The 57,671-nt window shown below is 70.3% G+C and carries 42 protein-coding genes, 1 tRNA gene and 5 pseudogenes (1 of these 48 cut by a window edge); 25 read left to right on the forward strand and 23 right to left on the reverse strand.

Features of this window, described 5'->3' with window-relative positions; all coding sequences use genetic code 11:
* Nucleotides 1-73 precede the first annotated feature (73 nt).
* Complete coding sequence (locus ACQEVS_RS21550) at nt 74-379, forward strand: WhiB family transcriptional regulator (protein WP_004941922.1); 306 nt, start codon at nt 74-76, stop codon at nt 377-379.
* Between the two features lie 311 nt (nt 380-690).
* Here ACQEVS_RS21550 and glpX read toward each other — a convergent pair whose 3' ends face one another.
* Nucleotides 691-1,722 (reverse strand): class II fructose-bisphosphatase, encoded by a 1,032-nt coding sequence (glpX, locus tag ACQEVS_RS21555; RefSeq protein ID WP_433022747.1) that lies wholly within the window; start codon nt 1,720-1,722, stop codon nt 691-693.
* Between the two features lie 209 nt (nt 1,723-1,931).
* Between glpX and ACQEVS_RS21560 the strand changes: the two genes are divergently transcribed.
* Entirely contained in the window at nt 1,932-2,510 is a 579-nt protein-coding gene (locus tag ACQEVS_RS21560; protein ID WP_433022749.1) for a DUF4245 domain-containing protein, read from the forward strand.
* A gap of 107 nt (nt 2,511-2,617) precedes the next feature.
* Here ACQEVS_RS21560 and ACQEVS_RS21565 read toward each other — a convergent pair whose 3' ends face one another.
* The 4 genes and pseudogenes from ACQEVS_RS21565 to ACQEVS_RS21580 form a co-directional block, all read right to left on the reverse strand.
* Nucleotides 2,618-3,208 carry a malonic semialdehyde reductase gene (locus ACQEVS_RS21565; protein WP_433022751.1) on the reverse strand — a complete coding sequence of 197 codons (591 nt, stop codon included), beginning with the start codon at nt 3,206-3,208 and terminating at the stop codon, nt 2,618-2,620.
* Between the two features lie 152 nt (nt 3,209-3,360).
* Nucleotides 3,361-3,639, reverse strand: a complete 279-nt coding sequence (locus tag ACQEVS_RS21570) for an exodeoxyribonuclease VII small subunit (RefSeq protein WP_433022753.1) — start codon at nt 3,637-3,639, stop codon at nt 3,361-3,363.
* Between the two features lie 40 nt (nt 3,640-3,679).
* Nucleotides 3,680-4,896 (reverse strand): annotated as a pseudogene (gene xseA / locus ACQEVS_RS21575) (exodeoxyribonuclease VII large subunit).
* A gap of 206 nt (nt 4,897-5,102) precedes the next feature.
* Complete coding sequence (locus ACQEVS_RS21580; RefSeq protein WP_433022755.1) at nt 5,103-6,494, reverse strand: APC family permease; 1,392 nt, start codon at nt 6,492-6,494, stop codon at nt 5,103-5,105.
* 113 nt (nt 6,495-6,607) lie between these two features.
* Between ACQEVS_RS21580 and ACQEVS_RS21585 the strand changes: the two genes are divergently transcribed.
* The gene (locus ACQEVS_RS21585) at nt 6,608-7,630 is read left to right on the forward strand and encodes a 4-hydroxy-3-methylbut-2-enyl diphosphate reductase (protein WP_433022757.1); all 1,023 of its coding nucleotides are present in this window, start codon (nt 6,608-6,610) and stop codon (nt 7,628-7,630) included.
* 29 nt (nt 7,631-7,659) lie between these two features.
* A pseudogene (gene ppgK / locus ACQEVS_RS21590) lies at nt 7,660-8,438 on the forward strand (polyphosphate--glucose phosphotransferase).
* Here ppgK and ACQEVS_RS21595 read toward each other — a convergent pair.
* Nucleotides 8,320-8,976 (reverse strand): DUF6542 domain-containing protein, encoded by a 657-nt coding sequence (locus tag ACQEVS_RS21595; RefSeq protein ID WP_433022759.1) that lies wholly within the window; start codon nt 8,974-8,976, stop codon nt 8,320-8,322. The pseudogene ppgK and the gene ACQEVS_RS21595 overlap by 119 nt on opposite strands.
* A 199-nt stretch (nt 8,977-9,175) precedes the next feature.
* Here ACQEVS_RS21595 and ychF point away from each other — a divergent pair, with 199 nt between their 5' ends.
* The 3 genes from ychF to ACQEVS_RS21610 all read left to right on the forward strand — a co-directional run bounded on the left by ychF (nt 9,176) and on the right by ACQEVS_RS21610 (nt 11,253).
* Entirely contained in the window at nt 9,176-10,264 is a 1,089-nt protein-coding gene (ychF, locus tag ACQEVS_RS21600; RefSeq protein WP_433022761.1) for a redox-regulated ATPase YchF, read from the forward strand.
* A gap of 309 nt (nt 10,265-10,573) precedes the next feature.
* Nucleotides 10,574-10,858 (forward strand): hypothetical protein, encoded by a 285-nt coding sequence (locus ACQEVS_RS21605; protein ID WP_433022763.1) that lies wholly within the window; start codon nt 10,574-10,576, stop codon nt 10,856-10,858.
* Nucleotides 10,840-11,253: a DNA-binding protein gene (locus ACQEVS_RS21610; protein WP_433022765.1), complete on the forward strand. Its 414-nt coding sequence runs from the start codon at nt 10,840-10,842 to the stop codon at nt 11,251-11,253. The genes ACQEVS_RS21605 and ACQEVS_RS21610 overlap by 19 nt, the downstream gene beginning before the upstream one ends.
* A 793-nt stretch (nt 11,254-12,046) precedes the next feature.
* On the opposite strand, the gene ACQEVS_RS21615 is transcribed toward ACQEVS_RS21610, so the two are convergent.
* The 3 genes from ACQEVS_RS21615 to ACQEVS_RS21625 form a co-directional block, all read right to left on the reverse strand.
* Nucleotides 12,047-13,795: a DUF6119 family protein gene (locus ACQEVS_RS21615; protein ID WP_433022767.1), complete on the reverse strand. Its 1,749-nt coding sequence runs from the start codon at nt 13,793-13,795 to the stop codon at nt 12,047-12,049.
* Nucleotides 13,796-13,906: 111 nt separating this feature from the next.
* Nucleotides 13,907-14,092 (reverse strand): hypothetical protein, encoded by a 186-nt coding sequence (locus ACQEVS_RS21620; RefSeq protein WP_433022769.1) that lies wholly within the window; start codon nt 14,090-14,092, stop codon nt 13,907-13,909.
* 81 nt (nt 14,093-14,173) lie between these two features.
* Entirely contained in the window at nt 14,174-15,574 is a 1,401-nt protein-coding gene (locus tag ACQEVS_RS21625; RefSeq protein ID WP_433022771.1) for a hypothetical protein, read from the reverse strand.
* 261 nt (nt 15,575-15,835) lie between these two features.
* Between ACQEVS_RS21625 and ACQEVS_RS21630 the strand changes: the two genes are divergently transcribed.
* The 6 genes from ACQEVS_RS21630 to ACQEVS_RS21655 all read left to right on the forward strand — a co-directional run bounded on the left by ACQEVS_RS21630 (nt 15,836) and on the right by ACQEVS_RS21655 (nt 25,982).
* The gene (locus ACQEVS_RS21630; RefSeq protein WP_433022773.1) at nt 15,836-18,001 is read left to right on the forward strand and encodes a hypothetical protein; all 2,166 of its coding nucleotides are present in this window, start codon (nt 15,836-15,838) and stop codon (nt 17,999-18,001) included.
* Nucleotides 18,002-18,018: 17 nt separating this feature from the next.
* Nucleotides 18,019-19,653, forward strand: a complete 1,635-nt coding sequence (locus tag ACQEVS_RS21635) for a type I restriction-modification system subunit M (protein WP_433022775.1) — start codon at nt 18,019-18,021, stop codon at nt 19,651-19,653.
* Complete coding sequence (locus tag ACQEVS_RS21640; protein WP_433022777.1) at nt 19,646-20,857, forward strand: restriction endonuclease subunit S; 1,212 nt, start codon at nt 19,646-19,648, stop codon at nt 20,855-20,857. Before ACQEVS_RS21635 ends, ACQEVS_RS21640 begins: the two co-directional genes overlap by 8 nt.
* Nucleotides 20,854-24,192, forward strand: coding sequence for a type I restriction endonuclease subunit R (locus ACQEVS_RS21645; RefSeq protein WP_433022779.1), 3,339 nt, complete (start codon nt 20,854-20,856; stop codon nt 24,190-24,192). Before ACQEVS_RS21640 ends, ACQEVS_RS21645 begins: the two co-directional genes overlap by 4 nt.
* Nucleotides 24,193-24,399: 207 nt before the next feature.
* A complete protein-coding gene (locus tag ACQEVS_RS21650; RefSeq protein WP_433022781.1) occupies nt 24,400-24,585 on the forward strand; it encodes a hypothetical protein in 186 nt (61 codons plus the stop codon).
* 203 nt (nt 24,586-24,788) lie between these two features.
* On the forward strand, nt 24,789-25,982 hold the full coding sequence (locus tag ACQEVS_RS21655; protein ID WP_433022783.1) for an N-6 DNA methylase: 1,194 nt from the start codon (nt 24,789-24,791) through the stop codon (nt 25,980-25,982).
* Between the two features lie 1,301 nt (nt 25,983-27,283).
* Here ACQEVS_RS21655 and ACQEVS_RS21660 read toward each other — a convergent pair.
* From ACQEVS_RS21660 to ACQEVS_RS21680, 5 genes are all read right to left on the reverse strand, one after another.
* Nucleotides 27,284-27,356: transfer RNA gene (locus ACQEVS_RS21660), tRNA-Arg, on the reverse strand.
* Nucleotides 27,357-27,874: 518 nt separating this feature from the next.
* Nucleotides 27,875-28,084 carry a type II toxin-antitoxin system RelE family toxin gene (locus tag ACQEVS_RS21665; RefSeq protein ID WP_433027787.1) on the reverse strand — a complete coding sequence of 70 codons (210 nt, stop codon included), beginning with the start codon at nt 28,082-28,084 and terminating at the stop codon, nt 27,875-27,877.
* Nucleotides 28,085-28,130: 46 nt separating this feature from the next.
* The gene (locus ACQEVS_RS21670; protein ID WP_433027790.1) at nt 28,131-28,397 is read right to left on the reverse strand and encodes a type II toxin-antitoxin system prevent-host-death family antitoxin; all 267 of its coding nucleotides are present in this window, start codon (nt 28,395-28,397) and stop codon (nt 28,131-28,133) included.
* A gap of 42 nt (nt 28,398-28,439) precedes the next feature.
* Nucleotides 28,440-29,021 carry a Uma2 family endonuclease gene (locus ACQEVS_RS21675; protein ID WP_433022785.1) on the reverse strand — a complete coding sequence of 194 codons (582 nt, stop codon included), beginning with the start codon at nt 29,019-29,021 and terminating at the stop codon, nt 28,440-28,442.
* Between the two features lie 115 nt (nt 29,022-29,136).
* A complete protein-coding gene (locus ACQEVS_RS21680; protein WP_433022787.1) occupies nt 29,137-30,537 on the reverse strand; it encodes a M1 family metallopeptidase in 1,401 nt (466 codons plus the stop codon).
* 319 nt (nt 30,538-30,856) lie between these two features.
* Here ACQEVS_RS21680 and ACQEVS_RS21685 point away from each other — a divergent pair.
* The 5 genes and pseudogenes from ACQEVS_RS21685 (at nt 30,857) to ACQEVS_RS21705 (ending at nt 37,178) form a co-directional block, all read left to right on the forward strand.
* Nucleotides 30,857-31,551, forward strand: a pseudogene (locus ACQEVS_RS21685) (GntR family transcriptional regulator).
* Nucleotides 31,552-31,910: 359 nt separating this feature from the next.
* On the forward strand, nt 31,911-33,563 hold the full coding sequence (locus tag ACQEVS_RS21690) for an APC family permease (protein ID WP_433022789.1): 1,653 nt from the start codon (nt 31,911-31,913) through the stop codon (nt 33,561-33,563).
* Between the two features lie 136 nt (nt 33,564-33,699).
* Entirely contained in the window at nt 33,700-33,921 is a 222-nt protein-coding gene (locus ACQEVS_RS21695) for an SPOR domain-containing protein (RefSeq protein WP_185941785.1), read from the forward strand.
* A gap of 224 nt (nt 33,922-34,145) precedes the next feature.
* Entirely contained in the window at nt 34,146-34,559 is a 414-nt protein-coding gene (locus ACQEVS_RS21700) for an ATP-binding protein (protein WP_004941872.1), read from the forward strand.
* A 192-nt stretch (nt 34,560-34,751) separates the two neighbouring features.
* A complete protein-coding gene (locus ACQEVS_RS21705) occupies nt 34,752-37,178 on the forward strand; it encodes a SpoIIE family protein phosphatase (protein ID WP_433027793.1) in 2,427 nt (808 codons plus the stop codon).
* Nucleotides 37,179-37,508: 330 nt separating this feature from the next.
* On the opposite strand, the gene ACQEVS_RS21710 is transcribed toward ACQEVS_RS21705, so the two are convergent.
* The 6 genes from ACQEVS_RS21710 to ACQEVS_RS21735 form a co-directional block, all read right to left on the reverse strand.
* Entirely contained in the window at nt 37,509-39,482 is a 1,974-nt protein-coding gene (locus ACQEVS_RS21710) for a TPM domain-containing protein (RefSeq protein WP_433022792.1), read from the reverse strand.
* A 54-nt stretch (nt 39,483-39,536) separates the two neighbouring features.
* Complete coding sequence (locus ACQEVS_RS21715; protein WP_433022794.1) at nt 39,537-40,316, reverse strand: succinate dehydrogenase/fumarate reductase iron-sulfur subunit; 780 nt, start codon at nt 40,314-40,316, stop codon at nt 39,537-39,539.
* Nucleotides 40,313-41,953 (reverse strand): fumarate reductase/succinate dehydrogenase flavoprotein subunit, encoded by a 1,641-nt coding sequence (locus ACQEVS_RS21720; protein WP_433027796.1) that lies wholly within the window; start codon nt 41,951-41,953, stop codon nt 40,313-40,315. Before ACQEVS_RS21720 ends, ACQEVS_RS21715 begins: the two co-directional genes overlap by 4 nt.
* A complete protein-coding gene (locus tag ACQEVS_RS21725) occupies nt 41,842-42,261 on the reverse strand; it encodes an FAD-binding protein (RefSeq protein WP_433022796.1) in 420 nt (139 codons plus the stop codon). Before ACQEVS_RS21725 ends, ACQEVS_RS21720 begins: the two co-directional genes overlap by 112 nt.
* 13 nt (nt 42,262-42,274) lie before the next feature.
* Nucleotides 42,275-43,117, reverse strand: coding sequence for a hypothetical protein (locus tag ACQEVS_RS21730; RefSeq protein WP_433022798.1), 843 nt, complete (start codon nt 43,115-43,117; stop codon nt 42,275-42,277).
* Nucleotides 43,118-43,185: 68 nt separating this feature from the next.
* Nucleotides 43,186-43,461: a hypothetical protein gene (locus ACQEVS_RS21735; protein WP_433022800.1), complete on the reverse strand. Its 276-nt coding sequence runs from the start codon at nt 43,459-43,461 to the stop codon at nt 43,186-43,188.
* A 332-nt stretch (nt 43,462-43,793) separates the two neighbouring features.
* On the opposite strand from ACQEVS_RS21735, the gene ACQEVS_RS21740 reads away from it, so the two are divergent.
* The 7 genes and pseudogenes from ACQEVS_RS21740 to ACQEVS_RS21770 all read left to right on the forward strand — a co-directional run bounded on the left by ACQEVS_RS21740 (nt 43,794) and on the right by ACQEVS_RS21770 (nt 54,421).
* Nucleotides 43,794-45,887 carry an ABC transporter substrate-binding protein gene (locus tag ACQEVS_RS21740; protein ID WP_433022802.1) on the forward strand — a complete coding sequence of 698 codons (2,094 nt, stop codon included), beginning with the start codon at nt 43,794-43,796 and terminating at the stop codon, nt 45,885-45,887.
* 265 nt (nt 45,888-46,152) lie between these two features.
* Nucleotides 46,153-48,060, forward strand: a complete 1,908-nt coding sequence (typA, locus tag ACQEVS_RS21745) for a translational GTPase TypA (RefSeq protein WP_433022804.1) — start codon at nt 46,153-46,155, stop codon at nt 48,058-48,060.
* 479 nt (nt 48,061-48,539) lie between these two features.
* Entirely contained in the window at nt 48,540-50,168 is a 1,629-nt protein-coding gene (locus ACQEVS_RS21750; protein ID WP_433022807.1) for a peptide ABC transporter substrate-binding protein, read from the forward strand.
* Nucleotides 50,169-50,263: 95 nt separating this feature from the next.
* Nucleotides 50,264-51,190 (forward strand): ABC transporter permease, encoded by a 927-nt coding sequence (locus ACQEVS_RS21755; protein ID WP_433022810.1) that lies wholly within the window; start codon nt 50,264-50,266, stop codon nt 51,188-51,190.
* Nucleotides 51,183-52,193: an ABC transporter permease gene (locus tag ACQEVS_RS21760; protein WP_433022812.1), complete on the forward strand. Its 1,011-nt coding sequence runs from the start codon at nt 51,183-51,185 to the stop codon at nt 52,191-52,193. The genes ACQEVS_RS21755 and ACQEVS_RS21760 overlap by 8 nt, the downstream gene beginning before the upstream one ends.
* Before the next feature lie 11 nt (nt 52,194-52,204).
* Complete coding sequence (locus tag ACQEVS_RS21765) at nt 52,205-53,257, forward strand: ABC transporter ATP-binding protein (protein ID WP_433022815.1); 1,053 nt, start codon at nt 52,205-52,207, stop codon at nt 53,255-53,257.
* Nucleotides 53,250-54,421: pseudogene (locus ACQEVS_RS21770) on the forward strand (ABC transporter ATP-binding protein). Before ACQEVS_RS21765 ends, ACQEVS_RS21770 begins: the two are co-directional and overlap by 8 nt.
* 254 nt (nt 54,422-54,675) lie before the next feature.
* Here the strand turns inward: ACQEVS_RS21770 and ACQEVS_RS21775 are convergent.
* From ACQEVS_RS21775 to ACQEVS_RS21785, 3 genes and pseudogenes are all read right to left on the reverse strand, one after another.
* Nucleotides 54,676-55,788, reverse strand: a pseudogene (locus ACQEVS_RS21775) (cytochrome P450); the annotation flags it as partial.
* Between the two features lie 250 nt (nt 55,789-56,038).
* Nucleotides 56,039-57,361, reverse strand: coding sequence for a lanthionine synthetase C family protein (locus ACQEVS_RS21780; RefSeq protein ID WP_433022817.1), 1,323 nt, complete (start codon nt 57,359-57,361; stop codon nt 56,039-56,041).
* Nucleotide 57,362: 1 nt separating this feature from the next.
* Nucleotides 57,363-57,671 carry the final stretch of a lantibiotic dehydratase gene (locus tag ACQEVS_RS21785; RefSeq protein WP_433027799.1) on the reverse strand. 1,899 nt of this gene lie beyond the right edge of the window, so 309 of the gene's 2,208 nt are visible here — the last part of the coding sequence; its start codon lies off the right edge, out of view; its stop codon occupies nt 57,363-57,365.

Here is a 57,671-nt window from a genome sequence, read left to right on the forward strand (position 1 = left end):
AAGCCGTCGTCAGGAGTGGACCGTGCTGCTACCGCATCAGCCCCTGCAGGAAGCCGCCGTACCGTCGCCGCGGATGTCCGCGCGGGATCAGGCCGGCCCCTGGCATTCGGAGGCGGTGTGCCGCCGGGATGAAGCCGGTTTGTTCTTCGCACCGTCGAAGGAGCCCACGGCGGCACGTCTGTCCCGCGAGGAGGCCGCCAAACGCGTCTGCGCGCGCTGCCCCGTGATGGTCGAGTGCCGGGAGCACGCGCTGCTCCAGCCCGAGCCGTACGGCGTGTGGGGCGGCCTCACCGCCGCCGAGCGCCGCGTCGTACTCGCCCGCCGGCGGCGCCGGGACGCGGAGCTTCAGCGCTCCACCCGGGTGGCCGCGGCGGGATAGCGGACGCCCCGGGGTTCCCGGACGCCGGACGGGACGGCTGTGACCGGATGCGCACAGCCGCCGCCCGTCCGGCGTCCGGGGACGGGCGGCGAGCCGCTCCCCGGGGCCGCTCGGGACCGGTCGGCCCGTTCGATCAGCCGGCCCGCTCGGTCAGCCGGGCCGTTCCATCAGTCGGCCGTTCGATCAACTGACCTGCTCGATCAACTGACCTGCTCGATCAATCGACCTGCTCGATCGACTGACCTGCTCGATCGGCCGGCCCACTTGATGAACTCGATCAACTGGGCCGCTCGATCAACCGGGCCACCCGATCAACTGGGCCGCTCGAAGTCGATCGCGCTGTACGCCCGGAGCTTCGACAGCCGGTGCACCGAGTCGATCTGCCGGATCGTCCCGGACTTGGACCGCATGACCAGCGACTGCGTGGTCGCCGTCTCCGCGCGGTAGCGCACCCCGCGCAGCAGGTCGCCGTCCGTGATGCCGGTGGCGACGAAGAACACGTTGTCGCCGCTGACCAGGTCGTTGGTGCAGAGCACCCGGTCCAGGTCGTGCCCGGCGTCGAGGGCCCGCTGCCGCTCGGCGTCGTCCTTGGGCCACAGCTTCGTCTGGATGGTGCCGCCGAGGCACTTGATGGCGCAGGCGGCGATGATGCCCTCGGGCGTACCGCCGATGCCCAGCAGCAGGTCGACGCCGGTGCCCTCGCGCGCCGCCATGATCGCGCCGGCCACGTCGCCGTCGGAGATGAACTTGATGCGGGCGCCCGCCTCGCGGATCTCCTTGACGATGCCGTCGTGGCGCGGCCGGTCGAGGACGACGACCGTGACGTCCTCGGGGGAGGAACGCTTCGCCTTCGCGATCCGGCGGATGTTCACGGCCACCGGGGCGTTGATGTCGACGAAGTCCGCGGCCTCGGGGCCGGTGACCAGCTTGTCCATGTAGAACACGGCCGACGGGTCGAACATCGAACCGCGGTCGGCGACGGCGAGCACGGAGACGGCGTTGGCCATGCCCTTGGCGGTCAGGGTGGTGCCGTCCACCGGGTCCACGGCCACGTCGCACTCCGGGCCGGTCCCGTCGCCGACGCGCTCACCGTTGTAGAGCATCGGGGCGTTGTCCTTCTCGCCCTCGCCGATGACGACGACGCCGTTCATCGACACGGTGTGGATGAGCGCGCGCATGGCGCGGACGGCGGCGCCGTCGGCGCCGTTCTTGTCTCCGCGGCCGACCCAGCGGCCCGAGGCCATGGCACCCGCCTCGGTCACCCGGACCAGCTCCAGGGCGAGGTTGCGGTCCGGGGCCTCCGGGCTGACCTCAAGCTGGGACGGGAGATGGTGATCGGTCATCGGGCGCACCTTTCTGTACGGCGGTCGGCCGTGGGTCCCCCTGCCGGGTGAGCCAGGAGGGTGAGGGTGTCCATGACTTTATCCGCTGATTTCGAGAATGAGCAGGGCGCCCCACGCATGAGCGGCGTCAAGGCCCCGCCACCCGCCCCGACGCGGCCGTGACCCCCTCCGGCGTGATGATCGTCGAGGTCATGGGGGACGATGGGGGCGTGGCAGGCAGGAACGGGAAGAACAAGACGGCACGGAACATGCTGCTGTCGCTGGCGGTGACGATTCCGGTGGCGGGCACGGGCTATCTGCTGCTCCCGCACGAGGGCAGCGGTCGCGATCCGGTGAGGACCGTCGCCTACCAGGTGGAGGTCGCCTCCGCCCGGCGCGCGGCACCGTACCCGGTGGTGGCCCCCGAGGGGCTCGGTGCCGACTGGCGCGCGACCTCGGTCTGGTACCGCCAGGAGCGCGGCGGGGGCAAGGTGTGGCACCTGGGCTTCGTCGACCCTGACACCCAGTACGTCCAGATCGAGCAGAGTGACGGCCCGGCGGGCGACTTCATCGAGGACTCCACGCAGCAAGCGGAGCCGACGAAGCGGACACAGCGGGTGGGCGACACCGTCTGGCAGCGCTACGAGGGTGAGAAGTACAACGCCCTGGTGCGGACGGAGCACGGGGCGACGACGGTGATCGCCGGGACCGCGTCCGACCGCCGGCTCACGGAGATGGCCGCGGCGCTCCGGGACGGGAAGACGGACGCGAAGACGGACGGGAAGTTGGACGCGAAGCCGAAGGGCTGACCGCGGGGGCGGCGCCGCCCCCGGACGGGCCCGGACATGCCGAAGGGGCCCACGAGGGGCCCCTGGAAGGCTGCGGCGGCTCGCCGGTCAGGCGACCGATGCGCCGGTCAGACGACCGACACGACCTGGTCGTAGGCCAGGCGCGGGGAGCGCGGACGGTAGGCGTCCTCCGACGGCTTGCCGATGTTGACGACGAGCATCGGGGTGTGGTCGGCGTCCAGGAACTCCTTCTGGATGCCCGCGGCGTCGAAGCCGGTCATCGGGCCGGCGGCCAGGCCGGCGGCGCGGACGCCCAGGATGAAGTAGCCGGCCTGCAGCGCGGCGTTCAGCTCGGCGGACTTCTCACGGACCGGGCGCTCGCTGAAGAAGACGTCCTTGGCCTGCGGGAAGTGCGGGAACAGGGCCGGCAGCTCCTCGTGGAACTCGCTGTCGGCGGCCAGGATCGCGACCAGCGGCGCCGCCTTGGTCTTGGCCTGGTTGCCCTCGGACATGTGGGCGACCAGACGCTCGCGGGCCTCCTCGGAGCGGACCAGGACGATGCGCAGCGGCGACTGGTTGAACGCCGTGGGGGCGTACTTGATCAGGTCGTAGAGCGCCTGCATCTGCTCGTCGGTGACGGGCTCGTCGGTGAACGCGTTGGCCGTGTGAGCCTCGCGGAAGAGCAGGTCCTGCGCGGCGGTGTCCAGGGCGAGAGTCATGGGGGTGACCTTCTTTGCTGTGCTGGGTGTTCGGGTCGGCCGGTTTTACTTTAGGCCAAACTGTGTGAACTTTCAACTGAATCTTAAACTAAAGCTGCGGGGGTCCGCGCTGCCGACCGCACGGACCCGGGGATTCAGCTCTCGCCGGGGATTCAGCCCTCGTCGACCGGGCCCCCGTCGGCCTCCGCTCCCGCCTCCGGTGCGGAGAGCGCCGCGTCCAGCCGCGCCCGCGCCCCCTCCAGCCAGTGCCGGCACACCCGGGCCAGCGCCTCGCCGCGCTCCCACAGCGCCAGCGACTCCTCCAGCGTCTGACCGCCGGTCTCCAGCCTCCGGACGACCTCGATCAGCTCGTCCCGCGCCTGCTCGTAGCCGAGCGCGCTCAGCTCCTCGTCCGCGCCGGTCCCGGTGCCGGACTCATCCGTTTTCGCCATGCCGCCCAGCGTAGGGCCTGCCGGCGGGGACGCCACGGGCTCAGTCGGCCGGCCCCTCCGCGCGTACGGTGAACGCGCCCTCGGCGACCCGCGCCCGCAGTTCCTCGCCCGCCGCCACCTCGTCCGCGGCCCGGACCACCGAACCGTCGGCGTGCTGCAGGACGGTGTACCCGCGGCGCAGCGTCGCGGCGGGGGAGAGCGCCACCACCCGGGCGTGCGTGTGCGTCAGCTCCGAGTCGGCGCGGTCCAGCAGATGCCCGAACGTCCGCCGGACCCGCCCCAACAGCCCCTCCACCTGCTCCTCGCGCTCCTCCACCATCCGCTGCGGACGCTCCATGCACGGCCGCGCCCGTACGGCCGCCAGCCCGCGCTCCTCCCGGTCCAGCAGCGTGGTCACCGCGCGCAACGCCCGGCCGCCCAGCTGCTCGACGCGGGCCAGCTCCTCGCCCACGTCCGGGACGACGCGCTTGGCGGCGTCGGTGGGCGTCGAGGCCCGCAGGTCCGCCACCAGGTCGAGGAGCGGGGAGTCCGGCTCGTGCCCGATCGCCGACACCACCGGCGTCCGGCACGCGGCCACCGCCCGGACCAGCTCCTCGTCCGAGAACGGCAGCAGGTCCTCGACGCTGCCGCCGCCGCGCGCGACGATGATCACGTCCACCTCGTCGAGCGCGTCCAGCTCCCGGACCGCCTCGACGACCTTCGGCACCGCGTGCACACCCTGCACCGGCACATTGCGCACCTCGAAGCGGACGGCCGGCCACCGGTGCCGGGCGTTCTCCAGCACATCCCGCTCGGCGGCCGACGCCCGCCCGCAGACCAGACCGATCAACTGCGGCAGGAACGGCAGCGGCCGCTTCCGCCCGGCGTCGAACAGCCCCTCCCGCGCCAGCGACTTCCTCAGCTGCTCCAGCCGCGCCAGCAGCTCCCCGACCCCCACCGGCCGGATCTCCGCCGCCCGCAGCGACAGCGACCCGCGCGGCGCGTACCACTCCGGCTTCGCGTGCACCACGACCCGCGCACCTTCGGACACGACGTCCGCGACCCGGTCGAACACCGCGCGGTAGCAGGTCACCGAGAGCGAGATGTCATGCGACGGATCCCGCAGCGTCAGAAACACCACCCCCGCCCCCGGCCGCCGCGACAACTGCGTGATCTGCCCCTCGACCCAGACGGCACCGAGACGGTCGATCCAGCCCCCGATGAGGCGGGAGACCTGGCCGACGGGGAGGGGGCGTCGGGGGAGGTGGTGAGGGCCATGCGGTCGAGGGTATCGGGGGTGGGGTGGCCCCGGACCCGCCCTTTCGCCGTTTCCTGGGGCTGCGCCCCAGACCCCCCTTGTCCTCAAACGCCGGACGGGCTGACTAATCAGCCCGTCCGGCGTTTGAGGACAGCGCCCGCAGGGTGCTTCGGGGGTGTGGGGGCTCGCCCCCGCAGAAACGGTGAAAGGGCGGGACCGGGGCACCTCACCGCGCTCCGCGCGCCCCCGCACCCTGAACGGCGAGCACCCCCAACCCCGCCCCCAGCCACACCACTCCCACCACCTGCGCCACTTCGGCAGCCTGCACGAGCACCGCAACCACCACAGCCAACCCGACCAGCGGCACAAGCACGTCCCGAACGACGCCGCATCGCATCCGCCGCCGTACCGCGAACCACCCGACAACCGACAAATGCAACAACCCAAAAGCCACCAACGCCCCCACATCCACCACCGACACCAGCCGATCCAGCCCATCCCCCCGCCGCGCCGCCCACACCGCCGCGACCAACGTGACGACGGCAGCGCACAGCACCGCCCGCCGCGGCACCCCCGTGCCCCGGTCGACGACGGCCAACGCACTCGGCAGCCGCCGATCCCGAGCCATCGCGAACAACAGCCGCCCGGCGGCCGCCTGGCCGGACAGAGCGGCGAAAGCGGCGCCGCCCGCCTTGCTCGCCGCGACGAGATCGTGCAGCCACCGCCCGGTAGACGCGTCCACCGTGTCGTAGAACGCGGCCCCCTGCCGCGCCGGCTCGGCCGCGAGCTCCGCCGCCGACAGCGGCACCAGCAACGCCGCCAGATACGTCTGGACGAGGAACAGGACCCCCGCCGCCGCCAGACAGGTGAGCACCGCGCGGGCCACCCGCCCCGGCCCGCCCGCCGCCTCCTCCGCGAACGCGGCGATCGCGTCGAACCCCAGGTACGACAGCACCGCCACCGACACCGCCGTCAGCACGGCACCCGTGTCGAAGGCCCCCTCGCCGGTCAGCGGCGTGAGCCAGCCGCGCCGGGGCCCGTCCGCGGCCAGCGCCCAGGCCGCCGCGGCGACGAAGACGCACAACACGGCGATCTCCACCGCCAGCACCACGAACCCCGCCAGCGCCGCCACCCGCACCCCTGACAGGTTGAGGCCGGTCGTCACGGCGACCGCGGCCGCCGTCCACACCCACGGGTGCACGGCCGGCACCAGCGCGTTCATCGCGATCCCCGAGAACAGATAGGCCACGGCGGGGATCAGCAGATAGTCGAGCAGCGCCATCCACCCCGCGACGAACCCCGCCCCCTCGCCCAGCCCCACCCGCGCGTAGGCGTAGACGGAACCGGCCCGTGGCACCACCCGCACCATCCGCGCGTAGGAGTACGCGGTGAACCCCATCGCGGCCGTCGCCACCAGGTACACCGCGGCCACCGCGCCGTGCGCCTTGGCCACCAGCGTGCCGAAGACGCCGACGGGGGCCATCGGGGCGATGAACAGCAGCCCGTAGACGACGAGGTCCCGAAAGGTCAGCGTGCGGCGGAGCGCGCCGCCCCCGCCCCCGCCTCCGTCCCCGTCGGCGCCGGACTCCGGGAAAGGGGGTGCTGAAGATGCCGGCATACGGGTGCCTCCCCTGCGGTCGGTCGGACGGAGCGGGGCCGTCCGGCCAGTATTCGGCCCGGCCAGGGGGAGGGCACCGGGACGCGCCGCCGATGTCGGTGGCGGCCCGTACGATGGACGGCATGACTGCAACCAGCGCTCGAAAGGTCCTGCTCGCCGCCCCCCGTGGCTACTGCGCGGGTGTGGACCGTGCCGTGATCGCCGTCGAGAAGGCCCTGGAGCAGTACGGCGCGCCGGTGTACGTGCGCCATGAGATCGTCCACAACAAATACGTGGTCAAGACCCTGGAGAAGAAGGGCGCGATCTTCGTCGACGAGACGTTCGAGGTGCCCGAGGGCAACATCGTGATCTTCTCGGCGCACGGCGTCGCCCCGGTCGTCCACGACGAGGCCAAGCGGGGCAAGCTGGCCACCATCGACGCGACCTGCCCGCTGGTGACGAAGGTCCACAAGGAAGCCGTGCGCTACGCGCGCGAGGACTACGACATCCTCCTGATCGGCCACGAGGGCCACGAGGAGGTCATCGGCACCTCCGGCGAGGCCCCGGACCACATCCAGCTCGTCGACGGCCCCGAGGACGTGGCGAACGTCGAGGTCCGCGACCCGGAGAAGGTCGTCTGGCTCTCCCAGACCACCCTCTCCGTCGACGAGACCATGGAGACCGTCGGCGCCCTGAAGAACAAGTTCCCCAACCTGCTCTCCCCGCCGTCGGACGACATCTGCTACGCCACGCAGAACCGGCAGACCGCGGTGAAGCAGATGGGCGCCGAGGCCGACCTCGTCATCGTCGTCGGCTCCAAGAACTCCTCCAACTCCGTCCGCCTGGTCGAGGTCGCCCTCGGCGCCGGCGCCGGCGCGGCCCACCTGGTCGACTACGCCGAGGAGATCGACGAGGCGTGGCTGGAGGGCGTGTCCACCGTGGGGGTCACCTCCGGCGCCTCCGTCCCCGAGATCCTCGTCGAGGGCGTCCTGGAGTGGCTCGCCGCCCGCGGCTACGAAGACGTCGAGACCGTCAAGGCCGCCGAGGAGTCCATCACCTTCTCCCTCCCCAAGGAACTCCGCCGCGACCTGCGCGCCGAGGCCGCGGCGGCCGTCGCGGGCCCGCGGACCGCCTCGGGGACGTCTACGGAGGGGTGACGGCGGCCTTCCCCCGTAGCGTGGTCGCCATGGACGCATTCGGTGTGGACATCGGCGGATCCGGCATCAAGGGCGCCCCGGTCGATCTGACCCGCGGGGTACTGGCGGTGGAACGGCACAAGGTGCTCACCCCGCACCCGGCCACCCCCGACGCGGTCGCCGACCGCGTCAAGGAGGTGCTGGACCACTTCGGCTGGTCCGGGGCCCGGTCGGGGCCACCTTCCCCGGCGTGGTCACCGGCGGCGTCACCAGGACGGCCGCCAATGTCGACAAGGGCTGGATCGGCCGGGACGCCGCCGCCCTGCTCGGCGCGCGGATCGGCGCCCCCGTGACGCTGCTCAACGACGCGGACGCGGCGGGCGTCGCCGAGATGACCTTCGGCGCGGGCCGGGGCCGTACGGGCACCGTCATCGTGCTCACCTTCGGCACCGGCATCGGCAGCGCCGTCTTCACCGGCGGCCGGCTCGTCCCCAACACCGAACTCGGCCACCTGGAACTCGACGGCCACGACGCCGAGACGCGGGCCTCCAGCCGCGCCAAGGAGGAGGGCGACCTCAGCTGGCACCGGTGGGCGCGCCGGGTGCAGAAGTACCTGCGGCACGTCGAGGCGCTGTTCTCGCCCGAGCTCTTCGTCATCGGAGGGGGCGTCAGCCGCAAGGCGGAGCGGTTCCTGCCGCTGATCGAGGGCGTCAGTGCCGAGATCGTTCCCGCTGAGCTGGAGAACGACGCGGGGATCGTGGGGGCCGCGATGGCCGCCGCCGCGCCTGAGCCCGTCCGTCCGTCCGCCCGTCGGCCCGCCGTCGCCTGACCAGCCGCACCCGGCGGCCGAGGACGATCAGCGCGGCCAGCAGCGTCCCGCCGTACAGCCAGCCGGCCTGCAGCGACAGGAAGCCGACCAGGGCCATCGCCCGTCCGGCGAGCCCGCCGGAACCGGCGGTGGCGACCGTGACGGGCAGCGCCCCCGCGGCGAACGCGATGGGCGCGCTCACCGGCGCGGCCACCAACTCCGCCGGCCGCACCCCCAGCGCGCAGACCGCGCAGCAGAGGGTGAAGAGGACCCCGTAGGCGGCGGGGGAACCGGCGGCCAGCCGGGCGACCAGCACCCCCGCGACGAGCATCGCCACGACGGCCAGGAGTCCGCTGCCCAGACCGGTCAGCCGGACGGGCTGGTCCCGCTGCTCGCGCTGCTCCCGACGGAGCGCGCGCAGCAGCGGCGGCGGGGTGCGGCCCGCCCGCTCCCGCCCGGCCGGCGCCCCTCTGCCCTGCCCCACCGGGGCGGCCGGGCGGGGCACCGGGGCCGTGCGACGGATCCTGTGCTGGGTGATGCGTGCGCCGGGTTGGTCCACCCGTCCAAACTAGGTCGAGGACCGCCGCGAACCCGGCGTTGGACACGCTCTCTGCCCCCGTCGGCCGTTCGTTCGACCCGGCGGAGCCGTCCGCCCCGGCCGGTGCCCGACGCGGACCCGTAGACTGGTGGACCGGCCCGGACCGGGCCCCCTTGCTGCCTTTGTTCGCCCTGGGCCCTCACTATCAGGAAGTCGCCACGTGTCGCTCACGATCGGAATCGTCGGTCTGCCCAACGTCGGCAAGTCGACGCTGTTCAACGCCCTGACCAAGAACGACGTGCTGGCGGCCAACTACCCGTTCGCCACCATCGAGCCCAACGTGGGCGTCGTCGGCGTCCCCGACGCCCGGCTGACCAAGCTGGCGGAGATCTTCGGTTCGCAGAAGGTCCTCCCCGCCACCGTCGACTTCGTCGACATCGCCGGCATCGTGCGCGGCGCCTCCGAGGGTGAGGGCCTGGGCAACAAGTTCCTCGCGAACATCCGCGAGTCCGACGCGATCTGCCAGGTCATCCGCGCCTTCAAGGACGAGAACGTCGTCCACGTCGACGGCAAGGTCTCGCCCAAGGACGACATCGAGACCATCAACACCGAGCTGATCCTCGCGGACCTCCAGACCATCGAGAAGGTGCTGCCGCGCCTGGTCAAGGAGTCCCGCATCCAGAAGGACAAGGCCGCCAAGGTCAAGGCCGTCGAGGAGGCCAAGGCGATCCTGGAGGAGGGGAACACCCTCTTCTCCGCCGGCATCGTCCAGGGCTCGGAGAAGGCGGAGCTCCTGCACGACCTCCACCTCCTCACCACCAAGCCGTTCCTCTACGTCTTCAACGTGGACGAGGACGAGCTGACGGACGACGCCTTCAAGGCCGAGCAGCGCGCCCTGGTCGCCCCCGCCGAGGCCATCTTCCTCAACGCCAAGCTGGAGGCCGACCTCGCCGAGCTGGACGAGGAGGACGCCATGGAGCTCCTCCAGTCCGTCGGCGCCGAGGAGCCCGGCCTCGCCACCCTCGCCCGCGTCGGCTTCGACACCCTCGGCCTCCAGACCTACCTGACGGCCGGCCCCAAGGAATCCCGCGCCTGGACCATCAAGAAGGGCGCCACCGCCCCCGAGGCCGCCGGCGTCATCCACACGGACTTCCAGAAGGGCTTCATCAAGGCCGAGGTCATCTCCTTCGACGACCTCGTCACCTGCGGCTCGGTAGCCGAGGCCCGCTCGGCGGGCAAGGCCCGCATGGAGGGCAAGGAGTACGTGATGGCGGACGGGGACGTGGTGGAGTTCCGCTTCAACGTGTGATGGGTCTCGTAGCACCACATCGCTGATCTAGCAAACGTGCAGGTCAGATGGGTCCGGCTCTTCGGGGTCGGGCCCTTGGTTTTTCCGGTGCTGGGATAGCTGACCCATCGTCACCTGTCGTCATCCCTGGTCATCCATACCGTGCTGGGATGGGCTGAGGGTGCCCGTGCTGGGATTCGGGCGATGATCTGCTCGATACGAGGACGGGCGGGAGGGGCTTCACCCACCACGCGTCTTCTTCACGCCCCTGCGGAGTCGTGCGGATTCCGGCCATAGCACTTTTCCTACTCGTTTGACACAATCGGGGGCATGGCTGAGTCGACGTACAGCATCGGGGAAGGACCGGCGACGCGGGTGAGCCTGTCGCTGCCGGAGGGGACCGCGGAGGCGATCCGGGCGCGGGTGGGTAAGCGGGAGTTCTCCGCGTTCATCGCCGAGGCGGTCGAGCGTGAGCTGCGCGGGCAGGTCTTGGACGAGTACCTGGCGGACTACGAGAGCCGCAAAGGGCCGGTCGCCGAACCGGCTCGTCAACGGGCGCGTCAGGTCTTCGACGAGGTGTTCGCCGAGGAGGCCGAGTGGCCCGCCGCAGGTTGAGTCACGAGGGGACGCTGGTCCTCGACAGCGAGGGATTCTCGAAGCTACTCGCCGACGACGAGCAGGTGGTGGCTCTGATCGCTGAGGCACGCTCACGCGGTATGGAGGTCGTGATCAGTGCGCCCACCATCATCGAAGCCGTTCACGCCCGTACGAATAAGTCCCGGCTGAACTGGGTGCTTTCCGGGCTGCGGGTCGTCTCGGTCGGTGACGAGGAGGCGAGAGCTGCCTCGAAGTTGCTGATGAATGCCGGCTTGCACGGACACAAGTACGCGATCGATGCGGCCGTTGCCGAGGCCGCGCTGCGACAGCACCGCCCCGTGGTCATGCTGACTTCCGATATTGACGACATGGCCAAGCTGTGCGGCGAGCGGGTACGGCTCGTGGCGGTGTGAGTTCCCCTGGTCCGCTTTCGGCCTTTCGACGGTTGATCAGTGAGTGGTGGTGGAGCTACCAGTATTCGGCGGACTACCGGTTTCGGTAACCGGCGATCCGCCGCTCAGCGATCGACGCGCAGCCGCTCAGATCGCCGACCTCTTCCCAGGCAGCGATCACCACGCCCTCGTCGAGTGCCTGCTCTTCGCGCTCTCCGTACTGGCCCCGCGGACTGTCCAAGCTCTGGCCATGGTTCCCCACCCGTAAAGCCCTAGAGCCGCATCCACGTCGGGCGGCTCGCGTTGGGGATGGATCTACGTGCGTGTTGCGGCGTGACGACACGCGCGGAGCAGATCGAGCCAGCAGCCAGGAACAGGGCGGGCGCCGCTTTGGCGCCCGCCCTGTTCCTGGCTGATAGGTAATCAGACTGGTCTGGCCAGGGACGACTCTCTGGCGAGTGGCGGCCAGACGTATGTCGGTGCCGCAACTGGGAACGTATTGGCACGCGCCCTCTCAACGAGGGTTATTTACGCGCAGAATGACCTCGGAGGTGCTGAAAAGGCCCTCTGCGGGCGATCTCACGAAGAGCCAGGGGACAGCCTCTAACCTGCATAAACGTGCACCCCCGGCGGGAGTCGCCAAACGTGGCTGGTGTGCGCATGGTTCTGACCTGCGGGTTTGTGCGACGGTGTGGGTGGAGGGGCGGGTGGTGCCATTGGGAGCGTCGGCCGCTCGCAGGTAGGGGTGCGCTCAAGAGGAAGCGGATTCGGCCAGGCTCCGGGAACGCTGCACGTGGTGAGCGGGCCCGGGTGGCTATGCAGCCGCGTCCAGCATGGTGGTCTGGGCCGACTCGATGCCGATGCCGATGACCTCCACGATCACTCCGCGCGCGGCGAGGGCCTTCGCGGTCTGGGCCAGAGTGACGGCGGAGAACGGGAAGAGCGAGTCCGGGGTGAGGGCGGCGCCGTCCTTCAGGAGGATCGCGAAGACGATGCGGCGCGGGGTGAAGTTGTCGGGGATGCTGCGGCTTGCGTCGCTGTTGACGTATACGGAGCGCGCGAACTCCGCGCGGACGTCGGCGCTCTCGAAGAGGAGCTCGACGGAGACACGCGCCTGGTTGTACAGGTGGCTCAGCGGGCCCGAGGCGTGGGCGGGCTTCACGAAGACGAGCGTGTCGTCGTCGGTGAACAGGTCGCAGACCTCGACCTTGTTGCTCGTCCGAAAGGGGTTGCGCACGTTCTTCTTGTCCATGCAGACCCAGCCCGGACGGGCCTTGGCGGCGAGCTCATTGTAGTCGCCTTCGTCCATGGGACGCATCACGGGGATGCCCTTCTTGTTGAGCTTCTCGATGAGAGGCCAGCGAGGGAGGTCGACGGAGGGCGAGTCGGTGAACAGCGGGGCTACGGTCTCGTTGACGTCGCGCAGGTAGCCGGCCCCCAGCTCGTACCATTCGCCGTCGAGCAGGCAGAACGTACGGGAGTCGAGGGAGAAGGTCGCCTCGATCCACTTCACGGCGGATTCCGTGGACAGGGCTTCCAGGGAGCCGGCACGCGGGGCGAGCGGGGTCCGCGCGGTGAGCTTGTCGCGGAACAGTTCGACGGTGCCCTGTCGGAGGGCCTTGACGCGTTCGCCCGCCTTGATCACGCGGGCCCGCTCCAGGACGTAGTCGAGGCTGAACTCGTCCCTGATGAGGGGTGAGCAAGGTCCGATCTTGATGGCGCAGGCGGTGGACCGGGACAGGTCGGTGCTCTGGGAGAAGGGGACGGCAGTGAGGATCCTGCCGTCCACGGGACGGCCGAGGGTGGCGTCCAGTTCAGCGTCGAGGGCGTCGATGAGGGAGCGGTCCTTGACCGCGGTGATGTGCTCGACAAAGGCGAGGTCGGGGTGGGGAGCGACGTGTTCGCAGATCGAGGCGATGGCGCGGATGTCCTTGACCAGCGTGGTGGGGGTGGTGCCCAACTTGATACGGAGACCGATGCCGCCCTCTGCGGTCATCGCCCCGCTCCTGGTGTCGCTCCCCGCGGTGAGGTCGACCTCGTCGAGGTAACCCCCGAGGTGACGGATGATCCGGCCGTGGTCTCGGAGCCCGAGTGCCGGTACGGAGGCGCCGGTGGGGACGAGGGAGCTGTCGATACGGGCCTGGCCGAGGACACTGGCGGTGAAGTCCCGCACCTGCCGGGGGTTGATGGCACGGATACCGAAGGACAGGCCGAAGCGCACGTCCTTGAGGCGGGCGGGGAGCAGCCGGTAGCCCTGGTCGAAGCCGATCGCGTACACCACGTCGTCGACGGCGAGCACGAGCAGCGCGCCGGTGCGCTGCTCGCTCTGCAGGAGGTCTGCATCGTTGGCGAGCCGGAGGATGTCCTTGCCCCAGGCGGCTTCCTCCTTCGCTACGGCGTAGGAGACCGCGAGGGCGGGGACTCCCAGGTGGTCGCTGACGTCGCGCACGATCGCGTCCAGGGTGTCGAGAGAGTCGAGGTCGAGGGCCTCGAGCATCGCGTCGGGGGTCGCCTCGACATGGGTCAGGCGGTAGAGGGTGCGCTTGGACGCGGTGCTGGACACAGGTGCCTCCTGAGGCGAGGTTGCGGTGCGGTTCGGTAACACGACGGGCCGTACGGGATGGGTGGGGGGCGAGAGGGACAGGGGTGGGAGCGCCGGGCAAGGAGGGCCGGGTCAGGCCGCGTGCGGCATGCTCCGCCGGGGCAGGTACTGCGTTGCGATGCGGGACGTGGTCCTGGCCCGGGCGCGGTGTGCGGTGCGTTCGGCGATCCGGCCACCGGCCTGGCGCAGCGCCAGGCCCGCGAGGGCGTCCGCGGCTTCGTTGAGATCGTGGCCGATGTGCCCCTTGAGCCAGCGCACCGTGATCCGGTGCGCGTATGGGGAGGAGGCGCGTGAGCAGTTCGCCGGCCTCGGGGAACAGGACGGCCTCCTGGGCGCGGGTCACGTCGCCGTGCTCCAGGACTTCCTGGACGGCGTCGACGGCCTGCCTGCTGTCGCAGAGCACGAGGAACTCGTCGTTGGCGTGAGTGTGAGGGCGGCGAGCGCGGCGGCGCACACGCCGATGATCTTGGCCTCGCCGCTGGTGGAGGCCATCGAGTCGCCGTGCCCCGTCGTGCCGTCCTCGGCGGCCCAGCCGTAGCCGCAGAGGGCGGAGTCCTCGCCGATCGCGGCGTCGGAGACCACGACCCGAGCCCCGCCGGGGATGTCGTTCAGGGCGGCGTACCGCTCTTCGGCGCCGAAGGACGCGTACGTGACGCCAGGGCCAGAGGCGTCGGCGGGCTGGGGCGGTGAGGTGGGTTCCGGCCGTGACCCTGGGGCTTCCTGACACCGGCCCGAAAGGCCCTTCAACACGACCCGCTGGCAGTCCGGGCACCCGTCGGCGCGGAACGGGCAGTCCACCTGGTGCGCCCGCACAGCCTCGGCGATCTCGGCGAGTTCCTCGGGATGGGAGACCTGAAGCAGCTCATGCGCACGCCGGTGAGCGGCGGCGGCGACCGACGCACGCTTCCCGGTGACAGTCAGCTCGCGGACCCGACAGGTGAGCCGGAAAGCTTGGTACTTCGCCTCCCGGGCCCGGCAGGCCAGCACGGCCAGGTCTTCGTGCGCGTCCTCCAGCGCGTCGAGTACGTCCCGACGGGCATGGAGCGGGCGGGAGACCGCGCGCCGTTCGGCGTTGGCGATCGCGTAGCGCCCCCAGGCCAGAGCGGTCGCGGACAGGCGGTTCCAGCGCTCGACGATCAGGTGGTGTTCAAGGCGCTCATCCTCCGCCATGCGGGCATCGTGCAGCAACGCCGCGACGAACTCGGTGTCGTCACATGCGGCGAGTTCGCGGACGGCCTCGGACGGAACCGAGCCGAACAGGCCCCGGGACTGCGCCCACGCGCCGTTCCGCTGGTGCGGGACGGAGAACGCGTCCGCGTGCAGACCGAGCTCGGCGCAGGCGGTGACCAGCGCCTGCCGGTGGGCGGCGGGGAGGACAGCGCGGGCCGGCGTCTGCTCCAGCGAGCGGCCAAGACGGTGGGAGGCCCGCTGTGCGGGCCCGCGCAGTGGCCCGCACACTGCTTCGGCCTTGGCGCGCTCGGTGGCGATCCGCTCGACGGCGCGGCGCAGCGGACGTACGCGGTCGGCCGGGCAGGTGCCGCGCTCCGCGACCCGTACGGCTCCGCGGGCCCGCACCACGGCGTAGGCGAGGGCGGCGGCGATCGGCTCGGCGAGGTCGGGGCGGGCCAGAGCCTGCTCGATCGCCGGGCTCGCGGTCCCGTTCATGCGGGCGAGCACTGCGTCATGGGCAGCAGAGAAATCGCTGTTCAGGTGCTGTACGAGGGCGGTGGTGTCGGTCATCACGTGGTTCCCCGTTCCTGATCTGTCGGTGTGGCGCGGGCCCTGTGTCTCGTACGGGGCCAGCGTCCCGGCGGGTGATGCCGGGGTGACGGTGACCAGAGTGCCAGGAGACCGGTGAAGAAATAATTCGAGAGCCTGATAACCGCCGTTATCAGATGCTGGGGCGGTGCATGCCTCGATCGCCTGTAGCGTGTGAAGTGCACTGAGAGAAGCGCCCCTGACCGAGGGCGCGGCAGTCATCACGAAGGGAGCGGAACCAGCATGGCCGACGCACGTGAAGCAACCGCTCCCATCCTGCCCGAGAAGATCTCCTGGCGGATCAGTTACGCCGAAATCGGCACCTTGGCCCAGGTCCAACGCCCCGTCGTCACCACCTGGGCCCGCCGACACGCGGATTTCCCCGAGCCCATTGCGTACGAGGGAGCCAGCCCGCTCTTCGACGGCCGTGAAGTCGCCGAATGGCTTCTGTCCACCGGCCGCGGCAATGCCGACGCCGGCCAGATCCGGGCGGAGCTGGTGCTCCACACCTTGTCCGCCTGGCGGCGCGCGATGCCCGCTCGCGCGCTGGTCGACACGGTGACGGCGCTGCTCTGCCTGCGCCAGCTCCTCGACGAACCGCTCGCCGACCTGCCCTGGCAGGCGATCCTGGAGCGTGCTGCCGAGACCGACTTCGACGACACCTTCCTCCAAAGAGAGCTGCGCGACCTGCCGGACGCCGACCGTCAGGGCCCCCTGCTCGCCGTACTCGCCGACCAGCTCACCGAGGCCGCCTACACCCCGGCCGAAGCGCTCGAACGGGTCATGGACGCGCGCCGCCGCCTGGGCTGCGACGACCTCGCCGCCGATGAACCGATTCCGCTGGTGAGCCGCACGATGGCCCACCTGACCGGCCTCGCGCGACTGAACGAGCGCGAGGAAGGAACAACGGCCGCCGTCCTGCATCCCCGGAGCGGCGATCTCTTGGTCGCCCTGCACGAATCCGTGTCCGACGCCGAGGACTCACCTTTCTTCCTCTCCGCGGACCCGATGCCGGACCTGGCCCGGCTCGCCCGCCGCCGCCTCATGGCACAGGGCGTCCAGGAATTCGAGATGGACCTTGCCGACGGCGAGGAACTAGCCACGGAAGACTGGGGAAACCCGCACGTCATCGCCTGCTGCCTGCCCTATGAGGCGGCCGAGACCCGCAGCCCGCTCGCCGTCCTGCAAAGCCTGCAGGACCTCACCGACCTCCTTGCCGAGGACCGCACTGCCATCGTCCTGGGACCCGCCGACGCGCTCGTCCGGCCCCTGCCCGCCCGCGGGGAAGCGGACCGTCTGCGCCGGGGCTTCCTGGAACAGCACCTCCTCAAGGCCGCGATCAACCTCCCCGAAGGCGTACTCCCCTTCCGCTCGGCCCACCGCACCGCGATCTGGATCCTGCACCGCACCCCCGAAGACAAGCGCACCGGCCAGATCTTCCTCGCCGACCTCTCCTCACGCCCCCTCACCCCGCAAACCCTGGACGCGCTGGCCGAGGACATCGACATCTTCCGCGACGCCGGCTGGCGGGCGGACAGCCGCCACGAACCGCGCAACGCCGCCGTCGTCCGGGCCACCGCGCTGACCGGCGCACCCGGTGCCGCGTTCACCCCACAGCACCGCCCGCACGCCGACCGCTACACCCGCACCGTCGTCGAACGCCCGGCCCGCATCTCCGAGACCGAACTCCGCCTCCAGCAGCTGATCGACGCCACCCGCAGCGCCCTCGACCACGCGCCCACGATCCGCGCCAACGCCGTCCTGCGCCCCGACGACCAGCCGGCCCGCCACACCACCGTGGCCCGCCTGCTCAAGGACCGCCGCCTGCGCCGACTGCCCGGCCACCGCATCGCCGCCGAACACCTCCTCACCGGCGGCGCGGGCCACTACACGGTCCTCACCCCGGCCGAGCTCACCGGCAGCGCGCCGGTCGGCAGCCACCGCATCGACCGCGCCGTACTCCACACCACCTACGAGCACGCCTACTTCACCGAACCCGGCGACATCGTCGTCACCGCCACCCCGAGCTTCGGCGCGTACGTCGACGACGAGGGCCTGTCGGTGGTCGCCTTCCCCGCCCGCGTCCTGCGCGCACGGTCCGACGCCGAGCATCCCGTACGGCCCCGCGCCCTGGCGGCGCTCCTGCGCTCGGCGGCCACCGAACACCGGCGGGTGAGCGGCGCGGTCCGCCCCGCCCGCCGCATAGAAGACCTCCTCATCCCCGACCTCCCCAGCGACGAGGCCGAGCGCTACGACGCCCTCCTGGCCGACATCGCCCGCCGAACAGCCCTGCTGCGCCAGCACGCGGCGGCCCTCGACGACCTGACCACCCTGACCGCCGCCGGCCTCGTTGACGGCACGCTGACCCTCACCGAACCCCCTCTCGTCCGACCCTCGTCCGACTCTTGAAGGAGACCCGAGCGCCCATGCCTCCCCGGAAGAAGAAGCCCGCCGACCAGGCGGAGCTGTTCACCGCCTCCACGCCCAAGGAGATCCAGGCCATCCTTTGGAAGGCCGCCGACAAGCTGCGCGGCTCCATGGACGCCAACCAGTACAAGGAGTTCGTCCTCGGCCTGATCTTCCTCAAGTACGTCTCCGACGCCTTCGAAGAGCGCCGCGAACAGCTCGCCAAGGAACTGGCGGAGGAAGGCATCGCCGAGGACCGCCTGGAGGAGTTCCTGGAGGACCAGGACGAGTACACCGGGCACCACGTCTTCTGGGTCCCCGAGAGCGCCCGCTGGTCCTCGATCTCCGCCAACGCCAAGAGCGGCACCGTCGGCGAGGTCCTCGACCAGGCGATGGACGCCATCATGAAGGCCAACCCGTCGCTGACCGGCGTCCTCCCCATGATCTTCAACAAGGACAACGTCGACAAGAAGCGCCTGGCCGAACTCGTCGACCTCATCACCGACGCCCGCTTCGGCGGCAGCGACGACAAACCCGCCCAGGACGTCCTCGGCGAGGTCTACGAGTACTTCCTCGGCAACTTCGCCCGCGCGGAAGGCAAGCGGGGCGGCGAGTTCTACACCCCGAGCAGCGTCGTCCGCCTCCTTGTGGAGGTCCTGGAACCGTACGAGGGCCGCGTGTACGACCCGGCCTGCGGCTCCGGCGGCATGTTCGTCCAGGCCGCCAAGTTCATCGAGGCCCACCGCGGCCGCGGCCACAAGGCCGACATCTCCGTCTACGGCCAGGAACTCAACGAACGCACCTGGCGCCTGGCCAAGATGAACCTCGCCATCCACGGCATCGACGGCAACCTCGCCGCCCGCTGGGGCGACACCTTCGCCGACGACAAACACCCCGACCTCAAGGCCGACTACGTCATGGCCAACCCGCCCTTCAACATCAAGGACTGGGCGCGCAACGAGTCGGACCCGCGATGGAAGTACGGCGTCCCGCCGAGGGGTAACGCCAACTACGCCTGGCTCCAGCACATGATCAGCAAGCTGGGGGAGCGGGGAACGGCCGGCGTCGTCCTCGCCAACGGCTCGATGAGCAGCCAGCAGAGCGGCGAGGGCGAGATCCGGCAGGCCCTGGTGGACGGCGACATGGTGGCGTGCATGGTCGCGCTGCCTGCCCAGTTGTTCCGGACGACGGCGATCCCGGCTTGTCTCTGGTTCCTGGCGAAGGACAAGTCGCCGGGGGGTGTGAAGGGGCAGAAGGTCGCGGCCGCGGACCGCCGGGGCGAGATCCTGTTCATCGACGCCCGGGACATGGGCGAACTTGTCGACCGTACTGAGCGGGTCCTGACGGACGATGATCTCGCGAAGATCGCGGGGACGTACCACGCGTGGCGGGGGACGACGAGCGCGAAGGATGCGGGGGAGAAGTACGCGGACGTGCCGGGGTTCTGCGCGAGTGCGGATCTGAAGACGGTCCAGGAGCACGGGTACGTGCTGACGCCGGGGCGGTACGTCGGGGCGACTGAGGCGGAGGAAGAGGATGCCGAGGCGGTCGCGGAGAAGATTGCGCGGCTGACCGGGGAGCTGTACGAGCTGTTCGACAAGTCGGACGAGCTGGCGAAGACGGTGCGCGAGCAGCTGGAGAAGATCGATGGCTGAGCGTACTACTTCCACTTTCCTGGAGTTGATTCACCGAGGTGTACTAGAGATCGGTGATGGATACCGGGCAAAGAATAGCGAGCTTGATGGAGATGGCCTCCCGTTTATGAGGGCGGGGAATCTTACGGATCAAGGCTGGAAGACAGATGGCTTGGAGCGGTTTCATCGCCATCTCGCAGATAAGATTTCTGGGAAAGTTTCCCGTCACGGAGATACGGTAATCACGACTAAGGGGAACAGTACGGGGCGGACCGGCTACGTTGCGCCTGGAATGGTTCCGTTTGTGTATTCCCCGCATCTCAGTTTTTGGCGCACTCTCGATCCATGCCAAATTGATGCCCGGTATCTAAGGTATTGGGCGATCGGTCCGGAGATGGCTGATCAGCTTGCTTCGATGGCGCATGGCACAGATATGGCGCCGTACCTGAGTCTGAGCGACCAGAAGCGGCTGAGGATTTCACTCCCTGAAATCTCGCAGCAACGCGCCATTGGCGCTATCCTCGGGGCGCTGGACGACAAGATCGCCGTCAATGAGCGCCTCGCGGCGGCGGTTGATGACTTGGCGGCTGCACTGTTCGAGGACCTGCTGACTGCTGACGCTGAGGGCACAGAGGTACTGTTGGGGGATATCGCCGACGTCAATGTGAGAACGGTGAAGGCGCAGGATTCTGGCTCTCTTCGGTACGTGGACATCTCCAGCGTGGGTGTCGGTTCGTATGGGTGGCCAGAAGAAATGCCGTGGCGCGATGCTCCCGGCAGGGCGCGAAGGAAGGCCGCTGTTGGTGACACGATTTGGTCTACGGTCCGTCCGAATCGTCGATCGCACGCACTCGTGCTCGATGAAGACCCGGATCTGGTCTTCTCGACGGGCCTAGCAGTGCTCAGCCCTAAGGCTGTCGGGCCAGCTTTTCTGTATGAGTCCACACGGCTAGCCTCTTTCCAGGTATATCTAGAAAGCGTTGCTGAAGGTAGCGCGTATCCGGCTGTGCGGGCGGACCGTTTCAAGGGGGCGCCGATCATCTTGCCATCTGAGGATGCCAGGTTCCGATTTGAGGAAACTGTCATGGCCATGCGGCTGCGAGCTCATCAAGCGCATGTGGAGTCGCGTACTCTCGCCGCCCTCCGCGACACCCTCCTCCCCCAACTCATGTCCGGCCGCCTCCGCGTCAAGGACGCCGAGAAGATTGGCGAGGACCAGGTATGACCACGCACGGGAACGACAACGGCAGCAGCGACACCTCCGACGGCCCCACCCCCGGCACCCCTACCCCCGACAACTTCCGCCCCCTCGAAATCGACTGGGAGTTCCTCGCACTCGAAGAGCTTGTGGAGCTCGACTGGCCGAAGGCCGAGGGCAATGAGCTCGCCCCCGGCTCCGGTCACCGCCGTTCCTGGGACGACCTGATCCTCTACTCCGATCTCCGCGAGGCGATCGAGAGGCTCAACCCCGCCCTCCCCCCGGAGGCCGTCCGTGAGGCCCTCGCGACCGCCGCGACCCCGACCTCCCAGGACACGTACGAGGAGAACCGGACCGCGCACGGCTACCTGACCGACGGCATCCACTCCGTCACGTACACCGACGCGCTCGGCGCCGAGCACACGCCGACCGTCCGGATCGTCGACCTGGAGCACGCGGACGCGAACACATACCGCGCAGTCCGCCAGGTGACCGTGATCAACGGTGAGCGCAACCGCCGCTTCGACCTCGTCCTGTACGTCAACGGGCTTCCGCTCGCCGTCATCGAGCTCAAGCGGGCCGGCGACCCGAACGCCACCCTGGCCGCCGCGCATACCCAGATCCAGCATTACGTCGAGGAGTTCCCGACCGCCTTCCGCTACAACGCGGTCGTGCTGCTCTCCGACGGGATCACCGCGAAGTACGGCACGCCCTTCACCCCGTACGAGCACTTCGCCCCGTGGAACACCGACGAGTTCGGCGCCCGCGTGGACACCGTGGACGCCGCCGCCGTCCACGCCGACGCCGATGCCGACGTCCCGACCGGCCAGGACCTCGCCCTGCACGGCCTGTTCACCCAGCCCCGCTTCCTCGCCCTCGTCCGGTCCTTCATCAACTTCGTGCCCGGCAAGCGCATGAAGCGGATCGCGAAGCCGCACCAGTACTTCGCGGTCACCCGCGCCGCGGACGCCGTACGCCGCGCCGCCGCGACCGACGGCAAGGCCGGCGTGGTCTGGCACACGCAGGGCTCGGGCAAGTCCGAGGAGATGGTGCTGACCACCAACCTCGTCATGCGCGACCCCGCCCTGCACAACCCCACCGTGGTGGTCGTCACCGACCGTACCGACCTCGACGACCAGCTCTTCGACACTTTCAAGGAGAGCGAGGTCCTCCCGGAACAGCCCCACCAGTTCCTCAACCGCGCCGCACTCCGCGAAGAGCTCGCCGCCAAGCGCACCGGCGGCATCCTCTTCACCACCCTGCAGAAGTTCGGCCGCACCAAACAGGAGAAGGAGTCCGGGACCGACCACCCGCTCCTCTCCGAGCGGCGCAACATCGTCGTCGTGGTCGACGAGGCCCACCGCAGTCACTACGACCACCTCGACGGCTACGCCCGCCACCTGCGCGACGCGCTCCCGCACGCCACGCTCCTCGCCTTCACCGGCACCCCGATCTCCGAGGCCGACCGCAACACCCGCGAGGTCTTCGGCGACTACATCGACACCTACGACCTCAAGCGGGCCGCCGACGACGGCGCGACCGTGAAGGTCTACCACGAGAGCCGCGTCGTCCAGCTCGTCCTCGACCACGACGTCGACCCCACCACCATCGACACCGAGGCCGACCGCATCACCGACGGCCTGGACGACACCGAGCGCACCCGCGTCGAGCAGGCCGTCGCCACCATGAACGCCATGTACGGCGCCCCCGCCCGGATACGCGACCTAACCCGGGACCTGGTCGAGCACTGGGAAGCGCGCCGTACGGCGATGCTGCCGTTCGTCGCGGACGCCGACGACGCACCCGGCGGCGCCCCCGGCAAGGCGATGCTCGTCTGCGCCACCCGCGAGATCTGCGTCCGCGTCTACGACGCCCTGAAGGAACTGCGTCCCGACTGGCACACGGACAACCCCACCACCGGCGCCATGAAGATCGTCTACTCCTCGGACTCCCGCAAGGACTCCGAGGAACTGCGCGCCCACGCCCTGCGCGACTCCCAGCGCAAGGTCGTCATCAACCGTGCCAAGGACCCCGAGGACGAACTCCAGCTCCTCATCGTCAACAACATGCTCCTGACCGGCTTCGACGCGCCGCCCATCCACACCATGTACCTGGACCGGCCGCTGCGCGGCGCCGGCCTGATGCAGGCCCTGGCCCGCGTCAACCGCCGCTTCCGCAAGAAGGAAGACGGCCTGCTCGTCGGCTACGCCCCCCTCACCGAGAACCTCCAGAAGGCCATCGCCGAGTACTCCGCCGACGACCAGGCCGACCGGACCCTCGGCCAGGACATCGACCGCGCCCTGGACGAACTCCGCAACGAGTACGACATCCTCGACCAGATGCTCCTCGGCTGGAACTGGCGCGAACGCCTCTCCCGCCCTGACGCGAAGGCCTTCGTCAAGGCGGCCTACACCACGGCCGAGTACCTTCGCAGCCCCGCCACCCCGGGCAACAACCCCGACCAGCTCGACGACCCGAACCAGACCCTCAGCCGCCGCTTTCGCGAACACGGCTACCGCCTGGAACGCTTCTTCGCCCTGGCCGGGTCCTCCGCCGACATCGGCTCCCGGTTCACCGACCAGCCGTACTGGAAGCGCGACATCCAGTTCCTCGTCGAGGTCCGTACGTACATGGCGAAGCTCGACGCCATGGACCGCGAGGCACAGGGCCTGCCCGTCGCCCGCGACGTCGCTCTCTATCTCTCCCAGCTCACCTCCGCTGTCGTCGAGACCGGCGGTGTCACCGACCTCTTCTCCGAGGCCGGACTGGACAAGGCGGACCTCACCCACCTCAACGACGCCCTCGTGGGCCGCCTGCAGAACAGCGAAACCCCGCACCTGGCCGCCGAAGCCCTGCGCCGCCTCGTCGAGCAGAAGATGCGCGAGCAGACCCGGCACAACATCGTCCGCCAGACCGCGTTCTCGGAGCGCCTCCAGGACCTGATGACGCGCTACATGCGCCAGCAGCTCACCAGCGCCGAGATCATCGCCCAGCTGGTGGAACTGGCCAAGACGGTCGCGGAGGACGCCCGGCGAGGCGAGAAGTTCACCCCGCCGCTGGGTGACGACGAACTCGCCTTCTACGACGCGGTCGCCGACCTCGGCAGCGCTCGCGACCTCATGGGCGACGAGGTCCTCTCCGGTATCGCCCGGGACCTTGTGGTCCAGGTCCGCAAGAACCTCAAGAAGGACTGGATCGCCCGCGAACCGGTCCGGGCCAGGCTCCGCGCCACCATCAGGCGCCTCCTGGCCCGCCACGGCTACCCGCCGGAGCAGTCCAAGGAAGCGATCGACCTGGTGATCCGCCAGATGGAACACTTCGCCGACAAGTGGTCCCAGGACGGCCCGACCGCGGACGCATAGCCCTCGTCCGTATGGGCTCGTGCCCCGGCACAGTGCTTGCTTGGCGCGGCAGCTCTCTGCCCCGTGTTGAGACCGGCATCGGACGTGTCCGCTCTCCTTGCTCAAAAGCAAATTCCAGTGCTGCGCGACGCGGGGAGCGCCCGGCCGCTACCTTCGAGTCCGCGGAACGGTCCGCGGAACGGTAGAGAAGTCTGGGGGAGTTAGGACATGTCGCAGAGAGCGCTGCTGTTGATGGTGGTCGTCCTGGCGTCTGCGGTGGTGGGGCTCGTGGCCGGCATTCTTGAGTTCGCGGGCGCGGGGAGGATTGTCACAGCTGTCAAGTACGGCGGTGGTGCCTGTGGAGGCGCCATGCTCATCGGACTGGCCACTGTTACGTGGCTGATGCCGTCGTGACCCCGAAGGAGCGAGGGAGCGAGCTGGGGCGCCTGAAGTACCGGCGAGTGCTACTGGCCGTTGAGAAGCTGCGCAGCACGACTGATGCCGAGACGACGTACCGACTCGCCTTTCAAGTGGTCTACCTCCACTGCTGGTCCAGCCATGGAGCAGCAGTGGAGGCGGGGCGCCTGTGGCGACCCGGCTCTGGGTCCGCGGGTGCGATGCTGAATGCGATCTGGCCGCGTACGCCCGTCGCTCGTACCTACAACCTGCCCGCGTGTCGCGACGAAGGCCTGAGCCGTCCCTTCGAGCTCATCGATCCGGCTCTCCGCGAGCTGATCGTGGAGGTTCGGCGGCTGGAGCCCGACGTGGGGCTCTTCGATGTGTTGCTCGACATGTACTCGACGCGCTATTCGCGCGGCGATGACTACTTCACGCCGAATGATCTGGCGTACCTCTTCGCAGGACTGGCCGCTCCCCGAGGAGGCGAGGTGGTTCGGGACCCGGTGTGCGGAAGCGGGCGACTACTGCGAGCCGCCGCCTACCGGGCTCGAATCCAAGGTGGCGAGGTGCGCTTGTCCGGAGCGGATCTCAATCCGACGGCACGCTATGCCGCGGCCGTCAACCTTGCCCTGCACGGATTCCATGCCGACCTCGGAGAAGCTGACAGCCTCCGGGCTGGGACGTCGCCGGAACCGGCCGACGTGATCCTCGCTAACCCTCCTGCGAACCTGCGAGATTGGGGGCATGGCGAACTCAAGGACGACAGACGGTGGACCCTGGAGGTACCACGGTCGGGCAACGCGAACTTCGCCTGGGTCCAGCACATTCTTGCCGACCTGACGCCGCAAGGGCGGGCCGTTGTCCTGCTCTCCCCCGGAGCAGCCCACAGCAGCAATAGCACCGACGGACTGATCCGTCGCAGGTTGCTCGAAAACGGTCTGGTTGTAGGCGTCGTGGCTTTGCCGGCATGGCTCTTTCCACACACCAGCACGAGCATGGCGCTGTGGCTGCTCGCCAAAGGGGAGCGGCCGAACACCCCTCGGGTCCTGTTCGCGGATGCAGGAAAACTGCCGACAGCCAGGGACGGGTCACGGCGCATTTTCGATCAGGACTCGGTCGAGCGCCTTCTGCAGATCTTCGGTGAATGGCAGGGCCTCCGGCGCTGTGAGGACGAGGGCGCTCCTGAATCCGCGCCATGGTGCCGTGCGGCGAGACTTGAGGAAATCGCTGATGCGGGCTTCGACCTGACTCCCGCACGCTACGTACGGAACGGGGGCACCGCGCAGTTGCATTCAAGTGACGGAGACCGGAACCGGAAGGCCGAGCTGTATGAGTGCATGGATCGTAGCGCCGCAGCTAGGAACCGAGTCCGTGATGCCCTGGAGAGCAGGCATGACTACAGAATCGGATGATGTCCCCACTCCGTGGCCCGTCGTTGAGTTGCGTGAGTTCCCTGGGGTCGAGTACGCCGCCTACGGTATTGCGCGACAGCAGAAGGCATCCGGCGGAATCCCTATGATCCGCGCCACAGAGATTGTCGAGGGATGTGTGCACGTCCAGGAGTTCACATTTGTGCCTCCCGATGTGGCCAGACGCCATCCACGCAGCACGCTGAGGTCTGGGGACCTCCTTGTCGTGCTCGTGGGGCGTGTGGGGGAGGCAGCAGTTGCAGGGGAGGAGCACGCAGGATGGAATGTCGCCAGGTCGCTCGCAGTCGTCCGCTGGACACCAGAGGGTCGCGCCCAACAATGGGATCTGTGGCTTCGATGGTGGCTGAAGACCTCGCAGAGCCACAGCTATCTCACGCTGTCCTCGTCGAACGCCGAGCACATGACCTTGCCTCTGCAGGCACTGAACCGACTTCCCGTGCCAGTGCCTCCAGCGCCGGTTCGGGAGAGGCTGCTTTCGCTGATCTCGCTCGCTGAGCGCAAGAATGCGCTGAACACTCGGATTGTGTCTTGCGCGACGGGACTAGCGGATGCGCATTTCGTGGAGGCGCTGCAGACGTGCGGGCAAGGTCCGACTGCCGAGCGTGCAGTGGGTGAAGTGTGTCAGGTTACGGCTGGTGTGGCACAGTCTCTGCCGGATACCGAGCAGTCCGCTATGCCGTGGGTGTCTCCCCGCGAAGTACTGAACTGCAGGACAGTACATCTGGGTGCAGTGACCTCACGCACCGTGGCGCCAGCGGAGGTTGTATGCCCGTCCGGCAGCCTCTTGATCGCGCCCCGTCCCGGGGAGGTGCGGACAGTGCTCACCACTACCCCGGTAGTGCCAGGTCGGCGGACGCTCGCGATTTACACGGAGTCAGAGGTCGATCGGATGTGGTTGTTGCACTCGCTGCGTTACCGGAGGCGGGAGTTGACGGCCGTTACGCAGGGCGAGCAGGCCCGCGCGATGAGGCGCAAGGACTTTTCCCGTTACAAGATCCCCTGGCCGACCGATGCGGTGAGGCGGGACTTCGCCAGGCGTGCTGCTGCCCTGCACGACCTCGCTTACGCCTCCGCCAGGGAGCGACACGTGATGGAGGAGCTGGTAGTGCACGAGCTGGAGAAGGGGGCCTGGCGCGTCTCAATTCGGCCAGCTGAATGCCGAGCTGATCCACGTTGCCCCTCTCTGGAGCACGGAATCCAACGCTCTGAACGAACGGCGCAGTACCGCGCGCACCGTTTCTCCGCTAGCGGTCCGAGAGCGCCCTGACCAGCCATGTTTGGGGCGCCCCCGGCAGGACTCGAACCTGCGGCCAAGCGCTTAGAAGGCGCCTGCTCCACCCGCTGAGCTATGCAGGCTGACCTGCGACGGCGCGGAAGCTTCTGACTATGGCCCGCCAAACCGGGGGTATACGGGACCTGTGGATGCTCGCGCCGGCCCCGAGGTCTGGACGTGCATTCTGGGCGGCGGTCAAGCGTCGGAGCTGGCCGCTGGCGTCCAGGGAGGCCGCGAGTGAGCGCGAGCGTTGTGCTGCTCTGCGAGGTTCGGTGCGGTGGCACGAGCCTGATGCGGCGCTCGTAGAAGTTCCGCAGACTTCAGGCATGTGCGGGCGCTTCTGGGTAGCATTGGCGATCTTCGGTCTTCTTGTACTTTGTCGCGCATCCCGTGCTGGGGTGGTGCTGGTATGCGCCTGCATAACCGCAGGTCAGGCCGGTTGTGGTGGAGTTCCGCTTCAACGCGTAGCCGTGTGTGTACTGCATGTTAGGCATTGAGTCCAAACGCGCCAGTCAGAGGGGTCGGGCTCTGTCGAGTCCGACCCCTTCGTCGTCACCGTGCTGGATGGGGGCTGGAAATTCTGACGTGTGGTCAGCAGCAATCAGGTGCCGTCAACGGTGGATCGGTGGCCCACGTGAACGACCCAGACCGCCAGTTCCCCGTTGTCGATCGTGTAGACGACGCGGTAGTCGCCGACCCGCAGTCGGCGGCGATCTGGCTGGGACGCGGGTGCGGTGGTGTTGAAGCCGAGCGGGTCGCTTTCCAGTTCGGTCAGTTTGGCCAGGATGCGCAGCGCCACGTCGCGAGGGATCTTCCGAAGTTCGGCCTACGCCTCGGGGCGGAAGACGGTTCGGTACTCACTCACTGCGCGCCAGCGTCTCCCTCATGATGTCCTCGATCGGGATGCCGGGTGCGGGGTTTGCCATGCGCTCGTCGATGATCCGATTGATTTCGCGCTCTCCCCACTCCTGGTACTTGCGCAGCACCTCGATGGAGACGACTGCGGCGACTCCTTTGCCGCGGCGCGTGATCACCGTGGGTACGTCGTCGAGGTCCGCGCGCTCCACGACCTCCGCCAGGTGGGCGCGCACGTCGCGGTGACCGCTGCGCGACAGACGGGCCAGCTCCTCGGGGGTCGGCCCGTCCTGTGTTTTGATGCCGACTGCTCAGCGGCCCCGGGACGGTGTGAGCCTGTCGAGGTCCAAGGCGATCTCAAAGGGCACCGGGCGCCGGAGGGTGCCGCGGAAGATGCCGGCCGGTGCGTAGACGCCCGTCGGGCCGTCGAGTTCGTAGACGTGGACGACGGGTGCGCCGCTCTCGTCCTCGATGCACCAGTAGTGCGGGATGCCGGCCTCCGCGTACTTGCGAAGTTTCACCGTGCGGTCGCGGTGGGCGGACTCTGGGGAGACGGCCTCCACGACGAGCCTCACGTTCTCCGGGGCGTACCAGGTGCGGTCGGGGTCGTAGGGCAGGTCCGTCAGCAAGAGGTCCGGCTCGGGGCGGTTGCGGGCGTCGAGGCGGATCGTCATCTCCCGTTCGACTTCGAAACCGGCCGGCGCCTGGGCCATGAGCGCGGTGGTCAGAGCGGTGACGAGGCGGCCGTGCCAGGACCGCTGCGGCGACGTCATGAAGACGAGGGCTCCGTCGATGAGCTCGGTGTGGCGGGGGACCTCGGGGAGGCGGTCCAGATCCTCCGCGAACCAGCCTTCCGCGCGCGGCGGGCGCGTCCAGTCGGGCAGTGCGGCCATGGCTCAACCGTAGCGATCCGGCGAGGAACGGCGCACGGGATGCTCGATGCGCTGTCCGGTTTCGGGGCCGGTTTCTTCGCCGGGCGCGGCCTCCTCGCGTGGCGCGTGGTCTCGGCTATGGCGTCGCCGGCTTGCCGCTGTCGTACAGCCACTTCTGGAAGAGGGGGGTCAGGTCCTTGCCCGCCAGCTTGGTGCACAGGTCCGTGAAGTCCGTTGTGCGGGCGTTGCCGTGGCGGTGGTCCGTGGTCCAGGTGTGGAGGATCGTGGAGAAGGTGGGGTCGCCCACCGTTTCGCGGAGTTTGTGGAGGGTCATCGCGCCTCGGTAGTAGACCGGGTCGCCGGAGATGTCCGCGGCGGAGGGGGGTTTCGCGGGTGGGAACGTCCAGAGGGCGTCCGTTTTCGGGAGGGCGTAGTACTCGGCGAAGGTTTGCGCCGCGGTGGGGCCCGCGTGTTGTTCCTGCCAGAGCCACTCCGCGTAGGTGGCGAAGCCCTCGTTGAGCCACATGTCCTGCCAGGAGCCGGGGGTGACGGAGTCGCCGAACCACTGGTGGGCGATCTCGTGGACGAGGGAGATCTCGTCGGGGGCGTGGTTGAAGTAGGGGCGGGTCTGGGTCTCCAGGGCGTAGTCGATGGACGGGCCCGAGCCGATCGTGGCGCCGGTGGAGGAGAAGGGGTAGGGGCCGAAGAGGCCGGTGCCCCAGTCGGTGATGGAGCCGACCCAGGACGGGACGTTCGTGGCCCGTTGCGCCTGGGCGGTGTGGATGGCCACCGTCTGCGGGACCGTGCCGGCGGCGGTGCGGTCGAGGGTGAAGGAGCCGATGGCGACGGTCGCCAGGTAGCTGGCCATCGGTTCGGCGGTGTGCCAGGTGAAGGACGTCCGGCCGTTCGCCGTCTCCTGTTTGCTCAGTTCGCCGTTGGAAACGGCTGTGGTGCCCTCGGGGACGCTGACGGTGAGGTCGTAGGCGGCCTTGTCGGAGGGGTGGTGGTTGCCGGGGAACCAGGTCATGGAGCCGTTGGGCTCGCCGAGGGCCACGGCTCCGTCGGGGGTCTTCAGCCAGCCTTCCTGGGAACCGTCGGGATCGGTGAGCGTCTCCGGGACGCCGTGGTAGGCGATGGTGGCGGTGAAGGCGGCGTCGGAGGCGAGATCTTTCGCGGGGGTCAGGCGCAGGGCGTCCCCGGTGCGGTCGACGCCGGCCGGGGCGCCGTCGACCGTCGCCCGGTCCACCTGGAGGCCGTGGAAGTCGAGGCTGAACGACGACAGGGCCCGGTCGGTGCGGGCGCTGATCTCCGCGGTGGCGGTGATGCTGCCGTCCTTCGGCTCGTAGGAGAGCGAGAGGCCGTAGTGCTCCACCTCGTAGCCGCCGTTGCCCATGGTGGGGAACAGGGGGTCGCCCACGCCCTTGGCGCCGGCCGTCGCGGGGTCCGCCGGGCGGGCGGTCGTTCCCGCGGGGGCGCAGGCCGGCAGGAGGCACAGGAGGAGACACGGGAGGGCGAAGAGCGGAGGGTGGCGGCGCACGGGGCTCCTTAGGGTCACCGGCTCCCCGGATCTCCCGAAGGCCCTGGATCGTCCCCAGCCGGCCGGTCCTTCCGAAGATCACTGGGATCGTCCGCATCGTCGCAGATGTGCCGTCGGAGAGTGCGTATTGCACGTGCGTCAGGGTGGCGCTCACACCCTTCTGAGCTGCAATTCACCACATCTAGTGATTCCTTGGCCCTCAGTTGCGGATGGCAACCGTGAGTTGCCAAGCTGTTGCGGAAAGTCAACCTTGGGAGTGGACGTGGCATTCGGTGACCAGCCCGCATATCTCCGCGTCGCCGGCGATCTCCGTCAGAAGATCGTCGCCGGCGAGCTGCCGCCGCACACCCGCCTCCCCTCCCAGGCCCGCATCCGCGAGCAGTACGGCGTCTCGGACACGGTGGCCCTGGAGGCCCGCAAGGTGCTGATGGCCGAGGGGCTGGTGGAGGGCCGGTCCGGATCGGGCACCTATGTGCGGGAGCGGCCCGAGCGACGGGCCGTGGTGCGTACCGGCTACCGGGGGTGGGGGAGTCCTCGTCGTTCCGCCAGGAGCAGGCCGACCCCCGGGTCAAGGGCACCTGGGAGGCGCGCAGCGAGCAGCTCTCCGCCCCGGCCGCGGTCGCCGAGCGGCTGCGGATCGCGCCCGGCGACCGGGTGATGCGCACCGACTACCTGTTCCGCTGCGCCGGCGAGCCGGCGATGCTCTCCACCTCCTGGGAGCCGCTCGCCGTCACCGGGCGGACGCCGGTGATGCTCCCCGAGGAGGGGCCGCTGGCCGGCCGCGGGGTGGTCGAGCGGATGGCCGCCATCGACCTCGTCGTGGACAACGTCACCGAGGAGATCAGCGCCCGCCCCGGGCTGGCGCAGGAGACGCTGGCGCTGGGCGGGGTGCCGGGCCACTGCGTGCTGGTCGTCTCCCGGACGTACTTCGCGGGCGGGCGGGCGGTGGAGACGGCGGACGTGGTGATGCTGGCCGAGCGGCACCGCGTCGCGTACCACCTTCCGGTGAAGTAGCCGGAAGTAACCGGGTTCACAGGGGGGTGAGGGGAACCGGGCGGACCGTTTTTCGCGTACCACCTGACGGTGAAGGTGGCATGTCGTCCTCGTGAACGCTTCCGACGTCCGGTGGAACTGACTCGCCAGTCAGGAGCGTGGCCGGAAAGAGCCCCTTACCCGCACTCCTTACCCGAGGGTAGGAACTGCGCGGTGTGCCCCGGTATGCCCCCATATAAAGCCCTGGTTTCTTGTGTTGCAAAACTCACATAGCCCCAGCTCAGGGGCTTTTGGCAGAACCGGCCCGGCCAAATCGCTCGTACGATGGCGCGGTTTGTGTCCTGCTGTGGGGGAGTAAGAAAGAAAAGGAGAGCCGGGGCTTGAGTACCGAACGGGGTTCCCACTCCAATTACCGCCGGACCCTCGGTCCGGTGGCCCTGACGGCCGTCGGCCTCGGGTCGATCATCGGCTCCGGCTGGCTCTTCGGCGCCCAGCGGGCCGCCGGCATCGCCGGCCCGGCGGCGATCCTGGCCTGGGTCATCGGCGCCGTCGTGGCGCTGACCATCGCCCTGACCTACAGCGAGCTGGGCGCGATGTTCCCCAAGGCCGGCGGCATGGTCCGCTACGGCCAGTACTCGCACGGCTCGCTCGCCGGCTACCTCGCCGCCTGGGCCAACTGGATCGCGATCGTCTCCGTCATCCCCGGCGAGGCGACCGCCTCCGTCCAGTACATGAGCTCCTGGAAGTGGCAGTGGGCCAAGGACCTCTACGACGGCAAGGAGCTCACCGGCGCCGGTGTGGGCCTCGCCAGCGTCCTGCTGGTCTTCTACTTCTTCATGAACTGGTTCGCGATCACCCTGTTCGCGAAGACCAACAACCTGATCACGATCTTTAAGGTCGTCGTTCCGATCCTGACCGCCGGCGCCCTGATGTGGTCGCACTTCGACACGCACAACATCAAGGTGGCGGGCGGCTTCACCCCCAACGGCTGGAGCGCGGTCTTCACCGCCGTGGCCACCTCGGGCATCGTCTGGGCCTACAACGGCTTCCAGTCCCCGCTGAACATGGCCGGGGAGGCCCGCAACCCGGGCAAGTCGCTGCCGAAGGCCGTCATCGGATCGATCCTGATCGCGCTGGTCATCTACATCGCGCTGCAGGTCGCCTTCCTGATGGCCGTCCCCTCCGGCGACCTCTCCGACGGCTGGAGCGCCCTCACCTACAAGTCCCCGCTGGCCGACCTGGCCATCGCCTGGGGTCTGAACTGGCTGGCGATCGTCCTCTACGCGGACGCCTTCATCTCCCCCTCCGGCACCGGCATGATCTACGCCGCGACCACCTCGCGCATGATCCACGGCGTCCAGGAGAACGGCCACCTGCCGGGCATCTTCGGCAAGGTCGACCCGAAGACCGGCGTGCCGCGTCCGGCCCTGCTGCTCAACCTGGTCATCGCCTTCCTCTTCCTCGCGGTCTTCCGCGGCTGGGGCTCGCTGGCCGAGATCGTCTCCATCGCGACCGTGATCTCGTACATCACCGGTCCGGTCGCCGTGATGTCGCTGCGCCGCATCGCCCCGGGCATCACGCGCCCGGTGAAGCTGCGCGCCATGCCCGTCATCGCGCCCATCGCGATGGTCTTCGGCTCGCTCGTCCTCTACTGGGGCAAGTGGCCGCTCACCGGCAAGGTCATCCTGATCATGGCGGTCGGCCTGCCGATCTGGGCCTGGTACGAGCTGCGCAAGCCGTGGGCCGAGCTCAAGCCGCACCTCAAGGCCGGCGCCTGGGTGGTGGCGTACCTGCTGGTCATGGCCTTCGTCTCGTGGGCCGGCGGCAAGGACTACGGCGGCAAGGGCTACCTGGCCGAGGGCTGGGACCTGCTGGTCGTCGCCCTGATCGGTCTGGTCTTCTACGTGTGGGGCGTGCGGAGCTCCTGGCGCAATCCCACCCTGGTCGCCACCGAGAAGGAGATGGCGGAGATCGAGCGCGCCGAGGGAACGGGCGAGCCGGAGGACGCGGTTCCGTCGGCCTCCAAGGCGTAAAGACACGCGTACGCGTGGCCGAATGCGCACCTCTTCGTGAAAACCCGTATCCGCTGCGTAAAGGTCGGGCGTACGCTCGGGCATATGCGGACTGCGGTTTCTTCCCGAAGGGTGCGACGGCGGAGGGGCAGGGGCGATGAGTGAGAACGAACCGGTCCTGCCCTGGCTGGTGATCCGCCAGGACGACAACGGCAATCGCTACCGCGTCGGGCGGTACGCCACCAGGCTGGAGGCCGAGCGCGTGGCCGACCGCCTGGACGAGAGCCTCGAGACGCCGGACAAGGCGACGGACAAGGCCCCGGACAAAAGGGGCCGCCGGCAGCTCTACATAGTCGAACGCGTACGGGTGGCCCCCTGACCGGGGGGCCACCCGTGGCCGTTCCGGGGCCCGGCCCCGCCCTTCACGCCCGGCATGCCCTTTCACGCCGCTCACGCCCGTCCCGTCGGCCCCGCCGACGCGTCGTAACCCGCCGTAACCCGACTGTGGGCCGAAGCGATACACCGACCCTCATACCGGGTATGTGCTGATTATTGGTCCCAAGCCGGGCATTCCGGCTGGGTCGCGTCAGAGCGGTCTGGGAAGTGGTCGGCGTGAGCGACAGCGCACTGGCATCGACGCCGGGGTTCGCCGAATGGAGCTTCCCCGCCGAGGCCGGTGCGGTGCGCACCGCCCGTACGCTCGTCCGCGACACCCTGCTCGCCTGGGGCCTGGCGGACGTCAGCGACGTCACCGTCCTCCTCGTGAGCGAGCTCGTCACCAACTCCCTTCGGCACGCCACCGGCCCCATCGGCGTCCGGATGTACTCCCGCGCCGGCCGCGTGCTCCAGGTCGAGGTCTCCGATCCACTGCCCGATCCGCCCCGCGAACGTGTGGCCGAAGCGGACGACGAGGGCGGGCGTGGACTGCAACTCGTCGCACTGGCATCCCGTCGCTGGGGTACCCGCCGGGGTGACAACGGCAAGACGGTGTGGTTCGAACTGAGCTTGCCAGGTTAGGAACCCGGGGAAGACCCATTGCGGGGTCGAGACCGTGCTGTGATCGTGAAGTCCGTGTTCCGAGGGCCTTCCGTGCTGGATACTCGGCCTTCTGATGCCGGTGCGAGCACATGAGCCGGAGGGGACGGGCACGTGAGCGAAAAGCCAGCGGGCGCCGAGGCGGGCGGCCCAGAGGGTAAGGACGCGACCTCGATGTGGCAGAACAGCCCGCCCGGATCCCTCTACGACTACATCCGCGTGGCGTCGTTCTCGCTGGGGCCCGACGGCCGGATCGAGCAGTGGAGCGAGCGCGCCACCGAGCTCTTCGGGATAACTCCGGGTCAGGCGGTCGGCCGGGATCCCCAGGACGTGTTCGCCGCCGCGCAGCAAGGGGTCCTCTTTTCGGGCGACCCGGGTGACCCGGCCGACCCGGACGATCCGGCCGGCCCGCCGCTCGGCGACGGCCGCGCCCGGACCGGCCTCGTCCCGTACCAGCGCGACGGGCGGCAGCAGGGTCTGGCCGAGGTCTACGTGATGCCCAGCCGGAACGAGCGCGGCGAGCGCGCCGCGCTCTGCGTGGCCGTCGACGTCCGGGCGCTCCAGGGAATAGAGACCGACATCGCGGCGTCGGAAGCCGTTTTCGGCCAATCTCCCCTGGGGTTCTTCTTCTTCGGGACGGACCTGCGGCTGCTCCGCGTCAACGAGAGCTTCGCCCAGGCCCTCGGCCGTCCCGTGGCCTGGCACCGGGGACGGAAGCCGCACGAGTTCCTGCCCCGCACCGAGGCCGAACGGCTGACCGTCGCGCTCCGCCAGGTCCTCGACACCGGCCGGCCGGTGGCCGATCTCCAGCTGATGGGGCCGGTGCCCGGCAAGGCCGAACGCCGCCGCTGGTCGGTGTCGCTCTACCGGCTGCACGGCGGCAGCGGGCGGCCCATCGGCGTGGCCGCCATCGCCACCGACGTCACCGGCCGCCGCCGCGCCGAACGGGAGGCCGCCGGCGTCCGGCGCAACCTGGCGCTGCTCAATGAGGCGAGCGCCCGCATCGGCACCTCCCTCGACCTGGAGACCACCGCCCGCGAACTGCTGGACGTGGCCGTCCCGCAGTTCTGCGACCTCGCCTCCGTCGACCTCTACCAGGGGCTGCTCGCCGGCGACGAGGCGCCGCCCGGCCTGGCCGACGGCAGCGCCGAGCTGCGCCGCGTCGCCTTCGCCAGCGCCGTGTCGGGGGCGCCGGTCGCCTCCGACGAGCCCGACGAGAAGGCCGTCCAGGTCGGCGAGGTGCACCGGTACCCCTTCCACTCGCCGTGTGCCGGCGCCCTGCGCACCGCCCAGGTGCAGGCCGTCCCCGGCGGCGGCCGGGAGGGCGCCGAACCGCCCGAGCCGGGCATGTCGGCGCAGTGCACGCTGGCCGTGCCGATGGTCGCCCGGGACACGGTGATGGGGCTGGTGCAGTTCACCCGCACCAAGGGCAGCGAGCCGTTCGGCGAGCGGGAGACGGCCGTCGCCGTGGAGCTGGCCTCGCGGGCGGCGGTCTGCATCGACAACGCCCGCCTCTACCGGCGCGAGCACGAGCGGGCCCTCATCCTCCAGCGCAGCCTGCTGCCCCCGGTCGACCCCGAGGCCGCGGGGCTGGAGATCGCCTGCCGTTATCTGCCCGGCAACGCGGCGACCGAGGTGGGCGGCGACTGGTTCGACGTCATCGAGCTGCCCGGCCACCGTACGGCCTTGGTCGTCGGCGACGTCATGGGCCGCGGCCTGCGGGCCGCCGTCGCCATGGGCGAACTCCGCACCGCCGTACGGACCCTGGCCATGCTGGACATGGAACCGGCCGAGGTGCTGTCCGCCCTCGACGAGATCGCCCACGGCCTCGGCCGGCCCGGCGGCAAGCAGTCCGCCTCGCGCGGCGTGCGGGGCAGTGTCCGCCCCGCCGATCTGTCCGAGGTGTACCTGGCGACGTGCGTCTACGCGGTGTACGACCCGGTCACCCGGCGCTGCACGGTCGCCAACGCCGGGCACCTGCCGCCCGTTCTCGTCGAGGAGGGCAAGCCGGCGCGGCTCCTGGAGGTGCAGCCGGGGATGCCGCTCGGGGTGGGCGGTGAACTGTTCGAGGAGACCGTCCTCGAACTGCCCGACGGGGCGTTGCTCGCGTTGTACACGGACGGCCTGGTCGAATCCCGCGACCACCCGCTGGACGAGGGGCTCCAGGCGTTCCGCGACGCTCTCACCGACCCGGTCCGGCCGTTGGAGGACGTGTGCGATCACGTCCTGTCCGCTCTGGACACCCACCACGGCGAGGACGACATCGCACTGCTGATGGCCCGGCTGCGGGGGCTGCCGCCCGGGCACGTCGGCGACTGGACGCTGCCGCCCGAGCCGCGGTCCGTCGCCCGGGCGCGGGAGCTGGCGCGGGAGATGCTGCCGCAGTGGGGGCTGGAGAGTCTGGTCGACACGACGGAGTTGCTGGTGAGTGAGCTGGTCACCAACGCGTTGCGGTACGGGGAGGGTGATATCCGGTTGCGGCTGTTGCTGGACCGGACGTTGGTGTGCGAGGTGTGGGACGCGGGGTCGGTGCAGCCTCGGCGGCGGCGGGCGCGGGATACGGATGAGGGGGGCGGGGCCTGCAGTTGGTGGGGTTGCTGAGTGCCGCTTGGGGGAGTCGGCGGATTCCTCCGCAGGGGAAGACGGTGTGGTTTGAACTGGCGTTGCCGGATGGGGAGGCGGGGGCGCCCGATGCGGTTGAGGCTCTTATGAGCCTCTATTGAGGCTCGGGAAGTCGCCCCAGTCCCACCCCTTCGCCGCTTCCTGGGGCTGCGCCCCAGACCCCCTTTTCGCGGCTTCGCCGCTCGTCCTCAAACGCCGGACGGGCTGAAACAGCCCGTCCGGCGTTTGAGGACAGCGCCCGAAGGGGGCTTCGGGGGTACGGGGGTGGAGCCCCCGCAGAAACGGTGAAAGGGCGGTTCCGGGGCGTCCTCACCGCTCCGGCGCCGCCAGGCGCCCCCGCGTCGCGCCGCCGCCGAACGTCGCCGGGAGCAGTCCCGCGAGGACGATGCCGCCGAGCAGCGCGCCGCCCAGCGCCCGCGCCGGGCGGGCCGCGTCGGGCGTGGCGTGGGCGACGCCGTACACGCCCACGTCGCGTTCGGCCGCCGTCCGCGCCTGGAGGGCGAGCGTTTCGGCGCGGGCGGCCTGCGTCGGGTCGTGGCGGGCCAGTCGCAGGTGCCGTTCGGCCTCCGCGAGGCGTGTGCGGGCGCGGGCGCCGACGGCGCCGCGGTGGGTGGCGATGAAGTCGCGGGCGCCGGTGACCCGGGCGCGGGCGGTGAGGAGGGCGCGGCCGGTCCGGGCGCGGGTGCGGGCGGCGCGGCCGGGGTCGTCGGGGGGCAGGTCGTCGTCGAAGGCGGCGGCGGCCTCGTCGATGCGGCGGAGGACGGCCCGCGGGTCGGTCCGTTCGCAGGCGGCTTCCCGGCGGACGGCGGTGAGCAGGTCGTAGGCGGCGCCCTCCGTGCGGCCCGCGGCGGCGGTCTCCGCGTCCGCGAGGGCCGCGGCCAGGCGGCGGGTGGCGCCGTCGAGTTCGTGGGCGTGCCGCAGCGCGGCGGCGGCCAGGGTGCGGGCCTGGGAGAGCGCGGCCTCGGCCGCGCGCACCGAGACCGCGGCCCGGTCCCGGTCGCCCTCGGCGAGGCCGGTGTGTGCGTCCTCCAGGGCGGCGCCCGCGAAGGCGAGCCGGTCGCGGGCCTCGGCCGGGTACCGCCAGACGGGGGCGAGCGCGTCCTCGGTGCACCGGCGGCGGAGGGCGAACAGGGCGTTCTCGGCGTCGTCGATGCGCGGTTCGAGGGCCCGGGCGGCGTCCTCCGCGCGGTCGAGGACGACCGCCGCGTTGGCCTTCAGCGCGCGCAGCCGGTCGAAGGCGGCCGCCTCGGCGTCCAGCCGCCGGTTGGCGCTGGTGCAGCGGGAGCAGATCTCGTCGAGGGCGTGCCGGCGGAAGTCGTCGTCGTGGGCGGGCGCGTCGTCGAGCCGTTGCCGCAGCCGGAACGCGGCGGCCAGCTCGGTCCGCGCGTAGCCGACGGCCTCGGCGAACGGCAGCGTCGCCGCCTCGCCGAGCTGGGCGACGGCGAAGGACAGCTCCTCGGCGCTGGTGCGGACGGCGTCGTCGGTGGCGACGAGGTTGAGCGACGCCTCCGTCTCCAGGTCGGGCAGCGGGGTGAGCGGCTGGGCCATCCGGGCGAGGCCCGGTTCGGTGGAGGCGGAGACGGTGACGGGGGCGCGGAACGGGACGACGGTGACCCGCCGGCGGGCCCGGCGGCGCCGCTGCCGGCGCAGCAGCAGCCCGGCCAGGCAGAGCAGCGCCCCGGCCGCCACGGGCGCCCAGAACCGCCGGTCGCCGGGGAGTAGTCCGCTGCCCCCGGGGTCGCTGCTGCCGGGGACGATGACGGGCGGCCGGACGGCCTGCCCGGCGAGGACGGACCGGTAGCCGTCGGCGGCCCCGATCGCGGCGCCGGCCCAGTCGTGCGCCTTCAGGGCGGGGGTGATGGCGACGGTGGCGACCTGCTGGAGCTGGTCGGCGCGGAAGCCGGAGTCCTGGGCGGCGGAGACGGCGAACTGCCGGGGGGAGGTGGCGACGGCGAGCAGGACGTCGTGCGGGCCCAGGCCGTTGCGGTCGGCGGTGGCGTCGGCCCACTCGCGGGCGGTGCGGCCGGAGAAGTCGTGCACGTAGGTGACGTAGAGCCGGACGTCCCGGCCGGCCAGCCGGGCGAGGGCGGCCTCGACCTGGGGCCGGCGGCGGCCGAGCGCGCCGACCGTGTCGGTGACGTGCCCGGTGGCGTCCAGGTCGAGCGGCGTTTCGGCACGGGCGACGGACGGCGCCGGGAGGAGGAGGACGCACAGCGCGAAGAGGGCGCCGACGATGGCCGGGCCCGGCGCCCCGGGCCCGTACCGCCTCAAAAGCCGCGTCACACTTCGGAGGGTATGACCGGTTTGCCGGAGCCGCTACCGGGAGGGTGTGTGGTATTACGTTCCGTGCCCGGCGCCCCGGCGGCGGATCTTGCTGCCCAGCCAGACCAACGGGTCGTAGGAGCGGTCGACGACCCGCTCCTTCAGCGGGATCAGCGCGTTGTCCGTGATTCTGATGTGCTCCGGGCAGACCTCCGTGCAGCATTTGGTGATGTTGCAGTAGCCGAGCCCGTGGTCCTCACGGGCCGCCGCCTTGCGGTCGACGCCGGCCTCGGCGGCGGCGTCCAGCGGGTGCATGTCCAGCTCGGCGACGCGCATCAGGAAGCGCGGCCCGGCGAACGCCGGCTTGTTCTCCTCGTGGTCACGCACCACATGGCAGGTGTTCTGGCACAGGAAGCACTCGATGCACTTGCGGAACTCCTGGAGCCGGTCCACGTCCTGCTGCCGCATCCGGTACTCGCCCGGCTTGAGGTCCGGCGGCGGGGCGAACGAGGCCACGTCCCGCGCCTTCGCGTAGTTGTACGACACGTCCGTCACCAGGTCGCGGACGACCGGGAACGCCCGCATCGGCGTGACGGTGACCGTCTCCGCCGGGTCGAACACCGACATCCGCGTCATGCACATCAGCCGCGGCCGGCCGTTGATCTCCGCGCTGCACGAACCGCACTTGCCCGCCTTGCAGTTCCAGCGGACGGCCAGGTCCGGCGCGGCCGTGGCCTGCAGCCGGTGGATGATGTCGAGGACGACCTCACCCTCGTTGACGGCGACCTCGTAGTCCGTGAGGCCGCCGCCGCCGGCGTCACCCCGCCACACCTTGAAGCGGGCCTGATAACTCATCGGGTGAGCTCCTCGTCCGTCAGGTACTTCTTCAGCTCGTCCTTCTCGAACAGCTCCAGCAGGTCGGGGCGGATCGCCGGCGGCTCCTGCCGCTCCAGCCGGATCCGGCCCAGCGCCGGGTCCTCGGCGGCCGGCTCGGTGCTGTCGTCGGCCAACCGGCAGACCAGCCGCGCCTTGCGCCAGCGCCGGTCCATGCCCGGGTGGTCGTCCCGGGTGTGCCCGCCCCGGCTCTCCGTCCGCTCCAGCGCCGCCCGCGCCACGCACTCGCTGACCAGCAGCATGTTCCGCAGGTCCAGCGCCAGGTGCCAGCCCGGGTTGAACTGCCGGTGCCCCTCGACCCCCGCCCGCCGGGCGCGGGCCCGCAGCCCGGAGAGCCGGCGCAGCGCCTCCTCCATCTCGGGCGCCTTCCGGATGATCCCCACCAGGTCGTTCATCGACTGCTGGAGCTCCTGGTGCAGGGCGTACGGGTTCTCGGCGGCCCCGCCGGTGCTCTCCTCGGCGCCGAACGGCCGCAGCGCCTCCGCCTCCGCCGACGCCACGTCCGCGTCGGAGACGGCGGGACGTCCCGCCGCGTCCAGGCCGGCCGCGTACCGGGCCGCGTACAGCCCCGCGCGCCGCCCGAACACCAGCAGGTCGGAGAGGGAGTTGCCGCCGAGCCGGTTGGAACCGTGCAGCCCGCCCGCCACCTCGCCGGCCGCGAAAAGCCCCGGCACCCCGACCGCCGCCGCCGTGTCCGGGTCGACCTCGACGCCGCCCATCACGTAGTGGCAGGTGGGGCCGACCTCCATGGCCTCCGCGGTGATGTCCACGTCCGCCAGCTCCTTGAACTGGTGGTGCATGGACGGCAGTTTGCGGCGGATCACCTCGGCCGGCATCCGCGTCGAGACGTCCAGGAACACCCCGCCGTGCGGCGATCCGCGGCCGGCCTTCACCTCGGAGTTGATCGCCCGCGCCACCTCGTCGCGCGGCAGCAGTTCCGGCGGCCGACGGTGGTGCTCGGGGTCGGTGTACCAGCCGTCGGCCTCGTCCTCGGTCTCCGCGTACTTCTCCTTGAAGACGTCCGGGACGTAGTCGAACATGAACCGCTTGCCGTCGCTGTTGCGCAGCACCCCGCCGTCGCCGCGCACCGACTCGGTGACGAGGATGCCCTTCACGGACGGCGGCCAGACCATGCCCGTCGGATGGAACTGGACGAACTCCATGTTCACCAGCCGGGCCCCGGCGAGCAGCGCCAGCGCGTGCCCGTCGCCGGTGTACTCCCAGGAGTTGGAGGTCACCTTGAACGACTTGCCGATGCCGCCGGTGGCCAGCACCACGGCCGGCGCCTCCAGGACGAGGAACCGCCCGGACTCGCGCTCGTAGCCGAAGACGCCGGACACCCGGGAGCCGCCGGATACGTCGTCGCGGTCGCGGAGCACCCGGGTGACCGTGCACTCCTGGAAGACCTTCAGCCGCGCCTCGTGGTCGCCGTGCCGCCGGAAGTCCTCTTGCTGGAGGGAGACGACCTTCTGCTGGAGCGTGCGGATCAGCTCCAGGCCCGTCCGGTCGCCCACGTGCGCCAGCCGCGGGTACTCGTGCCCGCCGAAGTTCCGCTGCGAGATCCGCCCGTCCGGCGTCCGGTCGAAGACCGCCCCCAGGTCTCCAGCTCCCACACCCGGTCCGGGGCCTCCTGCGCCAGCAGCTCGGCCATCCGCCAGTCGTTGAGGAACTTGCCCCCGCGCAGCGTGTCGCGGAAGTGCACCTGCCAGTTGTCGTTCGCGTTCACGTTGCCCATGCAGGCGGCGATGCCGCCCTCGGCCATCACCGTGTGCGCCTTGCCGAACAGCGATTTGCAGATCACCGCGCAGCGCAGCCCCTGCTCGCGGGCCTCGATCGCGGCACGGAGCCCGGCGCCCCCCGCGCCCACCACGACCACGTCCCAGGACTGCCGGTCCACCCGAGTCATCAGTAGGTCTCTCCTAGAAGAAGCGCGGATCGTCGAACACGCCGCCGGCGACCAGGTACACGTACAGGTCGGCCAGCGCGACGCTGATCAGGGACGCCCAGGCGAGCAGCATGTGACGGGCGTTCAGCCGGCTCACCAGCCCCCACATGCGGTAGCGCACCGGATGCTTGGAGAAGGTGCGCAGCCGCCCGCCGACGATGTGCCGGCACGAATGGCAGGAGAGCGTGTACGCCCAGATCAGGCCGATGTTGGCGAGCATGACGAGGGTGCCGAGGCCCATGTGGCCCCACGCGCCGTGTTCGTCGCGGAAGGCGAGGACGGCGTCGTAGGTGAGGATGCCCGCGACGATCACCGCGAAGTAGAAGAAGTACCGGTGGATGTTCTGGAGCACCAGCGGGAAGCGGCTCTCCCCGGTGTACTTCGCGTGCGGCTCGGCGACCGCGCAGGCCGGGGGAGAGGCCCAGAACCCGCGGTAGTACGCCTTGCGGTAGTAGTAGCAGGTGAGCCGGAAGCCCAGCGGAAAGATCAGGATCAGCAGCGCGGGCGACAGGGCCCACCACGAGCCGAAGACCTCCCAGTCGGCGCCGTCCTTCATGGGGACGCAGCGCTCGGCGAGGCAGGGCGAGTAGAACGGCGAGACGTAGGGCGCGGCGTAGTAGCGCTCGTCGGCGAACGCCCGCCAGGTGGAGTAGACGACGAACGCCAGCAGCCCGGCCGCCGTGGCCGCGGGCGGCAGCCACCAGCGGTCGCGGCGCAGGTGGCGGGGGGCGATCGAGGCCCGTGAGGAGTGGTGGACGCCGCCGCTCGCCGGGGAGCCGGCGGCGGCGGACGGTCTGGGGTCGGTGCCAGTGGACAAAGGGACTCCGTCGAGGAGCGGGGGTGTGGGACGCCGGGCGCGGGGGCTCAGGGAGGCCGCCGGCGGCGCTACGGGGCGCGGGAGCCGATGCCCTCCTCGTCGGCGTCCCGCCACAGCGAGGGGTCGTACGGGGTGTCGGGGATCTGCACCATGGCCGGGCGGGGGCGCTCCGGGGGCTGGGCCTCGCACAGGAGCGTCAGGCTCTCGCGCAGGTGGCCGGCGTCGGAACGCATCCGCCGCAGCTCCGGGCCTCCGCTGCCCAGCCGGCGCTCCAGCCGGCCGAGGGCGCGGTCGAGTTCGCCGAGGCAGCGCTGAACCGCTGTCAGGTCATCGTTCAGGGACACGGATCTGCCCTCACTTCCGCGGAACGGGCGGTTGCGGGTGGCGACTGCGATGCGACAGAGAGTGTCGCGCGTCACACCCCTTCAGGGGAAGATAGCGGCCGCGATTGCACCTTCGCGGGAGCGCATTCCTCGCGAGCCCTGCCGCCGCCCAAACGTTCGTCCAGGCGGGTGGCGTGCGCCGGGGAGGCGCCGTGTCGGCACCCCGTTCGCGCGGGCCGTCGCTTTCAGTGGTCGGCAGTAGATCCGATCAACGGTTCATTGGACCGGCTGATCGGCCCCTGACCGACCCCCTGATCGTGGATCCGGACCCCGTACGGCGGAGGTTGTCGCCCATGTTCCCCCTCTCGACGAGCCAGCGGCCCCGCGTCCGCCGCCTCCGCCGCACCCGCCGTTCCGCCGCCCTGCTCGCCGCGGGCGCGCTCCTGCCACTGCCCGCCCTGGCCGGCTGCGGGAGCACCGGGGGGAGCGACGAACCACCGGCCGGCATCCAGGACGTGGCCGCCGCCCCACGCGCGAAGATCGCCGACAAGGGCACGCTGACCTGGGCCGTCGACGCCCTGCCGGCCACCTACAACGCCTTCCAGTCGGACGCCGACGCGACCACCCGGCAGGTGGCGGGCGCGGTGCTGCCCGCCCTCTTCACCCTCGACGGCCGCGGGCGCCCCCAGCGCAACCCCGACTACCTGCTCTCCGCCGAGGTGGTGGCGCGCGAGCCGCGGCAGGTCGTCGTCTACCGGCTGCACCCCGGCGCGGTGTGGAGCGACGGCACGCCGATCACCGCCGCCGACTTCGAGGCCCAGTGGAAGGCGCTGCGCGGCAGGGACAGCGCGTTCTGGTCGACGGGCAACGCCGGCTACGACCGGATCGACAAGGTCGAGCGCGGCGCGGACGCCCGCGAAGTGAAGATCACTTTTGCGAAGCCGTACGTGGACTGGGCCTCCCTCTTCACCCCGCTCTACCCCCGGGCGGCGATGGCCAGCGGCAACGCGTTCAACGACTCGATGCGCAAGGAGCTCAAGTTCGCGGCCGGCCCCTTCCGGGTGGGCGAGCGCAACGACGGGCAGGGCACGCTGACGCTCGTCCGCAACCCCCGCTGGTGGGGCGACCGGGCGAAGCTCGACCGGCTGGTGCTCCGCGCGGTGCCGCGCGGCGAACGGGCCGACGCGCTGGCCAACGGCGGCGTCGACCTCGCCGACATCACCCCGGCGGCGGCCGAGCGGATCGACCGGGTGAACGCGCCGGCGAAGAAGACCGACGACGCCAACAAGCCGGAGGCGTCGGCCGGACTGCGCGACCTCGTCGTCCACCGGGCGCTGGAGCCGGTGTGGACGCAGCTCGCCCTCAACGGCACGTCCGGCGCGCTGGCCGACGAGCGGGTGCGGCGGGCGGTCGTCCGGGCCGTCGACCGCAAGGAACTCGCCCGGTACGTCCTCGGCGCCCTCGGGCTGCCGGCCGACCCGCTGGGCAGCCACGTCCTCGTCGCCGGGCAGCCCGGCTACGAGGACAACAGTGACGCCGTCGGGCCCGCCGACCCGGGCGCGGCCCGGGACCTGCTCGCCGACGCCGGCTGGAAGGAGGGCCGGGGCGAACCGGCCGGGCGCGGGCCGGCCCAGGCCGACGGGGCGGGGGCACGGCACGGTCGGGACGACAAGGCCGAGCCGCATGGCGCTCCCGACCCGGCATCCCCGGGAAACCCGGAGTCCCCGGCTCCCGGGTCGGCGCCGGAGCCGGCGGCCGGCGTCCCGGCGGAGAAGCCCGAGAACCTGCCGGAGCCGGCGGACGCGGGCGAGGAAGGCGGGGACGGTTCCGGGAGCGGAGCCGGGACCGGCGGCGACGACAAGAGCGCCCGGGACGCCGGGGGCGGCAAGGGGAACGCGGCGAAGACCGTGCCCGTCCGCTTCAAGGACGGCAAGCGGCTCGCCCTCCGGTTCATCCTCCCCAAGAGCACGGGCGCGGAGCCGCTGCGACAGGTCGGGGAGCGGATCGCCCGGCAGCTCGACGCCGTCGGCATCCACACGGACCTCGTCACCGTCGACGACGCGGGCTACTTCCGCGACCACATCGCCTCCGGCGACTTCGACCTCGCCCTCTACTCCTGGCCCGCCAGCGCCTTCCCCGCCACCGACGCCCGGCCCATCTTCGCCAAACCCCGGCCGGCCGCAGACGGGTCGCTCCAGGTGGAGCAGAACTACACCCGGGTCGGCACCGACCAGATCGACCGGCTCTTCGAGCAGGCGTCGACGGAGCTGGACGCGGAGGCTTCGCGGGACCTGGTGGTGCGGGCGGACGCGCGGATCTGGGCGGCGGCGGGGTCCGTGCCGCTGTATCAGCGGCCTGAGCTCGTCGCCTCGCGGCGGGCCTTGGCGAATGTCGGTGCTTTCGGGCTGGCCAGCCCGCGGTATCAGGACATGGGGTTCCTGCGGTAGGGGTGCCCCGGTCCCTCCCCTTCGCCGATTCCCGGGGCTTCGCCCCCAGACCCCCGAAGCGCGCTGCGCGCGCTGTCCCCAAACGCCGGACGGGCTGAGTGGTGCGGGTAAAGCCGCAGGTCAGCCCAGCCGGAGCCCTCCCCGGGCAGCCCCGGCCCGCAGTTCCCCGTACCATGGAGTAAAGGCCGTGGCTCGATCGCCCGGCAGGCCCGCGTACCGGACCGGACGCGCGGGCATCCACGATCCCGGGAGAAGCGCCGCAAGTATGCCCACGCGCCATGACATTCGTAACGTCGCCATCGTCGCCCACGTCGACCACGGCAAGACGACCATCGTCGACGCCATGCTCAAGCAGGCCGGCGCCTTCGCCGCGCACCAGCTCGACTCCGTTGACGACCGCGTCATGGACTCGAACGACCTGGAGCGTGAGAAGGGCATCACGATCCTCGCCAAGAACACGGCGGTGAAGTATCACCCCAAGGACGGCGGGGCCCCGATCACCATCAACATCATCGACACCCCCGGCCACGCCGACTTCGGTGGTGAGGTCGAGCGCGGTCTGTCGATGGTGGACGCGGTCGTGCTGCTGGTCGACGCGTCCGAGGGCCCGCTGCCGCAGACGCGCTTCGTGCTCCGCAAGGCGCTGCAGCAGCGGAAGCCGGTCATCCTGTGCATCAACAAGACGGACCGCCCGGACTCCCGCATCGACGAGGTCGTCAACGAGACGTACGACCTCTTCCTGGACCTGGACGCGGACGAGGACCAGATCGAGTTCCCGATCGTCTACGCCTGCGGCCGCGACGGCATCGCCTCGCTGACCAAGCCGGAGGACGGCACCGTCCCGGCGGACAGCACCAGCCTGGAGCCGTTCTTCTCCACCATCCTGGAGCACGTCCCGGCCCCGACGTACGAGGATGACGCGCCGCTCCAGGCCCACGTCACCAACCTCGACGCCGACAATTTCCTCGGCCGTATCGCGCTGCTCCGCGTCGAGCAGGGCGAGCTGCGCAAGGGCCAGACGGTTGCGTGGATCAAGCGCGACGGCACCATCCAGAACGTCCGCATCACCGAGCTGATGATGACCGAGGCGCTCACCCGCAAGCCGGCCGAGGTGGCCGGCCCGGGTGACATCTGCGCCGTCGCCGGTATCCCGAACATCATGATCGGCGAGACCCTGGCCGACCCGGAGAACCCGGTGGCGCTGCCGCTGATCACGGTCGACGAGCCGGCGATCTCCATGACCATCGGTACGAACACCTCGCCGCTGGTCGGCCGCGGCGGCACGGGCAAGGGCGCGGACGCCAAGGCCGCGGTCAAGGACCGCAAGGTCACCGCCCGTCAGGTCAAGGACCGGCTGGACCGCGAGCTGATCGGTAACGTCAGCCTCCGGGTGCTCGACACCGAGCGTCCCGACGCCTGGGAGGTGCAGGGCCGCGGTGAGCTGGCGCTGGCCATCCTGGTGGAGCAGATGCGCCGCGAGGGCTTCGAGATGACCATCGGCAAGCCGCAGGTCGTCACCAAGCAGGTCGACGGCAAGACGTACGAGCCGGTCGAGCGCATCACCATCGACGTGCCCGAGGAGCACATGGGCGCGGTCACGCAGCTCATGGGCACCCGCAAGGGCCGGATGGACAACATGTCCAACCACGGCTCCGGCTGGGTCCGTATGGAGTTCGTCGTCCCGTCCCGCGGTCTGATCGGCTTCCGTACGGAGTTCCTGACCAACACCCGTGGTACGGGCATCGCCCACTCCATCCACGAGGGCCACGAGCCGTGGTTCGGCGAGCTGAAGACCCGTAACAACGGCTCCCTGGTCGCCGACCGCGCCGGTGCCGTCACCGCGTTCGCGATGACGAACCTCCAGGAGCGCGGCGTGCTCTTCGTCGACCCGGGCACCGAGGTGTACGAGGGCATGATCGTCGGCGAGAACTCGCGCGCCGACGACATGGACGTCAACATCACCAAGGAGAAGAAGCTCACCAACATGCGCTCCTCCTCCGCCGACTCCTTCGAGGCGATCGTCCCGCCGCGCAAGCTGTCGCTGGAGCAGTCCCTGGAGTTCTGCCGCGACGACGAGTGCGTCGAGGTCACCCCGGAGGCGGTTCGCATCCGCAAGGTCGTCCTCGACCAGAAGGAGCGCGGCCGCTCCGCGTCGCGCGCCAAGCACGGCTGAACCGACGTCAGTTCGCCGCTGACGCGCCCGGGTGGCGCGTCAGGGTGAGGCGCTTCGGTGAGGCGTCTCGGTGAGGCACTTTCGGTGACGCAGAGGCCCGGTACCCCGCGAGGGGTGCCGGGCCTCTCGGCGTTTTCAGGCCACGACGCACGAGTCGTCCGGATAACGGACGCTCCCCTCCCGATGTGGCGTCAACAGCCCGTTTCGTACGTGTCTGTCTGGGCCGTCTTTGTCCGTATTTCGGGCATGTGGCGGTGATCGATGTGACCAAAGCGAGACCCAGTAAGTGTGGTTTAAGGAGCGGCAGTGCTCAATAGTGGGGCCATTAGCTCGGGTCAATGGGTCACGCGCTGTGGGGAGTGCGGGGGCTCACGAGCACATTCGGGGGTTCCGGTTCCTGTGAGCGCTGTCAGGGGTGTCAGCGTGTAGGGGCCGGTTCCTCCTATCTGGTGACAGTGGACTCCTGAGGAGGGATACCCATGCGCGGTGCCAAGAGCGCCAAGTGGGTCGTGGGTGCGATAGTCGTCGCGATGGCGGCGACTGCCTGTGGCGGCGGCAACAAGGACGATGACGAGGGCAGTGCGGCCGTTGACTCCAACGGCGTGTTCAGCTACTACAACACCGAGCCGCAGAACACGCTGGTCCCGACCAACACCAATGAGGTCGGCGGCCACTACATGCTGACCAACATGTTCCGTGGTCTGGTCACCTTCGACATCAACAACAAGTTGCAGATGGCCCAGGCGCAGAGCGTCGACACCACTGACAACCAGCACTTCACGGTCAAGCTGAAGCCGGGCTGGAAGTTCCACAACGGCGAGACGGTCACCGCCAACTCCTTCGTCAAGGCGTGGAACTGGGGCGCCAACGTCAAGAACAACCAGCTGAACTCCTCCTGGTTCGAGTCCATCAAGGGCTACGAGGACGTCCACCCCAAGGAGGGCGACCCGAAGGCCGACGCGATGTCGGGCCTCAAGGTCGTCAACGACAACGAGTTCACCATCGAGCTCTCGCGTCCCGTCTCCACCTTCAAGCAGCGGCTGTTCTACGACGCCTTCTTCCCGCTTCCCGAGGCGTTCTACAAGGACCCCAAGGGCTTCGGTGAGCACCCCATCGGCAACGGCCCGTACAAGATGGAGGGCGACTGGGCCCACAAGGTCCAGCTGAAGGTCCGTAAGTTCGCCGACTACAAGGGTGATGACAAGCCCAAGAACGGCGGCATCGACTTCAAGTTCTACAGCAAGGACGACGCGGCCTACGCGGACCTGCTGTCGGACAAGATCGACATCATGTACCAGGTGCCCAACGCCCAGGTCGCCAAGTTCAAGGACGACTTGGGCAAGCGCGCCATCAGCCAGCCGTACGGCGGCAACACCAACGTCGGCTTCCCGCTGTACGACAAGGAGTGGGGCAAGCCGGAGAAGGCCAAGGTCCGCCAGGGCCTGTCGATGGCGATCGACCGCGAGACCATCGCCAAGACCGCGCTCAAGGGCAGCAAGGACGCGGCCACCGGCTTCACGCCGAAGGGCATCCCGGGCTGGCAGGAGGGCGCCTGTGGCGAGTTCTGCAAGTTCGACCCGGCCAAGGCCAAGGACCTCATCAAGCAGGGCGGCGGCGTCCCCGGCAACAAGGTGACCATCACCTACAACGCCGACGGCGCCAACAAGGAGTGGGTGGACGCGGTCTGCAACGACATTCGGCAGAACGCCGGTGTCGAGTGCGTGACCGACGCGAAGTCCACCTTCCAGGAGTCCCGCGACCTGATCACCAAGAAGAAGCTCAGCAACCCGTTCCGTATGGCCTGGGTGATGGACTTCCCGAACATCGCCAACTTCGTCACCGAGCAGTTCCGCACCGACGCCGGCGCCAATGACATGGCCTTCAGCGACAAGGGCGTCGACGCGGCCATGGAGAAGGCGGACGCGGCCAAGACGGACGACGAGGCCAACAAGGGCTACTTCGAGGCTGAGAAGAAGCTCATGGAGACGATGCCGGCCATCCCGCTCTTCACCGACAAGACCGTCGCCGGCTACTCCAAGCGCGTGCAGAACGTGAAGATCGACTTCCAGCGTCAGGCCATCTGGACCGACGTCGAGGTCAAGAAGTAACACCGGGACGTTTGCAATGACGCAGGCCCAGTGGCCGTCCGCCTCCCACGAGGAACAGGCGGCGGCCGCTGGGCCCGTCGGCGACAGGAGGAACGATGGGGCGCTTTGTCGCGAGGCGACTGCTCCAGATGATCCCGGTGTTCATCGGGACCACGCTGCTTATTTTCTTGATGGTGTATTCGCTGCCGGGTGACCCCGTCGCGGCGATGTTCGGCTCGCGGGCGGCCGATCCGGCGACGGCCGAGAGACTGCGGCACCAGTTCGGACTGGACAAACCCCTGATCGAGCAGTACTGGGACTACTTCTCAGGGCTCTTCAAGGGTGACTTCGGGCAGAGCTTCACCGGCCGGCCCGTGGCCGACCTGATGGCCGACGCCTTCCCGGTGACCATCCGGCTGGCGCTCTTCGCCTTTGCCATCGAGCTGGTCTTCGGCCTCGGGCTCGGCGTGCTCACGGGGCTGCGCCGCGGCCGGTTCGTGGACCAGGCCGTGCTGATCTTCACGCTGATCGTGGTGTCCATTCCGGTCTTCGTGCTGGGCAACATGGCTCAGTTCCTGATCGGTGTGAAGTGGAAGCTGGTGACCCCGACCGTCCAGGATTCCGAGGACCTCACCCAGTTGATCCTCCCGGCCGTCGTGCTCGCGCTGCTCTCGCTGGCGTACGTCACCCGGCTGACGCGGACGACCGTGGCGGAGAACCTCCGCGCCGACTACATCCGCACCGCGGTGGCCAAGGGCCTGCCCCGGCGCCGGGTCGTCGGGGTGCATCTGATGCGCAACTCGCTCATCCCTGTCGTCACGTTCCTCGGCACCGACCTCGGCGCGCTCATGGGTGGTGCGATCGTCACCGAGGGCATCTTCAACGTCCCCGGCGTGGGCAACACCCTCTACAAGGCCGTCAGCACCAGTGAAGGCCCCACCGTGGTCGGCATCGTGACCGTCCTGGTGCTCGTCTACCTCGTGAGCAGCCTGGTCGTCGACCTGCTCTACGCAGTCCTGGACCCGAGGATCCGCTATGCCTGACAACAAGACTCCACAGGTGAGCCCCAGCGAGGCCGCGAGCACCGGCCCCAGCCTGTTGGCCGGCTCGGTGGACACCGCCGCCGTGGGTGTGGCCGCCGCCGAACTCGCCACCATGGCCGGCAAGAAGCCGTCCCCCGAGAAGGCCCGCAGTCTCGGCCAGGATGCCTGGCGCGAGCTGCGCGGCAGCTGGCTGTTCTGGGCCTCCGGCGTCCTGCTGCTCCTTCTGATCCTCATGGCCGCGTGGCCGACGCTCTTCACCGACGTGGACCCGCGCTACGCCGACCTGCGCAACCACTATCTGGGCGCGCCCCAGTGGTCGCACCTCTTCCAGGAGGACTGGTTCGGCTACAACGTCCAAGGGCAGAGTGTCTACGCGCGTACCGTGCACGGGGCGCGTGCGTCGATCATCGTCGGTGTGTGCGTGACGCTCGCGGTCACCTTGCTCGGCGGCATCGTCGGCATGATCGCCGGCTACTTCGGCGGCTGGGTCGACGCGCTCCTGTCGCGCATCACCGACGTGTTCTTCGGCATTCCCCTGCTCCTCGGCGCCCTGGTGCTGCTCCAGGCGTTCACCAACCGCACGGTGTGGACGGTGACCTTCGCCCTGACCGCCTTCGGCTGGATGCAGATCGCCCGCGTCATGCGCGGTGCCGTCATCACCCAGAAGCAGGCGGACTTCGTCACCGCCGCCCGGGCGCTCGGCGCGGGCACCGGCCGGATCCTCTTCCGGCACATCCTGCCGAACGTGCTCGGCCCGGTGATCGTCGTCGCCACGATCGCGCTCGGCGGCTATATCGCCACCGAGGCGACCCTGTCCTACCTGGGCATCGGTCTGAAGGACCCGACGGTCTCCTGGGGTGTGGACATCTCCGCCGGCCAGCACGACCTGCGCGACGGGCCGCACGCCCTGATGATGCCGGCCACGTTCCTGAGCCTCACCGTCCTCGCGTTCATCCTGCTCGGCGACGCGGTGCGCGACGCCCTCGACCCCAAGCTGCGCTGAGGGAGGCGTACGTGACCACCATCGAAAAGACGGCGGACGCCCCCGAGCGGAAGGGCCCGGACGCCGGGCCCCTGCTGGAAGTCCGCGACCTGCACGTCGAGTTCCACACCCGGGACGGCGTGGCCAAGGCCGTCAACGGCGTCAACTACTCGGTCAGCGCGGGCGAGACGCTCGCCGTGCTGGGTGAGTCCGGCTCCGGCAAGTCCGTGACGGCGCAGGCCATCATGGGCATCCTCGACATGCCGCCCGCGAAGATCCCCAAGGGGGAGATCCTCTTCCGCGGCCGGGACATGCTGAAGATGTCCGGCGAGGAGCGCCGCAAGATCCGGGGCGCGAAGATCGCCATGATCTTCCAGGACGCGCTGTCCTCCCTGAACCCGGTGCTCACCGTGGGCTACCAGCTCGGCGAGATGTTCCGCGTCCACCAGGGGCTGTCGAAGAAGGACGCCAAGGCCAAGGCCATCGAGCTGATGGACCGCGTCCGGATCCCGGCGGCCAAGGACCGGGTCGGGGACTACCCGCACCAGTTCTCGGGCGGCATGCGGCAGCGCATCATGATCGCGATGGCGCTGGCGCTGGAGCCGGACCTGATCATCGCGGACGAGCCGACCACGGCTCTGGACGTCACCGTCCAGGCGCAGGTGATGGACCTCCTGGCCGAACTCCAGCGGGAGTTCAACATGGGGCTCATCCTCATCACCCACGACCTGGGCGTCGTCGCCGACGTCGCCGACAAGATCGCGGTGATGTACGCGGGCCGGATCGTCGAGACCGCGCCCGTCCACGAGCTCTACAAGCGCCCGGCCCACCCGTACACCCGGGGCCTGCTGGACTCGATCCCGCGCCTGGACCAGAAGGGCCAGGAGCTCTACGCGATCAAGGGCCTGCCGCCCAACCTGCTGCACATCCCCGCGGGCTGCGCCTTCAGCCCGCGCTGCCCCAAGGCGCAGGACATCTGCCGTACGGAGATCCCGGCGCTGCACGACGTGGCGGAGGCGGACGGCGCGGCGCTGCCGGGCCGGTCCAGCGCCTGCCACTTCTGGAAGGAGACGATCCATGGCTGAGACCGGCAAGGAGCCCGGCGCGAAGTCCGCCGAGCAGGACGCGGCCGTGGACGCGACGCCCAACGTCTCCGACGTGCACGTGGCCGACGCGAGCACGACCGCCGAGGTGGAGGCCGTCCTCGACGCGCCCGTCGAGCGCGGCGAGCCGATCCTCCAGGTGCGCAACCTCGTCAAGCACTTCCCGCTGACGCAGGGCATCCTGTTCAAGAAGCAGGTCGGCGCGGTCAAGGCGGTGGACGGGGTCTCGTTCGACCTCTACCAGGGTGAGACGCTGGGCATCGTCGGCGAGTCCGGTTGCGGCAAGTCCACGGTCGCCAAACTGCTGATGACGCTGGAGCAGGCCACCGCGGGCGAGGTCTTCTACAAGGGTCAGGACATCACCAAGCTGTCGGGGCGGGCCCTCAAGGCCGTGCGCCGCAACATCCAGATGGTGTTCCAGGACCCGTACACGTCGCTGAACCCCGGATGACCGTCGGCGACATCATCGGCGAGCCCTTCGAGATCCACCCGGAGGTGGCACCCAAGGGCGACCGCCGGAAGCGGGTCCGGGAGCTGCTGGACGTCGTCGGCCTCAACCCGGAGTACATCAACCGGTACCCGCACCAGTTCTCGGGCGGTCAGCGGCAGCGCATCGGCATCGCGCGCGGGCTGGCGCTGAACCCCGAGATCATCATCTGCGACGAGCCGGTGTCCGCGCTGGACGTGTCCGTGCAGGCGCAGGTCGTCAACCTGATGGAGAAGCTGCAGGACGAGTTCAACCTCTCCTACATCTTCATCGCCCACGACCTGTCGATCGTCCGGCACATCTCCGACCGGGTCGGCGTCATGTACCTGGGCAAGATGGCCGAGATCGGGACCGACGTCCAGATCTATGACCACCCGACCCACCCGTACACGCAGGCGCTGCTGTCGGCCGTGCCGGTGCCCGACCCGGACGCCCGGGAGGGCCGCGAGCGGATCATCCTGACCGGTGACGTCCCGTCGCCGGCCAACCCGCCGTCCGGCTGCCGGTTCCGCACCCGCTGCTGGAAGGCGCAGGACAAGTGCGCCGAGGAGGTGCCGCTGCTGGCGGTGCCGGAGGTCTTCGCGGGCAAGGAGATCCCGGCGGCGCACGAGTCGGCGTGCCACTTCGCCGAGGAGAAGCAGGTGGTGGGCGCCGCGTAGCGGCGTCGTGCACAGGGCGTTCGCCCCGGCCTCACCCCACGGCGTGGGTGAGGCCGGGGCGAGTGTTTTTGAGCGGGTCGAATGCCCGTCACTCCTTTACAGGGCTCAACTCCCCCTTGATTACCGCCGGCCGGGGCGGGAGGGCCGAGGGTGATCGGGAGGGAGAGGAAGCCGCGCAGTGTGGGGTGGGGCTCCCGGTGGCCGGCGGTGGTGGGTGTGGCGTTCGGGTGGGCGGTGGCGAATTCCGTGAGGAGGACGCGGGCTTCGAGGAGGGCCAGGGGGACGCCGAGGCAGGCGTGGGGGCCGAGTCCGAAGGCGAAGTGCGGGTTCGGGGTGCGGGTGAGGTCGAGGCGGTCGGGGTGCGGGAAGACCTCGGGGTCCCGGTGGGCGGAGCCCAGCAGCACCCGGACCCGGTCGCCGGCGGCCAGGCGGCGTCCGCCGAGCGTCGTCGTGGCGGTCACCGCCCGGTCCTGGGCCTGGAACGGGCTGTCGTAGCGGATGAGTTCGTCGAGGGCGGCCGTCAGCCGGGGGCCGTCCGCGGCGGCGAGGCGGGGGAGCGTTCCGGGGGTGCGGACGAGGGCGTTCAGGGCGTTGCCGAGCAGGCGCGGGCCCGAGTTGAGCGCGGCGAAGAGCAGCGCGCACAGCGCGCCGGTCAGCGCTTCGAGGGCGACCGAGCGCTCGGCCTCGTGCAGCCGCAGGTAGCGCAGGACGCCGCCGCGGCGGTCGCTGCCGCCGTGCGCGTACCGGTACTCGGTGCGCAGCATCTGGCCGAGCAGGACCCGGGCGCGCAGTCCGGCCTCGGTCTCCTCGGGGGTGGCCCCGGCCGTCATGCCGCGGGCGGCGTCCCGGCAGGTGTCGAGGAAGCCGTCCCGCCGGGCGAGGCCGCCGCCGAACAGTGCTCCGGCCGCGTAGGAGGCGACGGGGACCGCGAGGTCGGTCACGAAGTCCGTCTCCGTCCCCGCCCCCGGTTCCGCCAGGCGCCTCCGGGTGAACTCCCGCACGTCGGCCGCCAGCTGGCCGAAGTCCTGTGCCCGGAAGGCGTCGGTCAGCAGCTCCCGCACCGGCGCCCGGTCCTCCGGCGCGAGGGTGCCGGCCCGCTCCGGTCCGAGCGCTCCGGCGTCCCGCAGCCGGCGCGGGTCGGCGGTGAACAGCGCGTCGTCCCGGAGCACGGCCAGGCAGTCCTCGTAGCGGGATATCACCCAGAGCCCGGATTCCGGATGGCGGTGGACCGGGTCCTCTTGCCGCAGCTTGGTATAGACCTGATAGGGGTCCCGGAGAAAGGCCGGGGAAAGCGGGTCGAAAAGCGCGCCGGCGGTTGATCGCGACCCCGCGGCATTCCCGGACGCGGTGGATTCCCTGGTACACATCCGACCCGCCCCGGATGCCGTGGTTCCGGCTCGCTCATCCGCGTTCCTCCTCGTCGTCCGCGACCGCCGAACTGCGCTGCAACCGACGGGGGTTGGTAATTGAATACGAGACGACGCATCGTACTGAGGGGGCGGGCTCCGGGGACAGGGAAGGGACGGAAGGGAACCGGAAGGGAATCGGAGGGCGGCCCTCGGATTTCCGTCTCCCGTGTACCGAGGACGCCTCGCGATAATCCGCTCCCGCCGGGTCTCAGTCGACCAGCAGCGCCATGTCCCAGTCGGCGTGCGCCCGCCCGCCGTGTGCGTAGGCGTCGAGGGCGAGGGCGGTGCCGGCGGCGCCGTCGAGGAAGCCGGGGAGGTCGGCGCCCTCCGGGGCGTTCATGACGGAGGTGCGGAAGCCGAAGCGGTGCTCCTCGCGGAAGTGCCCGATGGTCAGGGCCGCGAGCTCGTCGACGACGGCGTCGAGGCGCTCGTCGTCGATGTGCTCCCGGAGCAGCCCCAGGACGTGCAGCGCGCCGCCGGTGCCGTGGCACAGCCCGGCGTCCTCCAGCCCCCAGGCGGAGACCGGGCGGTCGAGGAGGGGCAGCAGCGCGCGACGGGCCAGCTCGTGCCAGTCCGGCCGGTCCAGGGCGAGGGCGGCGAGCTGGACGGCGCGCGCGATGCCGGGGGAGCCGTAGCACCAGGAGGGCCGCTGCCAGGGCGGGACCGGCGAACCGGGCCCGGCGGCCCAGTCGTCCAGGGTGAGGTACGGCGGCCACCGCAGCCCCTCGCCGTCGGGCACGGCCCACGTCTCCAGCAGCCCGACGACGGCCTCGACGGCCTCCCGCTGCCCGTCGACGGCCACGCCGGACCGCCAGGCCAGTGAGAGCAGGGCGAGCGGTCCGCTCACGCCGTGCGAGAGACCGAGGTTGAGGTGGCCGTCCGGGAGCTCCGCCTCCTGGCCCGCCCTGGGCGCGGCCCACGTCCACCAGCGCGGGACCGCGTGCCCCCGCAGGGTGACCCCGCCCAGCGCCATGGCGGTCAGGTACTCCAGCACCGCACGGGTCTCCTCGGCGGCGCTCTCGCCCCGGGCGAGGAGGTGCCGCCCCACGCCGCTCATGCCGCGGATCACCTCGAACTCGGCGTTGGAGGCGACGGGTTCGGCCGGGACGCGGGGCAGCGCCCGCCGGACGAGCTCGCGGTGGTAGACGTCCAGCCGGGCGAGCGCGTCGCGGTATCCGCCGGTGGCGCGGTGCGCGATCGACAGGGCGTAGGCGGCGGCGCTCGTCGTCGCGTAGAGGCCGCCGGGCGGGTGGCCGCCGTCGGCCACCGCCGCGAGCGACCGCCGCAGATGGGCGTGGGCGTGCGCGACGTGGGCGGGGTGGCGTTCGGTGGCACCGCTGAAGGCGACCGAGACGGCGGGGAAGCCGTTCGTCAGGGACAGGGCGACCCAGAGGTCGTCGGCATCCGCGCCGGGACCGGCCGGAAGGTCCGGATAACCCGTGCCGGCCTCGACGGCCTCCGGGTCGGTGAGCCGGCCGAGCACCTGTGCCGCCACGGCACGGGCCTCGTCGGCATGGCGGGGTGCCCGCACGTCAGGCGTCCTTTGCGCGGTCGGTGCCGGTGCCGGTCCCGGCGTGGCGGCGGCGGCCGAGGTGGTCGCGCGCGATGCCGCGGAGCACGGCGTAGCCCCGCTCCTCACCGTCCCGGTCGATGCCGAACAGCCGGTTGTACTGCATGTGGAGCAGACCGAGGAGGGCGGCGGTGTCGTGCGGCACCACCAGCGGCCCGTAGGCCCGGCCCGCCGGGGCGCCGGTCCACAGCTCCGCCAGGCGGGGCGCGCCCAGGAGGGCGGCGAGGCCGGCGGCCGCCCGGCCCGGCAGGACGGCCTTCCTGGCCGCCGC

This window comes from Streptomyces sp. CA-181903 (assembly GCF_050937075.1).
GTDB lineage: Bacteria > Actinomycetota > Actinomycetes > Streptomycetales > Streptomycetaceae > Streptomyces.

Coding starts and splice junctions, on each gene's coding strand:
- ACQEVS_RS21550 (WP_004941922.1), top strand. CDS start 74: ATGTCCGCGCGGGATCAGGCCGGCCCCTGGCATTCGGAGGCGGTGTGC.
- glpX (WP_433022747.1), bottom strand. CDS start 1,722: ATGACCGATCACCATCTCCCGTCCCAGCTTGAGGTCAGCCCGGAGGCC.
- ACQEVS_RS21565 (WP_433022751.1), bottom strand. CDS start 3,208: ATGACTCTCGCCCTGGACACCGCCGCGCAGGACCTGCTCTTCCGCGAG.
- ACQEVS_RS21570 (WP_433022753.1), bottom strand. CDS start 3,639: ATGGCGAAAACGGATGAGTCCGGCACCGGGACCGGCGCGGACGAGGAG.
- ACQEVS_RS21580 (WP_433022755.1), bottom strand. CDS start 6,494: ATGCCGGCATCTTCAGCACCCCCTTTCCCGGAGTCCGGCGCCGACGGG.
- ACQEVS_RS21585 (WP_433022757.1), top strand. CDS start 6,608: ATGGACGGCATGACTGCAACCAGCGCTCGAAAGGTCCTGCTCGCCGCC.
- ACQEVS_RS21605 (WP_433022763.1), top strand. CDS start 10,574: ATGGCTGAGTCGACGTACAGCATCGGGGAAGGACCGGCGACGCGGGTG.
- ACQEVS_RS21625 (WP_433022771.1), bottom strand. CDS start 15,574: ATGACCGACACCACCGCCCTCGTACAGCACCTGAACAGCGATTTCTCT.
- ACQEVS_RS21630 (WP_433022773.1), top strand. CDS start 15,836: ATGGCCGACGCACGTGAAGCAACCGCTCCCATCCTGCCCGAGAAGATC.
- ACQEVS_RS21635 (WP_433022775.1), top strand. CDS start 18,019: ATGCCTCCCCGGAAGAAGAAGCCCGCCGACCAGGCGGAGCTGTTCACC.
- ACQEVS_RS21640 (WP_433022777.1), top strand. CDS start 19,646: ATGGCTGAGCGTACTACTTCCACTTTCCTGGAGTTGATTCACCGAGGT.
- ACQEVS_RS21645 (WP_433022779.1), top strand. CDS start 20,854: ATGACCACGCACGGGAACGACAACGGCAGCAGCGACACCTCCGACGGC.
- ACQEVS_RS21650 (WP_433022781.1), top strand. CDS start 24,400: ATGTCGCAGAGAGCGCTGCTGTTGATGGTGGTCGTCCTGGCGTCTGCG.
- ACQEVS_RS21655 (WP_433022783.1), top strand. CDS start 24,789: ATGCTGAATGCGATCTGGCCGCGTACGCCCGTCGCTCGTACCTACAAC.
- ACQEVS_RS21675 (WP_433022785.1), bottom strand. CDS start 29,021: ATGGCCGCACTGCCCGACTGGACGCGCCCGCCGCGCGCGGAAGGCTGG.
- ACQEVS_RS21695 (WP_185941785.1), top strand. CDS start 33,700: ATGAGTGAGAACGAACCGGTCCTGCCCTGGCTGGTGATCCGCCAGGAC.
- ACQEVS_RS21705 (WP_433027793.1), top strand. CDS start 34,752: ATGTGGCAGAACAGCCCGCCCGGATCCCTCTACGACTACATCCGCGTG.
- ACQEVS_RS21715 (WP_433022794.1), bottom strand. CDS start 40,316: ATGAGTTATCAGGCCCGCTTCAAGGTGTGGCGGGGTGACGCCGGCGGC.
- ACQEVS_RS21725 (WP_433022796.1), bottom strand. CDS start 42,261: ATGACTCGGGTGGACCGGCAGTCCTGGGACGTGGTCGTGGTGGGCGCG.
- ACQEVS_RS21740 (WP_433022802.1), top strand. CDS start 43,794: ATGTTCCCCCTCTCGACGAGCCAGCGGCCCCGCGTCCGCCGCCTCCGC.
- typA (WP_433022804.1), top strand. CDS start 46,153: ATGCCCACGCGCCATGACATTCGTAACGTCGCCATCGTCGCCCACGTC.
- ACQEVS_RS21750 (WP_433022807.1), top strand. CDS start 48,540: ATGCGCGGTGCCAAGAGCGCCAAGTGGGTCGTGGGTGCGATAGTCGTC.
- ACQEVS_RS21755 (WP_433022810.1), top strand. CDS start 50,264: ATGGGGCGCTTTGTCGCGAGGCGACTGCTCCAGATGATCCCGGTGTTC.
- ACQEVS_RS21760 (WP_433022812.1), top strand. CDS start 51,183: ATGCCTGACAACAAGACTCCACAGGTGAGCCCCAGCGAGGCCGCGAGC.